Source organism: Actinosynnema sp. NPDC002837 (assembly GCF_040295345.1).
GTDB lineage: Bacteria > Actinomycetota > Actinomycetes > Mycobacteriales > Pseudonocardiaceae > Actinosynnema.
In genome coordinates this window covers 1-57671 of the sequence record NZ_JBEOVG010000007.1, presented here as the reverse complement: position 1 = coordinate 57671, position 57671 = coordinate 1, and the positions used below count along the sequence as shown (strand labels likewise).

Sequence of the window (57671 nt, the reverse complement as noted above, 5' to 3'; positions counted from 1 at the left end):
GTCGTCGCCGGCGTGGACATGGCCGACGCCGACTTCTCGCTGGGCTTGGACCTCATCCTGGACGGCGTGGCCGCGCGGATCGCCCGCACCTGACCGCGCGACGGTCCTCCGTGCACGATCCTGCACGGACTCCTGCAACCGCTCGCTCTTCCGCGCGACCGCCGGTGATCGACATCCTGGCGTCATGGACCGATCCGACGTCATCGACACCTGCACCGCCATGGCCTGGCACGCCGACCACCGCGAGTGGGACCGGCTCGGCCGGGTGTTCGCCGACGAGGTGACCCTCGACTACACCAGCCTCAACGGCGGCGAACCGGTCACCCTGACGCCCGCGCGGATCATCGAGGGCTGGCGGGCCGGGCTGGGCGCCTACGCGGCGACCCAGCACCTGCTCGGCAACCAGCTGGTGACCGTCACGGGCGACACCGCGGTGTGCACCGCCACCGTCCAGGCCACCCATCGCAAGCCCGACGGCGCCCTGTGGACGCTCGGCGGCTTCTACCGCTTCGACCTGGTCCGCACCGGCGAGGGCTGGCGGATCGGTGGCGTGGTGCTGACGGTGGCGTGGAGCGAAGGTGAGCGGTGAGGCCGGCGGTGATCGCGGGCGTGGCCGCCGCCGTCCTGGTGGCCGGCGCGGCGGCGCTCGTGGCCGGTGACGACTTCCTGCGCGCGGTCGTCACCGACGCCGTCCACCCGGTTCCCCCGACGACCGCCTCGGTCGACACCCTCGACCCGGCGGCGCGGCGCTACCTGGACGCCGTCGCCGCAGGGGACGCCGACGCGGTGGCCGCCGCGTTCACGCCCGACGCCGTGGTGGTGGACGTCGGGCGGGAGATCCGCGGCCGGGACGCGATCCGCGCCTGGGCCGAGGCCGAGGTGGTCGGCGGCGCCTACACCCTGCTCGACCACGGCCCGCGGCCCGGCGGCGTCACCCTGCTCGTCCGCTTCCAGCCCGGCGGCGCGGGCGGTTTCCGCGCCGACTACGGCTTCGACATCACCGACGGCCTGATCACCAAGGCAACCCTGGAGTACGCATGGACAAGGTCACCTTCGACAGCGACGGCGTGACCCTCACCGGCAACCTGTTCCTGCCCGACGGCGTCGAACGGGCGCCCGGCGTGGTGGTCGCGGGCACGTGGACCAGCGTCAAGGAGCTGATGGCCGACCGCTACGCGCGGCGCCTGGCCGACCGCGGCTACGCGGCCCTGTCGTTCGACTTCACGGGCTTCGGCGAGTCCGCGGGCGAGCCGCGGGACGTGGAGGACCCGGCGCGCAAGGTCCGCGACATCCACCACGCGGTCGGCTTCCTGGCCGCCCACCCCGCCGTCGACGGCGACCGGCTGGGCGCGCTGGGCATCTGCGCCGCGGCGATGTACATGGCGGACAACACCGCCCGCGACCCCCGCGTGAAGTCCCTCGCCCTGGTCGCGCCGTGGCTGCACGACGCGGCGATCTGCGAGGTGGCCTACGGCGGCGCGGACGCGGTCGCGGAGAAGATCGAGATCGGCCGCGAGGCGCGCTCCCGCTACGACGAGACGGGCGAGATCGACTACGTGCCCGTGGTCAGCGCCACCGATCCCCGGGCCGCCATGCCCTACGACATCGACTTCTACCTCAACCCGGACCGCGGCGGCATCCCGTCGTGGCCCAACCGGTTCGCCGTCATGTCCTGGCCGGACTGGCTCACCTACGACTCCATCGCCCTCGCGCCGCGGATCACCCGGCCCACCCTGCTCGTGCACAGCGAGGACGCCGCCATCCCCGACGGCGCCCGCCGCTTCCACGCCGGGCTGACCGGTCCCGCGGACATCCTGTGGACTCAGGGCACGCAGTTCGACTTCTACGACCAGGAGCACCAGGTGACGCTGTCGGCCGACACCGCCGCCGCCCACTTCGGGAGGACGCTGCGATGATCCTCGTCACCGGAGCCACCGGCAACGTCGGCGGCGAGGTCGTCCACGCGCTGGCGCGGGCCGGCGCACCCGTGCGCGCCCTGGTGCGCGGACCCGTCGAACTGCCGGTCGAGCAGGTCGTCGGCGACCTGGACCGGCCGGACTCCGTCGACCCCGCGCTCGACGGCGTCCGCGGCGTCTTCCTGCTGCCCGGTTACCGCGACATGCCCGGACTGCTCCGCCGGATCGCCGCCGCCGGGGTCGAGCGGGTGGTGCTGCTGTCCAGCCAGGCCGCCGTGGCCACCGACACCGCCAACGCCGTGTCGGCCTACATGGTCGAGTCGGAGGCGGCGGTCCGGGAGTCCGGTGTGGACTGGACGTTCCTGCGGCCGGCCGCGTTCACGTCGAACGCCCTGCGGTGGCTGCCCCAGCTGCGCGCGGGCGACGTGGTGAGCGACGCGTTCGGCGACGTGCCCATCGCGTCGGTCGACCCGGCCGACATCGCGGCCGTGGCCGTCGCGGCGATGCTGGAGCCGGGTCACGAGGGCCGTGCCTACCCGCTGAGCGGGCCCGAGGCGCTCCTGCCCGAGGACCGGGTGCGGATCCTGGGCCGGGTGCTGGACCGTGACCTGCGCTTCCAGGCGTTGGGTGACGACGAGGCCAGGGAGCGGATGAGCGCCACCACGCCGCCCGAGTACGTCCGGGCGTTCTTCAGCTTCTACCGCGACCGCACGATCGACGAGACGACCGTGCACCCCACCGTGGAGCAGGTCACCGGCCGGCCGCCCCGCACGTTCGAGCAGTGGGCCACCGCCCACTCCGGGCTGTTCCGCTAGGAGGTTTCACGATCCTTCCTTCGTCGGGCAACCTCGGGGCACACGGGGTGCGTTCCTGGTTGTGTAGAGGCACGACACAGGAGGTCACCGAGTGAAACGGTCCGAGGAGAACGCGTACCGCGAGTACGTGACGGCTCGGATGGAGTCCATGCGGCGCGCCGCGTACCTCCTGTGCCGGGACTGGCACACGGCGGACGACCTCGTGTCGATCACCATCAGCAAGCTGTACCGGCACTGGCCGAGGGTCGGCCGGACGGCCGGCATCGACGCGTACGTCCGCAAGGCGCTGCTGCGCACTTGGTTGGACGAGAAGCGGAGGCCGTGGCGTCGGGAGCAGTCCGTGGAGGAGCCGCCCGAGCTGCCGACGGCGGCCGAGTTCGCCGTGGTCGACCGGGCCCAGCTGCTCGACCTGCTCGACGGGCTCCCGCCGCGGCGGCGGGCCGCCGTCGTGCTGCGCCTCTACCTCGACCTCTCGGTGGAGGAGACCGCCGAGATCCTCGGCTGCTCGGTGGGCACCGTGAAGAGCCAGACCGCGCGGGGGCTCGACACGTTGCGGACCGGCGCGGCGCAGGCGACCAGGGAGGGGTACTGATGGACAAGCAGCTGTTCGACGACGCGATCGGGGAGGTGCCGCCGTCCACGGTCGACGTGGACGCGGTCATCGCCCGCGGCCGCCGCGCGGTCCGGCTTCGCCGGGTGGCGAACCCGGCGGTCGCGGCCGGGGTGGCCGTCGTGGTGCTGACCGGCGCCGTCGCGTACACGCTGACCAGCGGTGACGGTGGGGGCACGCCGGTCGGTGGGCCGCCGGGCGCCACGACCACGGCGTCGCCGTCCTCGACCACGCAGCACCAGCCGGCCGGCTCGAAGGTCGGCACGCCGTCGGTGGACACGGTGGACGTCAAGGTGCCACCGCCCCAGTGCGGGGGCAGGCTGGAGCCCGCGGCCGAAGCAGCCGCGCGGCTGACCCAGGCGACGACGGACGCGGTCAAGGCACAGCGGCCGGACCTGGAGCTGTCGGCCAACCCGGCGGGCGACTACCCGGCGGGCACGCCACACGGGCCGCTCGACTACCACCAGCTGAACCCGACCGACCCGGGTGTCGAGGTGTCCATCTGCGACACCAACGCCACCTTCGAGGCGTGGGCGACCACGACGACGGCCGACGGGAGCGGGAACATCTTCGTCCTCATGGAACCGACCTGGCACGACGGCCTGGGCCCCCTGTGCGACTACCCCGGCCTCGGGATCCGGATCTTCTGCGTGACGGAGACCGGCCCCCGTGGGGAGGAGATCATCAAGCAGACGGCGGACATGGGGGGCGGCATCACCATGCACCAGGTGCTGGTCCACCGGGAGGACGGCACGCGGGTCCTCGTCCAGGCCGAGAACGTCGGCACCTCCGGCAAGTCCGGTAACGCGCCGACCGCGTCGAAGCCGCCGCTGACCCTCGACCAGCTGGTCGCGATCGGCGTCGACCCGGAACTGACCATGTTCCCGGGCTAGCGCCCGCGCTCGACGACGTCGCGGAGAGGGGCGAGGTCGGGGTCGAAGGACGGTGGTCTGCCGCCGGCCTTCGGCCCCTTGGCCTGCGGGCACTCCGCCATGCGGCGGGTGTGCGGCGTGCCTACAGTACGGCGAGTGCTTCCCAGGGGGCCGCCGCGTCCCAAGGGGGCCGCGTCGGGCCGAGAGGAGTCGCCGGTGGCCACTGGTGCGCAGGAGCCCGAGGCCGGGTGGGTGCCGGTCGAGCACCGCGTCCTCGGGCTCGACCGGCGGACGTTCACGCCCGCCTTCGTCGTCCTGGTGATCTCGTTGGGGCTGATCTACGGGCTGCCGGCGCTCAACGCGGCGATCCCCTGGCACAACGAGATCCGGGCCGGTGACGTGCTGGACCTGGGTGACGGCGCGACGGCGGTGCCGCCGGTCGGCTGGCACCTGGAGAGCGGCACCCTGGTCGGCGAGGGGCAGGAGAACCCGGTCGGGCTCCAGGCGCTGCTGGCCTCGGGCGGGGCGACGGTGGAGCTGCGGGGCGCCGCCTTCAAGGGCGCCGCGGAGCAGTTCCTCGACCAGGTCCAGCGCTCGCAGGGCGACGACGTGCCCGGCGTGGGCGGGTCCCGCGCCACGCTGACCACCGACGCGGGTGTGGTGGGCGTCGCGCAGAGCTACACCGGTCCGAGCGGCGACGGGCTCGACGTGGCGTTCAAGGTGGCCGTCGGCGCGGACGGGCCGGCCGAGGCGGCACCCGCGCTGCTGGTCCGGGTCCGCACCTCGCCGGGCCAGTTCGAGCGCTACCGGGGCGCGGTGGCGGCGTTGCTGCGCAGCATCACGCCCGGAGACCGACGATGAGCGACGTCGCCGCGGGCAAGGCGGCACAGCTGGCCGCGATCGAGCAGTCCGGGTGGGGCCTGCCGTTCCGGTTCCTCCAGCCGCACAACGCGGCGTTCTGGGTGTACCTGCTCGGTGTCGGCGGCGGTGCGCTGACGATGCTGCGCTACTTCGGCCAGGGCGGCGGGTTCTACGCGCCGGCGCTGACCGGGGGCGTGCTGCTGTTCGGGCTCTACCTGGTGCCTTGGCTGCTGCTCCTGCGCCACCACAACCGCTACACCCGCCAGCCCGCGGGCCTGTTGGCGACCGGGTTCGCCTGGGGCGGGGTGGCCGCGACGTTCTGGATCGCCCTCCCGGCCAACACCGCGTTGCTCGACATCTGGGCGAAGGTCGGCGGCACCGGGTTCGCCGCCGACTGGGCGGCCGGGCTGAGCGCGCCGATCAGCGAGGAGCTCGGCAAGGCGCTCGGGCTGGTGCTGCTCATCGGTCTGGCCCCGCGTTTGGTCCGCAACGCCTACGACGGGTTCATCATCGGCGCGTTCATCGGCCTGGGGTTCGAGGTCTTCGAGGACGTGCTGTACGTGTTCAACGGCGCGACGCAGAGCTTCGGCGTCGACCAGTTCAGCTCGTCGCTGCAGGTGTTCCTCCTCCGGGGCGCATCCGGGATCGTGTCGCACGCGTTGTTCAGCGCGATCTTCTGCACCGGCCTGATGTGGGTGCTGGGCCGCGCGCCCGGCGAGCGCAACGTGCCGCGCGGCATCCTGGCCATGCTCACCGCGATGGTGTTCCACTTCGCGTGGGACGACCTGGCGGGCCTCAGTGGCGGCGGCGCCCTGTTCGTCGTCCTGCTCCCGCTCGTCGTGGTCGTCGAACTGGCCACCCTGTTCTCCGTCCTGCGGCACGCCGCACGGCGGGAACGCGCCTGGATCCGGGACCTGCTCGAACCCGAGCTCGCGACCGGAGCCGTCGACCCGCCTCTGCTCCACGCCGTCAGCGGCCTGCGCAAGCAACGCAAGGCCTACCGCAAACACCTGCACAGCCGCCGCCGGGCACGACACCTGATCGAGGGGGCGCAGGACCTGGCCCACGAGATCGCCCGCGCACGCGGTGAGGAAACGCCCCACGTCGCCCGCGCCCGAGCCGAACTCCTCCGCCTCCGCACCATCCCCTGACCCAACCCGCCCGCACGACGGAACCTGCACGGCGACCACGTCCGGGTTCGCGGCCACGAGCAGCCGGCCTTGCTCATCTTTCGCTACATCCTCGTGATCACACGCTGAACCGGATGTGGACGGTGCGGTGGCACTGGCCCGCGGCGACGGCCCGCTAACCCTCCGGCCCGAGCGTGTCGAGGGGACGGCTGGGGTACCCCTACGGCGACAACAAGACCTACGACGCCGCCAACTTCGGCATCTTCAAGCAGAACTGGTACATGCCGCGCAACAAGTGCGACCGCTGCCGCGGCCAGACGAGCAACCAGTGGAACAACGGCGCGGCGCTCGACAGCAACCTCTCCGCCCACATCTCGTGCCTGCACCAGAGCCAAAACGCCTACGGCAGCCCCCGCGTGGTCACCGCGGTGCCCTGCCGCGGACTCGTCGACCGCGCAGGTGGGCTGTGATGTGCGCGGATCGGGTGCATTCCGGCGTTGCGTGCGGTAGATCTTTCGCTCAGGTGGTGGGGCAACGGAGGGGTGCCGATGGCGGGGTTCGATTCTTCCCGGGGCGTACGGCTGCGGCTGTTAGGGCGCTTCGTCGTCAAGACGTGGCGGGAGACCAACTCCTCGCTGCGGACAGGTGCGTGGGTCCTGTGGACAGCGGGCGGCGTCCTCGCCGTCACGGGCGTGTTCCTGGACGTTCTCGGGTGGTGGAGCTCCCTGCCGTTCCTGACGAACCTGCTGACCACCGTGACCGGCGGGCTCTTCGGCGTGCCGATCGTGGTGCTGCTGATCCAGCGCCTGTCGAAAGACGAGTTCGAGACCCACGTGGCCGAGGAGCTGCGACAGTTGGCGGAGCGCCAAGAACAGCTCCTCGCGCTGCGCAGGCGAGCGATGACAAGCCTGCGACAATCCACGGTGGCTGAGCGGACCCGCGACGAACGGGCCGGAGCCGAGCCCGTCCCCCGCGAGCCGATCCCCCGCGACTTCGAGATCTACCTGCGGTTCCTGGACAGTCGCATGCCCGCTGCCACGGATCCGGACGTTCGGAGTCTGCAGACCGCGTTGCGCGCCGCGTCGGCGACCGTCCCGCCGCGTGGATCCATCTCGACCGACGCCGCGGCAGCGATGCGTACCGCGCTGTCGCTGTGGCGGGACGTGGTGCGGCCGGTGTCGGTGACGATGATGCGAGCGGACTGGCTGGAGCTGCGCGGGAAGATCCCAGCCGGGGACGCCGCCCGTGCCAAGGCCGAGATCGCCCGCTTCTCCGCCGCGATCGCAGCCGCCCGCAACCCCGACCACAGCTGGTACGAGCAGGCCTCGGCGCTGGTGGACGCCTCCGGGCGCAGGACTCCGCGCCGGTCCGTGGCCCGGCTGTTCGAGCAGGGCAGGGCCACCTTCGAGGCACTGCTGGAACTGCGGCACGCGCTGGACGCGCTCAAAGCCGCCCTGACCGGGCCTGCCGCCGGCGGCTGAGACCGCTCGCGACCGGGTGTCGGTGCGGAGGCGTCGCCGGACTGTCGGCACGCGCGTCCGGCCGACCTGCGACCCCGTTCGCATGAACTCAGGCACCGGCCCAGCGGTCGAGGAACTCGTGGCCCGTGCGCACGACGTGCTCGGACCACTCGGTGCCGCTCGCCCACGTGAGGTTTCGCAACACGCAGTGCGCCGCGTAGACCGCCAGCGCGCCGCGGTCGGTGGTGCGCAGGATCTCCTCCCCCAGCCGCTCGCGGACCCCCGGCTCGGCCTTCGGCCAGGCCGCCAGGTCCCAGTCGACGGTCACCAGGTCGTAGGAGGCGTCACCGGTGCGGCACGACCGCCAGTCCAGCACCGCCGTCACCCGACCGCCGTCGACGAGCACGTTGGCAGGCCCGAAGTCGAAGTGGACCAGGTCGTCCGGGACCCGCTCGGGCAGCGGCGCCGCGGCGGCCGACGCGCGCAGGCGGGACAGCAACTCCGAAACCGGCTGCTCGCCTCCCACCAACGCCGAAGGCCGGCACAGCGGCGACCGATCCTCGAACAACCCGCCCAGGACGAGGTCCCACCACTCCCCGCCCGCCCCCGAACCGGCTCCCCGCTCGTGGCCGACCACCGCGATCAACTGCTCCAGCGTGACGTCGTCGACGTGCTCGACCGGGTTGCCCGCCACGAACTCCTGCAGCTCGAACCACAACTCGCCCACCCGTCCGGCGGCGACCTGGCGCGGAATCGGGCAGCCCGCCGCCCGCAGCCTCGCCAGCGCGGGCTCCACGTGCGTCTCGGCGTGCCGGGCCTCCCGTCCCCAGGGCAACCACTTGAGCACCAACCGGGCGCCGTCCGGCCCGGTCACCTCGTAGGCGCCCTCATCGCCCTTGGCGAACCTGCCGACCAGCGTCAGCGCCAAGCCGCGCTCCCGCCGCACCAGCCCGATGACCTCGTGGACCCGCACGTCGATGTCCGGCATACCGGGGTGTGCCTCCTGCCTGTCCTCGGGCACGGGCCGCGCGCCCGTCAGCCGTCCTTGCTCTGGTGTCCACGCACGCTGGACCCGGGTCACCGGCGACACGCGCACAGGCAGTCTCCTCGGCCGACCTGCCGGTGCGTCATCGGCTCCACGGCACGTGCGTGACCGCTTCCGGGCGCAGGGGCCACTGGGCCGTGGTGAGGCTGAGCCGATCGACGTAGGGGAACCGGTCGTCCGCGTCGCGGGGCGGGTCGCCGCGGACGAAACAGCGGTGCAGCAACAGTTCCCGGCGTTGGTCCAGCGGGACGTCGTCGTCGGGACCGTCGCCCGCGGGGACGGGAGGGTCGGCGCCGATGTCCACCTCGCCGTCCCAGTTGAGGTGCAGACCTTCCTCGTCGGAGTAGAACCGGGGGAAGCTCGTCCGCCACTGCGACTGGGAACCCCACCCGTGGGACAGGTCGTTGGTCGGCCGCTGACCCCGGCGGAAGGTGAAGTACAGCACGGAGGTCGTGGCCACGGTGGCGTCGATCAGGTGCCGCGGCGCCCTCACCCGCACGCCGGCTCGGCTGAACAGCAGGTCACCGAACCAGAAGCCGGGCCACAGCACCTCCTCCACGGTCACGCTCGTCGCGGACGGGTCCTGCACCACGGCGACGATCTCGTGGTGGAACGGGGAGAACGCCTCGACGTGCCCGAACGGGGTAAGCCCGACGGCGGTGAAGAACTCCGTGTGCACCGCGTGTGCCGGCGGGCACGTGCGGATCCGACCGACGCCACCCTCGACGACGGCACGTCCACCGGTGACGCCGACCTCGCCGTGCAGGGCGATCAGGTGGTCGCTGACCCGGCTCAACGCGTACAGCTCCAGCATCAGCCACAGCTGCTCGTCGTCCACGGTGTACCCGCCGGCCGGTATCCGCTCCCGCGTGCGCAGCGGCGCCAACCCCGCCAAGTGGTCGGCCACCGCCCGCCGCTCACCGCTCAGGAACCGCCGCCGCGCGTCGACGTCGTCCTCGTCGTGCAGAGCCTCGTACAGCCAGCGGAAGTACCCCCAGTCGAGTGCCACCGCACGATCATGACCCAACCGGCCCACACCGACAACGACAATCGGCCGCCGTCGTCGCTCGTGGGCACGGGTCAGCCGGCGCGGGGACCGAGGATCGGCGCGGCGACCTGGTCCAGGACGTGCCAGGCGTTGCGCCAAGCCACCTTCACCTCGGGCTCGACGGTCGCGTCGCGCAGGAGCGCCACGAGGTACGGGTGCAGGTCGCCGATCGCGTACTGCATGAACACCTCGGCGCAGAACTCGCTGAAGCTCCCCGCCTGGTACTTCTGCCGCTGGTCGCCGTCCAGCCGGTTGCCCTTGGGGTCACGCCACAGCTCCAGGCCGAGCAGGCGGTCCCGGTGCCGGCGCAGCGTCAGCCAGGCGTGGTAGAACGCCTTGGCGTCGAGCGACATCAGGTTCCAGTAGTCGTGGACGCGTCGGAGGTCCCGGCCGTGCTGCGCCAGGACCAGGTGCTCGGCCCGACCGGGTGGCAGGGGGTCGTACTTCGCCGGGAGACCGGCCACCTCGCCCCGGGTCAGCTCGGGCGGCATCGGCCGGTCGGCCAGGAGGGTCGGTTCGAACGTGGCGTGACCCGTCTCGTGCACCAGCAGGCGGATGAACACGCCGGGCGGCGTGGCGATCATGCCGGACAGGTGGATCGTGTCGGCCTCGTACAGCCCGCCACCCCTGCCGTCCGCGCGGGACGACCTGAACGCGACGCGGCACTTGCCGGTCAGGACGCCCCAGAACCGCGGGTACGCCTCGAGGAAGGCCATGACGGCCGCCGCGTGGGGCAACGGGAGGTCGAGGTCCGGCTCACCGACGAGGTCGCACAGGGCCGTCGACTTCGGCTTGGCGGCGAGCAGCGCCGAGATGATCGCGGCGTGCGGTTCGCCCGGGTCGAGGACCGCGGCCCCGTCGGAGATCGCCAGGTAACGCTCTTTGATCTTCGCGACGCCCGCGCCCAGCGTCACCGCGGTCATCCCCGCCCCACCGCTCGCGATGACGAGCTGGGTGATGCCGCCGTCGGTGGTGTCCGCGACCCGGGTCTGGAGCTTCAGGGGGTCGAACGCCGGGAACAGGGTGCCGTCGAACGTGTCGTGCCCGACCACCGCCGCCGGGCTCGCGCCCTGCGGCGCGGACCCCCGGTCCACCGTCGCCCCGTGCTGGACGGCGTCGAGCAGCGCCTGCGCCTGTCGGCGGACCGCCGCCCGTTCGGCGGGCGTCGACGGCGCCGCCATGTCGGCGAGCATGTCGTCCAAGTCTAAGTCGTCCCCGTTGGGCTCCACGGAATCCCCTTTCACCGCACGCCTTGTGCCGATTCCGGGGAACCCTAGTCGCCGGCACGTAGCCGGTGCCCGTGCCACGCGGGGACGGGCGCCGGCGACGTCGTGCGCGCCGTTGGGCACCAGGACACGACCGCTCAACCCGAACGTCGTTCGCCTATACGATGCGCGGGTGAAGATCGACGACTGGTGGGCCGTGGTCGAACGAGCCCGCATCGCGGTCGGTGAGCGCGCGGGAGACCGCAACCACGCGGACGATCCGCTGCCCGACGCGCTGACCGACGAGCTCTCGAAGCTCAGCCCTGACGACGTCGTCGACTGGGAGATCACCTTCATCCAGGTCACGGACTCGGCGTACCGCCACCCGTTGTGGCACGCGGCGTACCTGATCGAGGGCGGCTGCGGTGACGACGGGTTCATGGACTTCCGCGACGGGCTCATCCTCCAAGGCCGGGACGTGTTCACCCGCGCGGTCGACGACCCCGACACGCTCGCCGACCTGCCCGTGGTCCGCGCGATGGCCGGTGAGGACGGCGACGGCTGGCTCGGCTTCCAGGCGATCAGCACGTGCGTCGAAGAGGCGTACCGACGCGTGCGCGGCGAAACGGAGTCGTTCCACGAGGCCGTCGACCAGGCGCTCGCCACGTTGACGCGGCCGGACGAACCGGCGGGACCGAGCTGGCACTGGTCCGACGACGACGCGTTCCGCGAGCACCTGCCCCGGCTGTCCGCGCTGTTCCTGTCCTGACGCTCAACGGGTCGACCGGGTCGAGGTATCACCCACCGCGTCCCAGAGTTCCGACGAATGACTCCTGACCACCGGCGGTTCGCTGTGACAAGGTGTCGCGACTCGAACTGTCCCTGTGGGAGGAGACACCCTTGAGACCCAGACGATTAGCCCGGCGCGCGCTCTCCGTGGCCGGGGCGGCGGTGATGGCGTTGGCCATGACCCAGCCCGCGACCGCCCAGCCGCACGACACCGACTACACCGTCCTGGTGGAGGCCGGCGCGTCGACCCAGGCCGCACGTGCCGCCGTCCGCGCCGCCGGCGGACGGGTCACCGCGGAGAACACCGCGGTCGGCACGCTGACCGTGAAGGCGCCGGCCACCGGGTTCGTCCAGCGCGTCACCGCCGCCGACGCGGTGTTCGGCGCGGCCCCGGTGCGACCGATCGGGCAGGCGCCCGGGATCGGCGGACAGCGGACCCGCGAGTGGCACGACGTCGAGAACGAGCACGTCGGCGCCGCGACCAACCCCAAGGCCCCGACCACGCCCCGGACGACCGCGGACGGCCTGGACCCGCTCGACGACGCCCTGTGGGGCCTGCGCCTGGTGCGCTCCGACATCGCCCGCGTCCGGCAGGCCGGTGACCAGCGGGTCTACGTCGGCGTGCTGGACACCGGCGTGGACGGCACCCACCCCGACATCGCGCCCAACTTCAACCGCGCGCTGTCCCGCAACTTCACCATCGACATCCCGAACGACTCCAACGGCGGCGTGTTGGACGGGCCGTGCGAGTTCCGCGGCTGCGTCGACCCCGCCGACCGCGACGACGGCGGCCACGGCACCCACGTCGCGGGCACCATCGGCGCGGCGGCCAACGGCTTCGGCGTGTCCGGCGTCGCCCCGAACGTGTCGCTGGTCAACATCCGAGGCGGCCAGGACTCCGGCTTCTTCTTCCTCCAGCCCGTCGTGGACGCGCTGACCTACGGCGCCGACGTCGGCCTCGACGTGATCAACATGTCGTTCTTCGTCGACCCCTGGTACATGAACTGCACGGCCAACCCGGCCGACAGCCCCGAGGCGCAGATCGCCCAGCGGACCACGATCGCCGCCATCCAGCGCGCGCTGAACTACGCGCACGGCAAGGGCGTGACGCTGATCGGCGCGGGCGGCAACAACCACGAGGACCAGGGCAACCCGCGGACCGACGTGGCCAGCCCGAACTACCCGCCGGGCTCCGCCTACCCACGCCCGGTCGACAACACCACGTGCCTCAACCTCCCCACCGAGGGCGACCACGTCATCTCGATCTCCGCGCTCGGCCCGTCGACGGCCAAGGCCGACTACTCCAACTACGGCGTCGAGCAGACCGCCCTGTCCGCGCCCGGCGGCTACTTCCGCGACGGGTTCGGCACGGACTGGTACCGGACGAACGAGAACCAGATCCGTTCCGCCTACCCGCGCAACGTGGCGCTGACGGCGGGTGACATCGACGCCGACGGCACCATCACCGCCAAGGGCCAGGCAGCCGGGGTGGCCAAGTACTGCGACGCGACCACCTGCGGCTTCTACCGCTACGCACAGGGCACGTCGATGGCCGCGCCGCACGCCGCGGGCGTGGCCGCGCTCGTGGTCAGCCAGTTCGGCAAGCGCGACCGGGCACACCCCGGCACGCTGACCATGTCGCCGGACCAGGTCGAGGCGGTGCTGTACGGCACGGCCACGCCGCGGGCGTGCCCCGAGCCGCGGACCGTGTCCTACGAGAACGTGGGCAGGCCGGCCGAGTTCACCGCGACCTGCGTGGGCGACACCGCGTTCAACGGCTTCTACGGCCACGGCATCGTGGACGCCTACGGCGCCGTGACCCGCGGCGGCGACTTCCTCTGACGGTCGGTCGCGAGTCACGGGTCCGGGACGACCGGGCCCGTGATTCGCGGCTGGGCCAGGCCGGGGCCACCGCGGTCAGGGCAGCGTCCGCGCCGACGCGCCGCTCAGGTTCGCGCGAAGTTCGGTTCGGCCGCTTCCAGTCGCGGCACCGCGAGGCCCAAGCGCCGTGCTTCCGCCAGCACGTCCCGGCAGACTTCCCGCGGCTCCCGAGCGTCGGGGTCGGAGTGCACCTCGAAGCTCGTGCGCACCGGTGGGACATGCGCGGTCAGCCAGGCCAGCACGCGGGCCGTCAGCCAGGCGGGCGCCCGGAACAGCAGCCCGCCGCGCCGGTGACGTCGCAGGTCGAGGCCGCGCGCTTCGAGGAGCGGCAGGAGTTCGCGGCTGGTCAGCAGCGCCTCGCGCAAGTCGCCCGCCGCCCCGGCCAGCTCGGCCAACGACCCCCGCCGCAGGCCCTGCGCGTGCAGGCCGGCGTCCGCCACGAAGTGGATCCACAGCCAGCCGCGGAAGTCGGGTCGCTCGCGCGGCCGGAAACCGGCCTCGCGAAACGCCTGGCGCACGGCCCGGCCACGGTCGGTCGGGGGTTGATCGAGGGTGCCGAAGACGACCGCCGGCAGCAGCGTGCCGCGCAGCACGCCGTCCTCGCCGAAGCCGCCACCGGCTTGGGGGAAGCCCCACACGACCTGCTCCACCGGGAGTGCGCCGATCGCGGCCAACGGCTCGGCCCAGACGTTGCCGAAGACCAGGACGGTGGCCCGGCCGACGCGCGGCGCCAGGAAAGCCGCCGCCTCCGCGAGGCGGTAGTGCGGCACGCTCAGCACGATCAGGTCGAAGTCGTGGTCGGGCTCCAGTTCCTCGCGGTAGCGCACCGGCCACCGCTCGACGACGCGCGGCCCCCACACCCGGCGCCGCGTGTCGTGCAGCTCGAGGTCGACCGCTTCCCCGTACGTCGCCGCACGACCCGGGCGGACGTAGAACTCGACGTCGTGCCCCGCCTGGTGCAGGGCCCAGCCGTGGACGGTGGCGATCGCGCCCCGGCCGAACATCAGGATCTTCAAGGTGCACCTCGTGGGGTACGATCGATCTGGAGATCATCTCCGCTTTCCAGAATATGGAGGTCATCTCCATTTGTCAACGCGAGGTAGCGCATGACCGCCGACAAGCCGCTGCGGGCCGACGCCCGACGCAAGCGCGAGGCCCTGCTCGCCAAGGCACGGGAGGTCTTCGACGCCGGCGAGTTCTTCGACCTGCGCTTCGACGACTTCGCACGCCTGGCCGGGGTGGGCACCGGCACGCTGTACCGCCACTTCCCCACCCGCGAGGCGCTGGCCGAGGCGGTTTACCACGGGGAAGTCGCCGCGCTGTGCGACCGCGCCCGCCAACTGGGGGCCGCGCTGCCCGCCGCGGAGGCGTTGGCGACCTTCCTCCGCGGCGTGGTCGACCACCTGGATACCCACAAGGGCCTGGCCCGGACGCTGGCCACGCTCATGGCCGATCGCACGGGCGCCCTCGCCGAGGGCAGCCGAGCGCTGGAGCAGGCTGTCACCGACCTGGTGGCCGCCGCCGTGCGGGAGGGCGCCGTCCGCGAGGATGTGGGCGCCGGCGCCGTCATGATGGCGTTGCACGGCATCGGCGCGGCCCATGACCGCCCCGATTGGCGGGCCGAGGCCGACGGTGTCATCACCCTCGTCCTGGACGGGCTGCGCCGCCCGCACTAGATCCGACAGCCCACAGCCCGACCGGTCACCTCGGGGTGACGTCCTCCCAGTCCGGCGGCGGCTCGTCCAGGGCGTTGACCTTCACGATGTGCAGCGTCACCGCGGACCGCGTCTCACCGTTCGGCTCGTACCGGCGGAAGTCGGGGTAGTAGTACTTCGGCGAGACCTGCCGCTCCAGCACCATCTCCGGGTCGGCCGCCAGTTCGGCGTCGGCCCTGATCTCCAAGGCCCGGAACTGGTTGCGCGGGTCCAGGATGAACAACGTGACCCGCGGGTTGGCGCGCATGTTCTTGACCTTCTGCCGCTTGTCCAGCAGCCACATCTTCACCGTCCCCTCGCCCTCGTCGTAGATGAACCACGTCGCGGTGACCTGCGGACGACCGTCGCTCCCGATGGTCGACAGCGCGGCGGTCTGCACGTCCAGCAGATCGCGGTGCGATTCCGGTATTCGAACTATACCGTCCATGACACTCCCCCCTTAGTGCGCCTGAGACCTGATGATAGGCCGCCAATGGCAACTCCGCGAGGGGCTTTCGCAAGCCCGATCCGAAGGCGAGTCCGTTATGGCGACGTCACCGGGAAAAATGGAACTCAATCCACATCGGGTTGAATATTTCAGCGCTCGCGGTCAGCGGATGATTCCGGTCGCGAACCTCCGGGAGGCGGTCGCGACGACCGCCCGACAAGGCGAAGAACTACGGCGTCGACCTGGGCGCGAACCCCGCAGTGCAATTCATGTAGACAATTCCGCGAAAGCGAGACGGAAGAATCAGTTATCCATTACACGCCGCCCGGCCGCGACCGGGAATGTGCGCCGTCCGGCGGGGGCAGACCGGCTCCCGCGCCGCCGAACGGCACTGGCCGTTGGGCTGTACGGCGCACCGGAGGTACTTTCGGGAAGAATCGCGACCAATAGCACGAAAGTGTTTCGACAATGCTTGTGGCACGGTGCCGGGCGCTGCTAGGACTGATCGACTACCGGTCGATCCGAGGGGGCCACATGCGCTTGGCGAAACTGCTGTTACCCGCCCTGGTGGCGGCGGCCCTCGCCGCACCGGTCACGGCGACGGCCCACGCCCGACAAGCGCCGGACTCGCCGCCGCGGCCGGGGTGGGCGATCACCGGCACCGGGCTGACGTGGACGGCGACCTCCCCGATCCCGCCCGGTGGCGCGGCGGTCGAGTTCTGGGACGGCGACCGGCTGCTGGGGCTGCCGCGACCGTCCGCGGACCTGCGCACCTACTCCCTGGACGCGGCGGAGGTCGAGGACGTCGACACGCTCCAGGTGCGGCTGTCGGGCACCCGTCTGGACGTCGAAGAGCCCACTCCCCCGTCGGCCGAGGCGGTCGCGGCGTCACCCGCGCCCTTGCCCGCAGGGGACAGCGATCCCGGCAGGCCCGGCCCGTTCGCCACCTCCACCGGCGAGTACGAGCTGGACCCGATCACCATGCCCGGCTACGCGGCGCCGCTGGAGCTGGCGGCCGTGGTCGTCGCGCCGGTCGACGCGCCGGGCCGCCGCCCGCTGGCGCTGTTCCTGCACGGCAGGCACATCACCTGCTACAACGGCACCGAGATGGTGCTGGCGTGGCCCTGCCCGGCGCCCGCCAAGCCGGTGCCGAGCCACCGGGGCTACCTGCAAGCGCAGCGGCTGCTGGCCTCGCAGGGCTACGTGACGGTGTCCGTGTCGGCCAACTCCGTCAACGCCCACGAGGACCTGGACCTGGAACAGGGCGCGGGCGCGCGGTCCGCGCTGGTGCGCGCGCACCTGGCGCGGTGGGCGGACTGGGCGGGCGCCGGCCGGGCCTCCGCGCCCGACGTGGTCCGCGCCGCGCCGGTCGCCGACCTGGACAAGGTCGTCCTGGTCGGGCACTCCCGCGGCGGTGAGGGCGTCAACCGGGCCGCGGTCGACAGCCTCTCCCCGCCGGCCCCGGGCAGCGGCCACGACGGCCCGGTGCGCTGGACGATCAAGGGCAACCTGCTGATCGGTCCGACGGTCTTCGCGCACAACCCGGCGCCGGACGTGCCGTCGGTGACGATCCTGCCGGGCTGCGACGGCGACGTCGCCGACCTCCAGGGTCAGCTGTTCGTGGACGCCACCCGCGGGGTGAGCAGAGGGGCCGCGCTGCACAGCGCGCTGTACTTCGTCGGCGCCAACCACAACTACTTCAACACCGAGTGGACGCCCGGTCAGGCCGAAGCCCCGGCCAACGACGACTTCCGCTCCCCGCCCGAGGACCCGGTGTGCTCGCCGGGAACGCCCACCCGGCTCACGCCGGAGCAGCAGCAGACCGCCGCCGCGACCTACATCGCCGCGGCCGCGCGCCTGTTCGTCACGGGCGACCGGCGGGTGCTGCCGCTGCTGGACGGTTCGGGCGTCCGCGCTCCCTCGGCCGACCCGGCGCGCGTGCTCGCCCACGCCGTCGGCGGCGCCCGCACCCCGTTCGTCGTGCCCGACGAGGCGACCTCGGCGAGCGGCTCGGCCCGGGTGTGCGCGCAGGTCTCGGCGGACCCGGCCACGGCGTGCGTCGACCCGGTCGAGACCCGTCCGTCGCCGCACTTCGCCCGGTTCAACCGCATCGTGCCCGAGTCGGGGCGGTCCGCCGTGGCGCTGGGGTGGACCGCCGACGGGCAGGCCGCGACCGTGCGCCCCGGCGCGCCGGTGTCCCTGGCGGGGTCACGGCAGCTGGCGCTGAGGGTGGCCGTGCCGCCGAACAGCGCGACCACCCGCTTCGACGTGGCCCTCACGGACGCGGCCGGGCGCCGGGCGGTGCTGGGGTCGGTGACGCTGGACGGGCTCCCCGCCACCGCGCGGATCTCCGCCCGCTGGGCGCAGGAGCTCCGGGTGCCGCTGCCGGCGCGGGGGATCGACCTGCGTCGCGTCACCGGGCTGGAGCTCGTGCCGCACGGCGGTTCCGGGCAGGCGTGGCTCATCGACGCCCACGGGTACGCCCCCGGCCTGCCCGACCCGCGGCCGGTCGCGCTGCCGCGCGTCGACGTGGGCGCGTTGACCGTCGTGGAGCGCGACTCGGGCGTGCAGACCGTCCGGTTCCCGGTCTCCGTCACCGGGAGCGGCGCGGGGGCGGTGCGGGTGTTCGTCCAGAACGAGGGCGACAACGCCTACACCGAGCGGTTGGTGGCGGTCGAGCCGGGCGAGGGCGAGCTCGAGGTCCCGGTGCAGGTCACCGGCAACACCCGCTGGAACCTGGACGCGAGGCGCACGGTGCTGGTCAAGGCGGTGCGGGGCGCGGTCGTCGGCCGTTACGCGGACCGGCTGACGGTGTCGAACGACGACCCGGCGCCGACCTTCACCGCCACCCCCGTCACCGACGTGGTCGCCGAGGGCGGCACCTTGACCTGGCGGGTGACGCTGTCCGCGCCGGTCGACCGGATCATCACGGTCCCGGCTCGGCCGGCCGCCCCGGAGGGGGTCGAGCTGTCCACCACGGACGTCGACGAGCTGTGGTTCCGCCGCAACGTCACCTTCGAGGAGCCGCTGCCCTCGCGGCCGTTGTCGACCACCCGAGTGCAGCCGATCGCCGCTTTCCCGCGCGGTGAGCTGAGCGCGCTGCTGACCGTGCCGACGGTGACCGACGCGGAGGCCGAGCCGGTCGAGCGGATCCTGTTGGACCTCTCGTTGTTCTCCTCCACCGCGTCGGTCACCGGCGCGGTCACCGACAGCACGCCAGCCGGGCCGTGACCGACGGGCGCCGTCGTCGACCCGATGCATGGTCGACACCCATCCAGGTCGCCCGCGGACCACTGGCCGCGGGCGAGTGAACACCGAGAGGACACCGAACTTGCGCACGACTTGGAGACCATCCCGCGTCACCGCCTTATCCCTGATCTCGGTCCTGGTGGCGGCCGGGGCGCTGACGGGGGCCGCGGGGCCCGCGTCGGCGGAGACGACCGCGGTGCGACTGGACTACACCTGCACGACCTCCCTCGGCCCGACCGCCCAGGTGACCGTGTGGGTCGTCGGCGGCCTGCCCGACGACGGCGCGGGCCCCAACAGCGTCGCCCGCCACGAACCCGCCTACATCGACGTGGACCTCGACCTGCGTGAGCTGCGCCCGGTGATCGCGTTGGCCGGCGGGGTGCGCGTGGACGGCGACAGCACCGCGGTGCTCGACGCGACGATCACCGGCCCGGACGGGACCCGGACCACCCAGGCCCCGGTCACCTTCGCGCCCACGTGGGTGACCGACGTCCGAACGGCCGCGCTGCGGGCCAGAGGCGCCTTCCCCGTGCAGTCGCTGAGCACGGCGGGCTACTACGACCTGCACGTGGACGACCTGGCGCTGACCTTGCGCCCCGAACGCGCCGACGGCACGCCCCTCGGCACCGTCACCGCGTCCTGCTCGCACGACCCGGCGCAGAACGACCTGCTGGGCACCGTGTTGTCGCAGTTCGCCGTCTTCGACCGGCCGCTGCGCCCGACCGGGCTGCGGGTGGTCTCGACGACCCCGACGTCCGTGACGCTGGCCTGGGAAGCCTCTCCCTGGTGGAACCCGACCCTGGGCTACGAGGTGTACCTGGACGGAGGCCACACCGGCATGGTCACGGAGAAGCAGGTGACGCTGACCGGCCTGACCCCCGACCGCCAGCACCGGGCGAAAGTCGCCACCACCGACGTGCGGGGCAGCCGTTCGCCCAAGAGCCAGGGCCTGATCTTCACCCTCCCGCCGGCCTGACCCGCGCGACCGCGCCGATCACCGGGGTCCGCCACGTCGGCGGACCCCGGTGCCACGACCGGTGTGCCCGCCGACCGACGGCGAGTGCGGCAGGCGTTCGTCCGCGAACCCGTCACCCGTGCCGCCGGCAGCGTCAGAGGACGAACGCGTCCGCCGCCTCGCGGAAGGCGTCCGGCCGCTCCACCCACGGGTAGTGGCCGCAGTCGTCGATCACCACCACCTCGCCCTTCGGGAACAACCTCGCGGCGGCGACCACGGGGGCCAGGCCCGTCAGGAAGTCCTGGGCGCCGGCGATCACCCGCACGGGCGCGGCCACCTCCGACAGGCGCCGCGGCAGGTCCTCGGGCACGGTCACGGCGAGGAACGCCCGGACCGTCGCCAGCACGGTGTGGCCGACGCGGGCATGGGCCTGCTCCCGCTCGGTCCACGCCGCGTACCCCGCCGGCGCCGTCAGCGCCTGCCACCGCTCGAAGTCGCTCTGTTCCTCGCTCCACGGGCCCTCGCGGGTGGCCCGCGCCGCCGCGTCGAACACCGGGTCGCCGAGGCGGTGCGCGACGAGCTCCTCGCCGTCCGACGGCGTGTCGGTCAGATAGGCCACCGGAGGCGTGATCAACAACATGCTCGCCACCCGGTCCGGGTACTGGGCGGCGTACGCGACCGCCACGCGGGTGCCCGCCGAGTGCGCCACCAGGTCCAGACGTTCCAACCCGAGGTGGGCGCGCAGGTCCTCCAGGTCGCGGGCCTGCTCCCAGAACGACACCGTCGCCGCGGACGCCGACTTCCCGGACCCGCGGAAGTGGTGCACCACGAGCCGACCGGGCAACCCCGCCAGGTCGCCGAGGTACTCCGGGTGCCGTCCCGCACCACCCGGCAGGACGACGAGCGTCCTGCCCTCACCCCACTCGTCGTAGTGGAGCTCGGCTGCGTCGGCGGCGCGGAAAGTCGGCACGACCGGACCCTAACCCACCGCTTCGCGGGCTCCGGACCAGGCACGACCGGACGCGTGCCAGGGACCTGGAGGTCCAAGCACGCGCCATGGGTGATGCCACCGACGACCGCCACCGCGACATCCGTGATCGCCCGACTGCCACAGCGTCGGTGCCGCGGTCACCGACGTCGGCCGGCTGGTGCACACCGCGGTCACGGGACGCGGCCCGGTGTGCACGGCCGACCCGCGCCGGCGATAACCTTCCGCCCTGTGCCCGGATTCGAGAGCTTCGCGTCGGCGTTGAGCGGTGACGACCGCGAACTGAGGGCTGCGGCCGGGCCGGACGGCATCGTCTGTGTCGCGCCCGACCTGGCGAGCGTGTTCCTGGTCCAGGTCGGCGCCGACGGCACGCAGAGCACGACGCTCGCCATCGTCCGGGAAGGCGGTGGGAGCAGCGTCAACCGGATCGAGGTGCCCGCGTCCTTCCGGATCAGCGGCATCCGGCACGACCACGAGCACTTCACGCTGACCGCCGTCGACGGCCGCACGGCGCACGGCACGCCCCGCCAGTTCGTCGAAGAGCGCAAGCTCCTCGACGAGGAGCACAACCCGCGTTACCACGAGCAACTGGAAGAAGTCTTCCTCGCCACGCACCTGATCCCGGTCCGGGACTGGTCGGAGGCGGTCGACGCGGTGACGACCGACCGGGGTCTGGACGGGCCGGGGGTCGAGGAGATCGTGCGGCTGGGCCAAGCGCAGGTCGTCGCCGGGGACCTGGACCTGTCGGTCACCTTCGACGGCGCCGGGCCGGAGAAGGTCGCCGAACTGCTCCCCCACGTCCGCGACCTGCTGGCGGAGTTCGACCGCGTCAGCCGCGACGGCCTCGAGTTCCTCTGGGACAAGAGCTCCGACGGCAGCGAGCCCGAGGGCGCGAAGGCGCGGTTCCTGACCGAACTGGTGCCCGCCGAACTGGTCGTGTACCGCTCGGGCGACTTCGAGATCCACTTCGTGGACACCACCGAGAGCTACTACCTCGACGGCTACTGGCCGGCCGTCCAGTTCACCGCGGACGCGACACCCGTCAGCGAGACCGTCGAAGCCTGAACTCCGGTTCTCGACCTGCCCCCGCTGCCGTTGACGCAAGTGCAGCGGACCGTCCGACACGATCAACCCGTTGCCCGGCAACACGATGCCGCGATTGAACGTCGACCCGAGCGCGACCGGTCCGAGGCAGGGCGGCCAGCCTCCCCGTGATCAGCTCCGAGGCTTCGGCCACGACGCGTTCCACGACCTCGCGGACGGTCGGGATGCGCTGCCGCGGCGGAAGGTCGCAGGATCACCGACGCCGACCTCGACGGCATCCGCAACATCCGCCGCTGCGGCGCCTACTCCCGCATCCGTGACGCGATCAAGGCCGGTGCCGAGAACATGTGAGCGCCCGCTTCCGGATCGAAGGGACCACGGCCTGCGCGCGATCCCGGCTGGTGTTTACTTTTCCCATGACGTCAACACAAGTCGTTACCTACCGGCGTTTCGCGGGCCGGCTCGTCGAACTCGGGATGGTGACCGAGGCGCGGGTGGCCGAGGCCCTGTCGGCCGTCGCGGAGTGGCGCGACCCGGACGGGGAACTCCCGATCGACGAGCGGGCGGCGGCGCTGGTCGAGCTGGGTACCGCGGTGAACGTGCACACCGATGACGTCGGCCTCGACGGCCCCGATCTGGTGGATGCCTACGAGGAGGTCCTGACCGCCGCGGCCGCGTGCTCCGGTGGGTCGGTGGTCGTCGAGGACGTCGAGCTGACCGAGCAGGACGACGAGGACGCCGCGGGCGACTGGCTGCTGACCTTCACCCGCAACGGCCAACCGGTGTCCTGGAGCATCGACGACCACGGCGAGTACCTCGACACCCTGTCGATCTACGAGTCGATCAACGACCTGCGGCCGGCCGGTGACGTGCAGCGGAAGTTCCACCTGCTGTCCACTTCGCCCGGTGCCGACCAGGTCTACGTGCTCGCGTCGGAGGCGCAGCTCGCCGTGCTCACGGGCGAACTGGGCGTGTCGTCCGGCACCTGACGGGAACAGGCCGCCGGCCAGCACTCGACGTCAACGCATGAGGTTGTCGCCGCGCGCGGTGCGGGCGTAGTAGACCTCGCGGCCGGCGCGGGCCTTCGAGGCGAGTCCGGCGGCGACCAGTCGGTGGAGGTGGACCGACACCCCGCCGGGCGCGAGGGTGAGGGACCGTGCCAGTTGGTCGGTCGTCGACGGCACGTCCAGCAGCGCCAGGAGCCGGGCGCGGGCGGTTCCCAGGACGGCCGCGAGGTCGTGGCTGGTCTCCTCCGGTTCCCAGAGGGCTCCGACACCGCGCGCGGGATACCTGACCACGGGGGTCCAGGGCTCGGCGGTCTTGACGTAGACCCGGGGCCAGGCGAACGCCGAGGGGACCAGGACGAGGCCGCGGCCGGTGAGGACGCGGTCGGGGTAGGCGACTTCGGTGGTGCGGTTGCCTACCGACAGCGTGTCGCTCGTGGGGTCCCAGCGGATATCCGGGTGCAGTCCGTTGAGCACGGCGCCAGGACCCTGGTCGGCAGTGGACAGTGCCCGCTGGTGGATGTCGCGTTCGAGGATCCCCCGGATCGCGGGCCACCTCGGCTCGATGGTCCGCGACCAGTACGCGCGCAAGTCGGCCACCAGACCGCGCAGTTCCCGCCGCGGCGCCGTGATCAACGGGACCAGCGATGGCGGGACTCCATCGGGATGCGTGCCGCGCACTTCGCGGCGCACGACGTCGACCGGCGTGGCCAGGACGACCGCCAGCTCGTCGTCGATGTCCGCGAGCGGTGAGTCGGGCGTCGGCGCGAGGAACCCCGGCAGGTGGCCCGGGTGCCGGCAGGCGAGGTCCCTGAGCCCCTGGTGGCGGGGGTGGGCGAGGACGGGGTCGTCCCGGTGTCGGGACAACCAGGGCATGTGGATCGCGTGCGTGCCCGGCCGTCCGAGGACCCGCAGGCTGGCGAGGAGTTCCCAGGCGGGTGAGATCGCCCAGCGCAGCCGGCTGAGGTCCGCGGCGTCGAGCCGGATGCGCACCTCCCACATGGATTCACTCTAACGTGAATCCGATGCCCCCGTGCCCGGCGTCGTCGACGCTGCCGCCATGACCACGCACGTGCGACCGCCCGACACCGCCGAGTCGGCTCGGGATCGCGGCCGTTACCTCGTCGCCTCCGGCGTTGCCTTGTGGGGCGCGCAACTCGGGGTCGCGGCGGTCCCGCTGACGGCGGTCGCGTCGCTGTCCGCCGACGCCCGCGGCACCGCGCTGCTGTCGGCCACCGTCGCCGTGCCCTTCATGCTCCTGGGCCTGCCCGTGGGCGCCTGGCTCGACCGCGTCCGACGTCGACCGGTGATGATCACCGCGGACGTCGTTCGGGCGGTGACCCTGGCCACGGTGCCCATCGCGGAGTGGCTCGGTTCGCTGACGTTCCTCCTCCTCTGGGTGGTGGTGCTGGTGAACGGGGTCGCGACGGTGTTCTTCGACCTCGGCACCCAAAGCCACCTCAAGGACCTCGTTCCGGCAGACCGGTTGGTGAGGACCAACGGCAGGCTGGCGACCCTCACCCAGACCGCCCTGATCTGCGCGCCCCCGCTGGCGGGCTGGGTCGCGGGGGTGCTCACGCCGTCCGCCGTCCTCGCCGCGACCGCGGTCGGTTACGCGTGGTCCGCGGTGTGGCTCTCGCGGCTGCGCACCCCGGAGCCCGTCCGTCCCGCCGACGCGCCCCGGCAGCGGCTCCTGGCCGACATCCGTGACGGTGTCCGGTTCGTCCGGCGGCAGCCCGTGCTCCTCGCCGTCCTCGGCGCCGGGTGCCTGGTCAACTTCGGCAGCGCCGCGTTCACGGCGGTCCTGCCCGTGCGCGCACTGGTGGACCTCGGCTGGTCCGAGTCGCAGCTCGGGACCTACCTCGGCGCCGGGGGAATCGGCGGCTTGCTGGGAGCCGTGACGGCGAACAAGGTCGCCGGCCGGTTCGGCGCCGGTCGCTCGGTCTTCGTGATCGGCCTGCTCGTCGCTCCCGCCGCCGCGGTGCTGCCGCTCACGGGAGACCCGGTTCCCGGCCACGTCGCCGCGGCCGCCTGGGCGCTGATCATCTACAAGATCGGCTTCGACGCCGTCGTCATGATGAGCTTCCGCCAGGCCGTCACCCCCTCCGCCCTGCTGGGCCGGGTGAACGGCACGATGAGGGTCCTCTTCACCGCCGCCGTCGCGGTCGGCGCGGCCACGGCCGGCACGGTCGCGACAGCGGCCGACAACCGTGCCGCCCTCATCGTGGCCTCGGCCGCGCTCGGCCTGGTGTGGGTACCGATCGCGTTGTCACCGCTGCGCCGCATGTCCACGTTGGATGGTGCGCGGTGACGATCAGGACGCGGTGGTCGACGATCGCGGCGATGATCGCGGTGAGCCTCGGCTGGGGGTGCTCGTTCCTGCTGATCCGCGAGTCGCTGCTGGTGACCGACGCGTACGGGGTCGCGTTCGGCCGGGTCGCCCTCGGCGCCGTCGTCCTGGGCATGATCCCGGCGGCCAGGCAACGGGTGCCGCTGCGCGCCTGGCCGGGGCTCGGCGCGCTCGCGGTGACGTGGATGGCCGTTCCCATGGTGTTGTTCGCGCTGGCCGAACGGGGTGTCAGTTCGGCGACCGCGGGGATGATCAACGGTTCAGCGCCGGTGTTCACCGCGATCGTCGCCGCCGTGCTCACCAGGACGGCACCCGGTCGGCAACGGCTGCTCGGCCTGCTCCTCGGCGTTCTCGGGGTCGCCGCGATCGGACTGCCCGGCGCCGCCCAGGGCACCGGAGCACCGTTGGGCGTGGTGCTGGTCCTCATGGCCGTCGCCGTCTACGGCGTGGCGTTCAACATCACCGGTCGGCTCCAGCGCGAGCACGGAGCCCTGCCGGTGATCTGGCGCTCCATGATCATCGCGACCCTGCTGCTCGCACCGGTCGGGCTGCCGGACCTCCTCGACGCCCAGCCCGTTCCGCACGGGATCCTGGCACTGGTGCTGCTCGGCGGCGTCAGCACCGCCGCGTGCTTCGCGCTGTTCGCCTGGCTCGCCGGGACCCTCGACCCCACCCGGGCATCGGTCGTCACCTACGCCGTGCCGGTGGTGGCCCTCCTCGTGGGCGTGCTCCTCGGCGGCGAATCAGCACACGCGCTCGCCCTCGCGGGGGTGGTGCTGATCGCCGCCGCGGCGTACCTGGTGCAGCGGCCGGAAGCCCGCCGGTCCCGACCGACCACTGAGGACCACCCTCCGGACCGCGGACACCGAGTCGGTCGGAACGCCTGAACGTCGGGACCGTCGATGCCGGTCGCCGGTGTCCTCCCGAGCCCGGAGTGCGTCACTCCCCGCGAATCGCCGTCAACACCGGCTCGATGCTGAGCTGCATGAGGAAGAGGAGCTTGTCGTGGGGAACGAGACGGTGCATGGCGGCGGTGACCTCCTTGGTACGCGACTCCTCGTCGCGGTCGGCGGTGGCCCGGACCGCGTCGACGAACGCCTCGACGTAGCGGCGCTGCTCGACGAACAGCTCCTTGCCGCCCGGGGCGCCGTGTCCGACGTGGAGCACGACGTCGTCGGGCAGGGTCCGGTGGAGCTCGTCGAGCTGCTCGATCCAGGAACCGTGGTGGCCGTCGGCGAGGAAGGCGTGCATGTCGTTGTAGACGACGTCGCCGGTGAAGAGCGTGACGTCGTCCAGCGCCCAGATGGCGTCGGCGTGCGACTCGCCCGCGCCCAGGTCCCGCACGGTGAACGTGAGACCGCCCAGCTCGACCGACTCGCCGTGGTGGACGATCCGGTTCGGGAACGGCCGTTGCGCGGGCCACTGGTCGCCCATCATCGGCCCCACGACCTGGTTCTTGAGCGCGTCGTCACGCCGGATGACCTGGTCCACCGCGGCCGTGCTGACGATGGGGACGTCGAGACCCTCCGTGATCGCCGCCAGCCCCGCGTAGTGGTCGGGATGGGGGTGCGTGATCAGCACGCCGGCCAGCGGGCGGCCGCCGCGGTCGACGGCCGCGCGGACCCTGGCGGCGTCGTCGACGGTCAACTGCGCGTCGACGACCACCACGCCGTCGGGGCCTTCGACGAGGTAGGAGTTCACCGCCATGGTGCGGCCCTCCACCCGCTCGATGACCGGGGTGCGGTTTGAGATCATCATGCCGAGAGGGTGTCCCGGACCGTCGCGGCGCACCAGTAGGCACTTCCCAGTGCCTGGGCACCGAAAAGTGCGTACTGGCTCTCAGGACCGGTATGGCATTCAATTGCACCCGTGGAGGGAGCCATGTCCGAACCGGAGCCCCCGTACGTGTGCCCGGTGGACGTGCCACTGCGGCACCTGGGCGGGAAGTGGAAGCTGATCGTCTGCTTCTACCTGCTGCAACGGCCGTGTCGCCATGGTGAGCTGACCCGCCTCATCCCGCAGGTGTCCCACAAGATGCTCACCCAGCAGCTGCGCGAGCTCGAAGCCTCGGGTCTCGTGCGGCGGACGGTGTTCGACCAGGTGCCACCGAGGGTGGAGTACTCCGTCGAAGAGGCGGAACGCGCGGCCCTGGAGCCGCTGGTGGCCGCGATGTGCCGGTGGGGACTGCGCTATGTGGACGGACACGGCGGGGAGGTCCTCACCACCAGCCTCCCGGACGGCTTCCTCCCTTCACGACCACAGCAGGAGTAGACGTTGCAGCACGTGACCATGCGCACCCCCGACGGCATCGACCTGGCGGCCGTGCTGCGACCCGGGCGCGGCGCCGGACCACGGCGGGCCGTGGCGTTGACCGGACCGTTCACCGGCGTGAAGGAGCAGGTCGTCGCCACCTACGCCGAAGGGCTGAGCGAGCGCGGCATCACGACCTTGACGTTCGACCACCGCAACTTCGGCGCCAGCGGTGGGACCAACCGCCAGCACGAGGACGCGGGCGGCAAGCTCACCGACCTGCAGACCGCCGTCGGATTCCTCCACGGGCACCCCGACGTCACCGAGGTCGGTCTGGTCGGGATCTGCCTGGGCGCCGGGTACGCGTTGAAGGCGGCGGCCTTCGACGGCCGGGTCCAGGCGTTGGTCACGGTCGCGGGCGCGTACAACAGCCCTCAGGCCATGCAGGCCGGTTTCGGGCGTCGGGCGTACCGCTCGAAGCTCGCCGACCTGCTCGCGAGCGGCGCCGACGTCATGCCCGCGGTGTCCCCGGACGGACCCGCGGCCATGCCCGGACCCGAGCCGTACGAGTACTACGGCACCAGCCGCGGGTCGGCGCCGACCTGGCGCAACGAGGTCACGACCGCCTCGATCCACACGCTGCTGACGCTGGACGCGGCCATCGGCGCGGACTTCGTCTCACCCACGCCGGTGCGGATCATCCACGGAACCCGCGACGAGTACTGCTCGCCCGAGGGCGCCCGGGGGATCTTCGACCGGCTGGGCGAGCCGTCGGACCTGGTGTGGATCGACACCACCAACCACATCGACCTCTACGACCAGCCTCGCTGCGTCGAACCGGCCGTCGAGTCGGCCGCGGCGTGGTTCCACGAACACCTGGGCTGACCGGCGCCACCGTCCATTCCACACCCGAGGAGAGTTGTGTCCATCTCGCCGTCCCCGCGGCCACGTCTCCGCGTCACCACAGGCAGCGAGGGCGACCGGGTCACCACGCTGGAACTGTTCTTCGACCTCGTCTTCGTGTTCGCGTTCACCCAGGTCACCGGAATGATCACCCACGGCGACCCGCCCCGCTCCCTCCTCCAGGGGTTCATCGTCGTGTCACTGCTCTGGTGGGCGTGGTCCTCCTACGCGTGGCTGGCGAACCAGGCGCGCGCGAACCGCGGTCTGCTCCGGGCCGCCTTCGTGGTGGCGATGGTCGCGATGTTCGTCGCCTGCCTGACCATCCCGGAGGCGTTCCACGAGGTGCCCGGCGGTGTCCCGGCAGCAGCCATGCTGGTGTTCTGCTACGCCGTCGTGCGCTGCGCCCACCTGGCGGTCTACCTGGCCGCCGCGGCCGGCGACAAGGTGCTGCGGCGTCGCGTCGTCCTCACCGGCGCGACCTCCGTCGCCCCGACCGTGGCCATCCTCGCCGTCGGCGCCGCGATCGGGGAGCCGTGGCAGACGTGGATCTGGCTCGCCGCGGTCGCGTACGACTTCGCCGCCATCTACGTGGGTGCGCGCGGTGGCGGGTGGATCGTGCAGTCGGCCGCCCACTTCGCCGAACGCCACGGCCTGGTCGTCATCCTGGCGCTCGGCGAATCCATCATCGCCGTCGGCGTCGGCGTGGCGAACCGACCGCTCGACTGGGCCGTCGTCACCGGAGGCGTCCTGGCCATCACCATCGCCATCGCGCTGTGGTGGCAGTACTTCCACCGCAGGTTCGAGCACCTCGAACACGCCCTGGAGTCCCGCCACGGCCACGACCGCTCCCGGCTGGCCTCCGAGGTCTTCACCTACCTCCACTTCCCGCTGATCGCCGGCATCATCCTCACCGCGCTCGGGCTCGAACAGGCCATGGCGCACCTCAGCGACGACCACCTCGGGCCGCTCGGCGGCTGGGCACTCGGCGTCGGACTCGGCTGCACCCTTCTGGCATCGGCGCTGACGATCGCACGCACCGGCGGCGGCATCCCGCCCCTGAGGTGGGTGGGCCCCGGCGTGCTCCTCGCGTCCGGCGCCCTCCTCGCCACCCTGCCCCCGCTCTGGGCGCTCGCCCTCGCCACCTTGCTCGTCGGGGCGGTCTGCGTGCACGACGAACTGCGATCCGCGGACCGAACGGCCTCGTGAGGTTCCCGTCACCCGACCCTCGACGGCGGTGACAACGCACCCGACGCCGATCCGGCACCGCTTCCCCCGAGCGGTCCGGTCGCGTCGGCCACGGTCACGGCGCGCCGCCCCCGCACCGGTCTTCGTGCTCCGCCAACGCTTCGAGGTCGTTGTCCCAGTGGCCGCAGCGGTAGCACGAGTGCGTCACGCGGTGCAGGAACTGCGAGCGATCCTCGTCCGGCAGCTGGTGCTGCCACGGCTTGAGGTCCATCACCACGACCACCCCGCCCCTGCTCCACAGTGGATGGATTCGTGCGCCGTCATCCGCATCTCGGCAGGAACAGGCCCGTGCGGTAGGCGAGCGTGATCGCGTGCGCGCGGTCCTTGGCGCCGAGCCGGCGCAGCACGCCCTTCACGTGGGTGCGGACCGTCTCGACCGACACCACGAGCGCGTCCGCGATCTCCACCGACGTCATACCGGCCGCGATCATCTCCAGCACCTCGCGCTGCCGCGGCGACAACCTCTCGACGCCCCCGCGAGCCACGCCACCGGCCGGCAGCGCCTCGACCGTGACGCCGCGAGCACGGACGGGAGCAGCGGGCACGAGCGCCGGACGGCGGCTCCGGTGAGCCCTCAGGATCAGCGCCACGAGGTCGGAAGGACCGGCGCCCAAGGGCACGACGCCGTGCGCACCGGCCGCTCGTCCGAGGCGGACCACGTCCGGTGCGGGGCGCTCGCCGTTCAGCAGCCCGAGCACCACCGGCACCCGGCCGGGACCGGCGAGCTCGGCGATCAGCGCGCCACTCGGGTCGACGGCGCTGTCGACGAGGACCACGTCCGGGCGCACGTGGCGCAGGCACCGGAGGGCTTCACCCCGCGTGGCGACGGCCCCCAGCCAGCGCAGCCCGGCCCGTCGGATCACGGCGTGCAGCCCTTCACGGACCAGCGGCGTGGCAACGACGGCCGCGACACCCACCACCCCGGGCCCGACGCCGGAGGGCGACCGGGGCCCGACAGCTCGATCCACCGGCTCGGCCAAGTCGACCACCAGCCCTTCCCGCCACCACGACCGCGGTGCCGGCGTCACCGGGCAGCGGACCCACAACTACACCGACAGTGATGTAACAGGTACAGCACCGTATCAGTCATCCCCACCGTCGGCTACTCAGCGCAGCGGCGTGTCGCACAACGTGCACGATGTGGCAGGAGGACTCAAGCCGGACCTTCGGGCAGCTCCGGCAGCGGGACGTCCGGGTCGAGCTCGACGCCGGCGTCCCGCAGCTCGTCGTCGACCAGCGCCCACACCGCGGCCGACAGCCGCCGCACCAGCTGCGCCTCGTCGATCGCGCCGGGCACGGCCAACCACCGCACCGTCGTCGACTCCACCAGCCCGGCGACCCCGAAGGCCACGAGGTCCGCGCGCGCCGGGTCCGCGCCGAGCAGCCGCAGGTACCCGCCGAGCAGCTCGCGCAGCCGGTCGGCGACCTGCGCGCGCAGGTCGGCCGCACGCCCACCGCGACCGGGCGCGAGCCCCGTGGCGCGCACCACCATGTAGTCGTACAGCGAGGCGTTGCACACCATCCAGGACACGAACGTCCCCACCACCTGGCCGATCACCTCGCGGGCGGTGCCGCTCGGCCGGACCAGGCCGGGCAGGATCTCCTCGGCGAACAGCTCCGCGACCCGGCCCGCGACCGCGTCGTGCAACTCGTCGGCGTCGGCGAAGTGCCGGTACAGCTGAGGCCGGGAGACACCGGCCCGGTCCGCGATCCGCTCGGTGGACACCCACGGACCGTGCTCGACGATGGCCGCCAGGGCCGCGTCCACGATCTCCGCACGGCGTTTGTCCCGGTGCCCGGCCCACCGGGCAGTCCTGCCGTCCACACCCGCGCCCCGCCGACCGCCTTCCGCCATCCCGGCAGCGTATCCACGACGACGGTGGTCGACGGCAACGGTTCACCCGATGTCGGATCCCGTGGCCGTACCGCCGACGCCCGAAGCAGATCGGGCGCCTTCAGGGCCTGAGGTAGCGCGGCTCCACCGGCGGCATGGGTTTCACCGGCAGGCCGACGTGGGCCTTGGTCATGAAGTCGAACCACGTGCGCGCGGGCAGGGTGCCGCCGAAGATGTCGCCCTCCCCGCACAACCGGGGCGGCCCGGCGCCGATGCAGATGCCGCTGGGCGAAGTGCTGTCGTTGAAGACCTGCACGGCGCCCGCGTAGTCCGGGGTGGCGCCGAGGAACGCCGCGGACTTGTACTGCTCCGTGGTGCCGGTCTTGCCCAGCATCGGCCGCGTCCACCCGAACTGCTTCGCGGCCGCGGCGGCCGTGCCCCGGTTCCGGTCGTCCTCGCTCAACCCGACGGCCAACGCGTTCGCCAACGCCTCTTCCACCACCTGCTCGCACGGCGCCTCGCGGAACTCCACGGGCGTGCCGTGCCGGTCGAGGATCCGGCTGATCGGAGAGGGCCGGCACCACGTCCCGCCCGAGATGATCGTCGCGGCGACGTTCGCCAGCTCCAGCGTGCTCGTCGGCGCGGGGCTCAACGTGAACGAGGCGTTCCGGGACTTCTTGAAGAACTCCGTCTGCGAGACGCGCAGGTCCTTCTGCTTCGACGTCCGGTCCGGTGGCACGCCCGCGATGTTGGTCGCCATCGTGTCCCGCATCCCGAGCCGGTGCGCCATGTCGACCACCGCGTCCAACCCGGTCTTCTCCTCCAGGATCACGAACGCCGTGTTGGGCGAGGTCGCCAACGCCTCCTTCAACGTCATCCGGGGCGGGTAGCTGCCGTCGAAGTTGCTCAGGCAGTACCAGTGCGCGGACGGCTCGCCGGTCCCCGGGCACCCCGGCGCGCCGCCGAAGAACACGTGCGAGGTGTAGGACGTCGGCGACTCGACGACGCTCTCGATCCCGTACCCGTGCTCCAAGGCCGCCGCGGCGGTGAACACCTTGTAGACCGACCCCGCGCCGAACTTGTTCTCGACCCCGCTGGGCAGGTCGAACTGCGTCTGGAACCGGGCTTGGTCGAGCCCGTAGTCGCGGTTGGCCGCCAGCGCCACCACCTCGTGCCGCTCCTTGCCCGGCCGCACGACCGCCGCGGTGTTCGCGATGCCCGGCGTCGGCTTCGGCACCTGCGCCTCGGCCGCCTGCTTGGCCTGGATCGTGAGCGCCCGGTCCATCGGGGTTTGGACGGTGTAGCCGCCGACCTTCAGCTCGTTGAGCGTGTAGCCGTTGTCGGTCAGGTAGTCCAGCACGTACGAGCAGTAGAACCCGAACTCCGGCCCGGCCCCGACGCACCCGGTGGGCAGGGGCCGCACGGGGGTGCTCAGCCCCAGCGGCGCGCGCTTGTGCGCCTGGGCTTGTTCCGGGGACAGCTTGGCGTTCTCCAGCATCAGGTCGATGACCAGGTTCCGCCGCTCGATCGCCCTGTCCGGCCGGGCTTCAGGGTCGAGGAACGTCGGGCTGTTCACCATCCCGGCGAGCATCGCCGCCTGCGGCACCGTCAACAGGTCAGGTGTGGTGTCGAAGTAGGCCTGGGACGCCGCCGCGATGCCGTAGATCGTGCCGCCGAACGGCACCACGTCCAGGTACCGCGACAGGATCTCGTCCTTGCTCAGCTGCGATTCCACGTGCATCGCGATGCGCGCCTCGCGCAGCTTGCGGGCGATCGTCTGCTCTTGGGCCTCCTTCTGCCCGGCGACGTCGTTCCGGGCGAGCACGTGCACGAGGTGGTTCTTCACGTACTGCTGCGTGATCGTCGACGCGCCCTGGGAGATGGTGCCCGTGGCCCCGTTCTTCAGCGCCGCCCGCGCGGTGGCCAGCCAGTCGACGCCGTGGTGCTCGTAGAACCGGCGGTCCTCGGCGGACACCAGCGCGTCCTTCATGACCTGCGCGACCTTGTCCGGCGGCGTGAGCACGCGGTACTGGTCGTAGAGGTACGCGAACGGCACGCCGTCCTTGTCGGTAATGGTGGTCATCAGCGGCGGCGGCGAGCCGACCATGGTGACCGACATCGCCGCGACGTAGTCGCTCATCAGGTTCGACGCGATGCCGATCACGCCGACGACCGGGATCGCCATCCCGGCGAGCAGCAACCCGGCCACCAGGCAGAGGCCGAGGAGCTTCGCGAAGCATGCGGTTCGCATGGCAGGAAGTCACGTTCGGATGACCCGCCGGAGGGTGTCACGCGGTCGTGTGCGCGGTAACGCGTTCTCGACGCCTACCCCGGCATCGTGCGGTCGGCCGGGCGTGGGTTCACGCGGCGTCGGATCGGGTGGGCGCGGCGCCGACGACATCGGCCGCGTTCGGCACGCCCTTGGGCGGATTGGCATCGACCCCGCCGTCGACCTCCCGGAGGCCGGCCGCCCCGCGGTCCCCCGGGCGGGCAGCCTCGTGCAGCGACTCGATGAACGGTTCCCAGTCCACTCGGAACGAGGTCATGGTTCCCACCTCCCGTACGGTGCGCCCATTACCGCAACCATGACCGAGCGGCAGGGGAACTGCCACCAGGGTCAGGGCTTTTCACCCTCGCGGGGGGAGGGATCGTGCTCGATCCGACAGGAAGATCACGTCGCGTGCCGTGAGAACACCGTCCACCACGCGATCCGGTACCAAGGTCGCGAGTCGCTTGACTCGTCGTCGATCCCGCTCGACCTCACGGTGCGGTCGCGCGCAGCTGCGACTGCCGGCGCAGCGCGCGGTCCAGGGCGAGGGTGTCCTCCAGCACCACGTCGTCGACGACGCGTCCCCAACGCAGTGTCACCCACTGGATCGCCTGGTTCTCGTAAGGGGTTCCGTCGTCCAGCGTCCCGGCGACCCGGAGCCTGGCCGCCACGGTGGTGGACCAGGGCCAGCCGGAGACGACGACGTCGGTCAGCGCGAGTCGGACGTCGGGCAGGTGCTCGGTGAACCGGTCGAACCACGCCCGGAAGGCGTTCCGGCCGCGCGTCTCGGCGCCCAGGGCGGTATCGCCGACGAAGTGGAACCTCATGTCGGGTGCGGCCATCGACACGGCGGCCTCGTAGTCGCCCGCGTGCATCCGCCGCCACGTCCTTCTGATGATCGCCCGCACGGTCGCGTGGTACATGATCGGGACCGTAACCTGGTGACTTGCAACTTGCAAGCCACTAGGCTGAGGTCATGACACGCACGGACTTCGCCGGGATGGCCTGTTCGATCGCCCGGTCGGCCGCGCTGATCGGCGACCCGTGGTCGCTGCTGGTGGTGCGCGACATCGCACTGGGCCTGCGCCGGTTCGACGAGTTGCAGCAGGACCTGGGCGTCGCCACCAACACGCTCACCGACCGCTTGGAGCGACTGGTGACCGGCGGAGTCCTGGTCCGGGAGCGGTACTCGCGGCGGCCGGATCGCTACGAGTACGCGCTGACCGAGAAGGGACGGCAGCTCGTGCCGATCCTGCTCGCGCTGACCGCGTGGGGCGACCGCTGGGAGTCCGCCGAGGAAGGCCCGCCGCTGGTGGTCCGGCACCACACCTGCGGCGAGGTGGCCACGGCCGAGGTGACCTGCTCGGCCTGCGGTGACCCGCTCGCCTTGAGCCAGGTCGATTTCCACGCCGGCCCCGGTGGCCGCACCGACAGGGGAACCGCGCTGTTGTCCACCCGGCTCGGCCCCAGGACGTGACCGTTCCACAGTGGACGTCCGCGGAGGGCACTCGGTTGCCCGCGCCCCCGTGCTGAACGCCCGTTCGCCTCACGGCCGCACGGCACGGGATTCGACGAGGGCGCGGACCGTGGTGGCGACGAGGTCGCGGTGCGGTTCGGGTGAGGTCCCGCGGCGCAGGTGGCGGCGGACGATCGCGTAGGGCACGTCCACCACGGCGATCGACACCAGCTCCGCGTGCTCGGGCGCCGCCGTGCCGAACAGCTCGGTCGCCAGGTCGCGGATCAGCTCCGCCACGGGAGCGTTGAGGTCGGTGAGCGCCCGCCGGGTCTCCGGCGGCAGCTCGGCTTCGACGAGCAGTTGCGCCCGGTCGGCCTGGAGCAGCAGCCGGGCGTCGGCGGGGTGGCGGACCGCGAACTCCACGGTCCAGTCGGCCGCCGCGAGCAACCGTTCGAGCCCGGAGCCGGTGGTGGCGGCGAGCAGACCGGCCTGGAAACGGGTGACGGTGCGCAGCCACACCTCGGCGAACAGGCGCGTGCGTGAGCCGTACCGGTGGTAGATCGACCCGGTGGGCGCGCCGCTGAGCGCGCTGATCGCGCCCGTGGTCGCCGCGTCCGGACCGCCTCGCACCAGCAGGTCGCGAGTGGCGTCGAGGATCACGTCGTCGCTGTGCACCCGACGCCTGGACATGCCGTCAGCCTAGAGGAGGTATTCTAGAGCGAGCATTCCAATAAAGGATGAGGCGATCATGGTCAGCAGGTCGGACAGCCCGCCGTTGCCGCCCGGTCAAGTGCCCGCTCCCCTGCGTCGGTTCGGGCTGCCGCAGTTCGCCCGGGTCCGCCCCCAGGAGCCGACCGGCCCGGTCGTGACCGTCACCGGCTTCGTCGAACGTCCCGCGCAGCGCCCCCTCGGCGAGTTGCTCGGCGTCCACCCGCGGCACGAGCAGCGCGCCGACCTGCACTGCGTCACCACGTGGAGCGCACGAGACCTGCGCTGGGAGGGCGTGCGGTTCCGCGACGTCCACGAGACGCTGACCGACGAGGTGGGCGTCGCGCGGACGGCCGCTTGGGTCACCTTCACCGGCGTGGACGGGTACCGGTCCTGCCTGCGCCTCGACGACGCCCTCGCCGACGACGTGCTGCTCGCCGACCACCTCGACGGGGCGGCGCTCACCACCGACCACGGCGCTCCCGTCCGCCTGGTCGCGCCCGCCCACTACGGCTACAAGAGCGTCAAGCACGTGTGCGCCATCGAGTACTCCCCCACGTTCGACCCGGGCTCGGCGAAGTGGGCGGCGCACCCGCGCGGTCGCGTCGCGCGCGAGGAACGCAGCCGGTACCTGCCCGGCCCGCTCTGGCGCCCGATCTGGCGCGCACTGCTGCCCGGGGTCCGCCACCGGTACGACGACACGCCCGCGACACCGTAGGAACGCCGGGGCGATGTCGGGGGTCGTCCAGCACCGTGTCATTGCACCGAGAGCATTGTTTTTATTGCACTGAGGTGTGCGCCGAACCTAGCCTCGGACCGTGAGCACAATCTCGGTAAACGGCATCACCGTCGACTACACCGACACCGGCACCGGCCCCGCGCTCCTGCTGGTGCACGGCCACCCGTTCGACCGTTCCATGTGGACACCGCAGCTGACCTGGCCGGGTTGGCGGGTCGTCGCACCGGACCTCCGCGGCTACGGCGCGAGCACGGTCGTGCCCGGGGTGACCCCGCTCGGCGACTTCGCCGACGACCTGGCCGCGCTGGCCGACGCCCTGGGCATCGACCGGTTCGTCCTCGGCGGGTTGTCCATGGGCGGCCAGGTCGTGCTCGAATGCGTCCGCCGGTTCCCGTCCCGCATCCGCGGCCTCCTGCTGGCCGACACGTCCGCGCCCGCCGAGACGCCTCAGGGCAAGGCGAGCCGGAACGCGATCGCCGACCGGGTGCTGCGCGACGGCATGGCCGACCACGCGGCCGAACTGCTGCCGAAGATGGTCGCTCCCGACGCCGATCCGCAGGTGAAGGCGCACGTGCTGGCCATGATGCGGGCGGCTCCGCCCGAGGGCGCGGCCGCCGCGCTGCGGGGCCGGGCCGAGCGGCCTGATTACACCGACCTGCTCGGTGCAATCCAGGTGCCGACCCTCGTCGTGGTCGGCAGCGCCGATGAGTTCACCCCCGTCTCCGAGGCCGTGTTCCTCAGCGACCGCGTCCCCGGCTCGACGCTCGCGGTCATCGACGGCGCCGGCCACCTGCCGAACCTGGAACGCCCCGCCGAGTTCAACCAGGCGCTGGCCGCGCTGCTGGGGCAGGTGACGGCGTGATCGTCCTCGTCACCGGCGCGAGCAGCGGGTTCGGCGCGGCGATCACCCGGCGCTTCGCCGCCGCGGGCGCCCGCGTGGTGGCCGCGGCCCGTCGCGTCGAGCGCATCCCGGCCGGCAGCCGGATCCTGCCGCTGGCGCTGGACGTGCGGGACCCGGAGGCCGTGCGGCACGCCGTGGCCACGCTCCCCGCCGCGTACGCCGACATCGACGTGCTCGTCAACAACGCGGGCCTGGCCCTGGGGCTCGACCCCGCGCACCGAGCGGACCTCACCGACTGGGACCGGATGCTCGACACCAACTGCCGGGGGCTCGTCCACTGCACCCGCGCCGTGCTGCCGGGCATGGTGGCGCGCGACCGCGGGCACGTGATCAACATCGGTTCGATCGCGGGCACCTACCCGTACCCGGGCGGCAACGTCTACGGCGCGACGAAGGCGTTCGTCCGGCAGTTCAGCCTGAACCTGCGCGCCGACCTGCACGGCAGCGCGGTGCGGGTGACGTGCGTCGAGCCGGGCCTGTGCGAGGGCACGGAGTTCTCGCTGGTGCGCTTCGCCGGCGACCAGCCCCGCGCCGCCGCGGTCAGCCGGGGCACGGCCGCGCTCACCGCCGACGACATCGCGGCGACCGTCGAGTGGGTGACCGCGCAGCCGCCTCACGTCAACGTCAACACGATCGAGCTGATGCCGGTGTCGCAGAGCTTCGCACCGCTGGCCGTGCATCGGTCCACCTGACCGTTTCCGGTGGTGAGCGGGAGGGCCAACGCGGTTCTCCTGCTGGAGAGGGATTCGCGGGCTCACCAGCGGCTAAGGCGCTGTGACAGTGGCGCTCAAGCCGAAGTTCCCAGGCTGTGCCGGACGCGCTGGGACGACCTGGGGGGCTTCGTGGCGGGTGCCGTTCGGGTGGACGCCGAGCCGATCGCGGTCGTCGGGATCGGGTGCCGGTACCCCGGCGGGGTGCGGTCGGCCGACGCGCTGTGGCGGCTGGCCGCCGAGGGACGTGAGGCGGTCGGGCCGGCGCCTGCCGACCGCGGCTGGGACCGGGACGTGGTCGGCGGGTTCCTGGACGACATCGCCGGGTTCGACGCGGACTTCTTCCGGATGTCACCCCGCGAGGCGGTGTCCGCGGACCCGCACCAGCGGCTGGCGCTGGTCACCGCGTGGGAGGCGTTGGAGCATGCCGGGATCGCGCCGGACACCGCCGGCGGACCGGACACCGGCGTCTTCCTCGGCGCCGGGTGGTCCGACTACGCCGCGGTGGTCGACCGGTCGGGGGAAGACCTGGTGGGACGAGCGTTGACGGGGCTGTCCCCCGGGCTGGTCGCGGGACGGGTGGCGCACTTCCTGGACATGGGCGGGCCGGCGCTCACGCTCGACACGTCGTCGTCCTCGTCGTTGGTGGCGGTCCACTGCGCCGTCCGGTCGTTGCGCACGGGCGAGACGTCCCTCGCGCTCGCCGGCGGGGTGGCGGTCATGTCGACGTCGCTGGCGTTCGAGGCGCACGGGCGGCAGGGCGGGTTGGCGCCGGACGGGCGGTGCAAGGTCTTCTCCGCCGACGCCGACGGCACGACGTGGGCCGAGGGCGTCGGCGTGCTGGTGCTGGAGCGGCTCTCCGACGCCGTGCGCAACGGGCGGCGGGTGCTGGCACTGGTGCGCGGCACCGCCGTCAACCACGACGGCGCCACCGACGGGCTTACCACGCCGAGCGGTCCGGCCCAGGAACGGCTGCTCAGGGCGGCGCTCGACGACGCCGGCCTCGCGCCCGCCGACGTCGACGCCGTCGAGGCGCACGGCACCGGCACGCGGGTCGGCGACCCGGTCGAGGCGCGGGCGCTGATCTCGGTCTTCGGGCGGGGGTCAGTGGCGGTGGGGTCGCTGAAGTCGAACATCGGGCACGCGCAGGCCGCCGCCGGTGTCGCGGGTGTGATCAAGATGGTGATGGCCCTGCGGCACGGCGCCCTGCCGGCGACCCGGAACGTCACCACCCCGCTGCACCTGGACTGGAAAGGGGTGGAGCTGCTGCGGGAGGGCCGGGCCTGGCCGCACACCGGGCGGCCGCGCCGGGCCGGTGTGTCCTCGTTCGGGATCGCCGGCACCAACGCGCACGTCGTGCTGGAGCAGGCACCTGACGGGTCGGGCGCACCGGGAGCGGCGACCGGGGCCGCCGTGCCCTGGATCGTCTCGGCAGCGACCGAAAGCGCGCTCGACGCCCAGATCGCCCGCCTCACCACCGCCGCGGCGGGCCTGGACCCCGCGGCGGTCGGGCGGACGCTCGCGGTGGGACGGGCCGGGCTCCGCCACGGCGCCGTCCTGCTGCCCGGAGGTTCCCACGAGGTCGCGCGAGGTGTGCGGGGTGGCGGTCGGTGTGCCGTCCTGTTCCCCGGGCAGGGCTCGCAGCGGCTGGGCATGGGACTGGAGCTCCACCGGACGCACCCGTGCTTCGCCGAGGCGTTCGACGCCGTGGCGGGCGCGTTCGACCTCGAACGGCCGCTCCGCGAGGTCGTGTGGGGCGAGGACGCCGAGCTGCTCGACCGCACCGGCTGGACGCAGCCGGCCCTGTTCGCCGTCGAGGTGGCGCTGTACCGGCTGCTGGAGCACTTCGGTGTCGCGCCGGCGTTCGTCGGGGGCCACTCGGTCGGCGAACTGGTGGCCGCGCACGTGGCCGGGGTGTTCGACCTGGCCGACGCGGCCGCGCTGGTCACCGCGCGCGCCCGGCTGATGGACGCACTGCCCCACGGCGGCGCGATGGCGGCCGTGGAGGCGACCGAGGCCGAGGCGGAGGCGGTGCTGACCGGTGCGGCGTCGCTCGCGTCGGTCAACGGGCCGCGGTCGGTCGTGGTCGCCGGTGACGCCGGGGCCGTGGGGCGGGTGGTCGCGCACTTCGCGGGCCTGGGGCGGCGCACGCGGCCGTTGCGCGTCTCGCACGCCTTCCACTCGCCGTTGGTCGAGCCGGTCCTCGAGGACTTCCGCCGGGCCGCCGAGGGCGTGACCTACCGGGCCCCGCGGCTGCCGGTCGTGTCCAACCTGACCGGCGCGCTCGCCGGGGCGGAGCTGGGCACGCCGGACTACTGGGTGCGGCACGTGCGCGGGACCGTCCGGTTCGCCGACGGCGTGGCCGCGCTGGTGCGAGCGGGGGTCGACGCGGTGCTGGAGGCCGGACCCGGCTCGACGTTGACGGCGCTGGTCCGCGACGTGCCCGCGGTGCCGGTGCTGCGCGCCGACCGGGACGAGGCGGAGTCGTTCGCGGTGGCGCTGGGGCGGCTGTCGGTGGCGGGCGTGCCGGTGCGGTGGCGCGAGTTCTTCGGCGACGCCGGGCACGTCGACCTGCCGACGTACGCGTTCGAGGAGGAACGCCACTGGCCCAGGCAGGCAGTGCAATCCCGACCGGCTACCGAACCGGGCCCGGCCGCTCACGAGAGCGCAGTCGCACGAACCCAACCGGCCCGGCCCCCGCACGAGAACGCAGCCGCCGAACAGGCGCGGTCCCTGCTCGACCTGGTTCGCGCCGAGGCGGCGGCGGTGCTCGGGCGGCGGGATCCGGTGGCGGCCGAGCTGGCGTTCTCCGAGGCCGGGTTCGACTCGCTCGCCTGCCTGGAGCTCTCCGAGCGCCTCAGCGCCCACACCGGCCGCCGGCTGCCCGACACCCTCGTCTACGACCACCCCACGCCCGCGCTGCTCGCCGAACACCTGGCCGGCACCCCCACCGCACCCGCGCTGCCGGCCGACATCGCGACCGCGACCGTCCGGGAGTTGCTCGACCTGATCGACGAAGAGTTCGAGACCACCTAGACCCGCAGGGGGAAACCGGTGTCGGAAGACCAGAAGGTGGTCGACTACCTCAGACGGGTCACCGCGGACCTGAGGGCGGCACGGCAGCGCATCCGCGACCTGGAGGCGCGCGAGCCCATCGCGATCGTCGGCATGGGGTGCCTGCTGCCCGGCGGCGTCGACTCGCCGGACGCGCTGTGGGACCTGGTCGCGTCCGGCGGCGACGCGGTCTCCCGGTTCCCGACCGACCGCGGCTGGGACCTGGCCCGGCTGGAGGCCGACAGCGCCACCGGCAACGGCGGGTTCGTCGACCGCGCCACGCGGTTCGACGCCGCCTTCTTCGGCATCTCGCCCCGCGAGGCGGCGGCCATGCACCCGGAGCAGCGGCTGCTGCTGGAGGTGGTGTGGGAGGCGGTGGAACGGGCCGGGATCGACCCCTTGTCGTTGCGCGGCACCAAGACCGGCGTGTTCGTCGGCGCGCACCACTGGGACCAGCCCGCCGCCGCGTCCGGCGACCTCCACGGCCACGCCATGACCGGCAGCGCGTCCAGCGTCCTGTCCGGTCGCGTCGCCTACGTCCTGGGCCTGGAAGGACCGGCGATCACGCTCGACACGGCGTGCTCGTCGTCGCTGGTCGCCCTGCACGTGGCGACGCGGTCGCTGCGGGCGGGCGAGTGCGACCTGGCGATCGTCGGCGGGGTCAGCGTGCTGGCGCGCTCGTCGGCGTTCGTCGAGTTCAGCAGGCAGGGCGGGCTCGCGCCGGACGGGCGCTGCAAGGCCTTCTCCGACGACGCCGACGGCACGGGTTGGGCGGAGGGCGTCGGCGTGCTGGTGCTGGAGCGGGCGTCCGGCCGACGCGCCCTCGCCCTCGTGCGGGGTTCGGCGGTCAACCAGGACGGCGCGTCCAACGGCCTCACCGCCCCGAACGGCCTCGCCCAGCAACGCGTCATCCGCGCCGCGCTGGACGACGCGGGCCTTCGACCGTCCGAAGTGGACGCCGTCGAGGCGCACGGCACCGGGACCCGGCTGGGTGACCCGATCGAGGCGAACGCCCTGCTGGCCACCTACGGCCAGGACCGCGCGCGGCCGCTCTGGCTGGGCTCGCTCAAGTCCAACATCGGCCACACCCAGGCGGCGGCCGGTGTCGCGGGTGTCGTCAAGGCGGTCATGGCGCTGCGGCACGGCGAGCTGCCGCGCACGCTGCACGTCGGCACACCTTCGTCCCACGTGGACTGGGCCAGCGGTGACGTCCGGCTGCTGCGGGAGCCTCGCCCGTGGCCCGACACCGGTCGGCCGCGGCGGGCGGGCGTGTCGTCGTTCGGGATCAGCGGCACGAACGCGCACGTGATCCTCGAACAGGCGCCCGGCGGGTCGCCGGCCGAGGGTGGACCCGCCGGGCCGTGGCTGCCGTCGGCGAAGTCCGCCGAGGCGTTGCGCGCGCAGGCGGCGCGCTTGCGGGACCACCTGGAGGCCCGGCCCGCCGAGCCCGCGGACGTCGCGCGGACGTTGGCGGCCCGGACGCGGTTCGCGCACCGGGCGGTCGTGCGGGACGTGACTGACCTGGACGCCCTGGCCGGGGGACGGCCGGGTGTGGTCAGCGGGGTCGTGGCGGACGCGGCCGACCGACCGGTCTTCGTCTTCCCCGGCCAGGGCGCGCAGTGGCCGGGGATGGGCCGGGAGCTGCTCGCGTCGTCGGAGGTGTTCGCCGCTGCCGTGGACGGGTGCGGCGAGGCGTTGGCGCCGCACGTGGACTGGTCGCTGCGGGCGGCGCTGGTCGACGGGGTCGGGCTCGACCGGGTGGACGTGGTGCAGCCCGCGCTGTTCGCGGTGATGGTCGGGCTGGCGGCGCTGTGGCGGTCGAACGGCGTGGAGCCGGCGGCGGTCGTCGGGCACTCGCAGGGCGAGATCGCCGCCGCGCACGTGGCCGGGGCGCTGGACCTGGACGACGCGGCACGGGTGGTCGCGTTGCGCAGCCGGGCGTTGACGCGGCTGTCCGGGCTCGGCGGCATGATGTCGGTGGCGGCCCCGGCGGCACGGGTGCGCGAGTTGTGCGACGGCCTCGCGGTCGCCGCGGTGAACAGCCCGGTGTCCGTGGTCGTCTCCGGTCCGCCGGAGACGTTGCGGGAACTGCGGGACGCCTGCTCGCGCGAGGACATCCGCGTGCGCGTGCTGCCCGTGGACTACGCCTCCCACGGGCCGCAGGTCGAGGTGGTGCGCGCCGAGTTGGCCGAGGCGCTCGCTCCCCTCCGGCCCCGCGCGCCGGGCATCCCGGTCTACTCCACGGTGACCGGTGGTCGTCTGGAGGTCTTCGACGCCGACCACTGGTTCGCGAACCTGCGCCGGACCGTGCTGATGCAGGACGCCACCCGTGCGTTGGTCGAGGACGGTCACCGGGTGTTCATCGAGGTCAGCCCGCACCCGGTGCTGACGTCGGCCGTGCTGGAGACCGCACCGGCCGCCGTCGCGCTGGGCTCGCTGCGCCGCGACGAGGGCGACCGCTTCCCCACCGCGCTGGCGGAGGCGTACGTGCGCGGCGTGCCGGTGGACTGGGGAATCCGCGGCGGCCCCGGCGCGGAGTTGCCGACTTACGCCTTCCAACGCCGCCACTTCGCGCCCGCACCCGAAGCCGCGGTCATCGCGGACCCGACGACCGAGGACCTCCCGGCCGACCGGACCGACGAACGGCCGTCCGACTGGTCCGACCCCGACGCGATCCTGGCGCGCGTCCGCGCCGAGGCCGCCGCGGTGTCGGGGCTCGACCGCGCGGCCGACCTCCCGCCGGACGGGCCGTTCAAGGACGCCGGGTTCGACTCCGTCACCGCGGTGGACCTCCGCACCAGGCTGGCCGCGGTGTTCGGGGTCCGGTTGCCGGTCGGCCTGCTGTTCGACCACCCGACCCCCGCCGCCGTCGCCGCGCACGTCGCCGAACTCCTCGGCGGCTCCACGAGCACCGACCCGGACGCCCCGATCCGCGCGGCCCTGGCCGCGATGCCCGTCAGCAGGCTGCGGCAGGCGGGCGTGCTCGCGCTGCTCGGCCTGGAAGACGCGGGCACACCCGACCTGGACGACCTCGGCGCCGAGGACCTCCTCCGACTGGCCACCGAAACCCTCGCGAAGTAGAGGAGCTCCATGAGCACGACCGAGTACGTCGAGGCGTTGCGCTCCTCGCTGAAGGAGGTCGAACGGCTGCGGCGGCACAACGAGCGGCTGGTGGCGGCCGCGTCCGAGCCCGTCGCCGTCGTGGGGATCGGCTGCCGCTTCCCCGGCGGCGTCACCTCGCCCGACGACCTGTGGCGGCTGGTCGAGTCCGGCCGCGACGCGATGTCGCCGTTCCCCACCGACCGCGGCTGGGACCTGGAGCACCTCGCCGGCGACGACCCGGGCCGCAGCCGTGCCCTGGTCGGCGGTTTCCTCGACGACGCCACGGGGTTCGACGCCGCGTTCTTCGGCATCGCGCCCAGCGAGGCGCTGGCGATGGACCCCCAGCAGCGGCTCGTGCTGGAGGTCGCGTGGGAAGCGCTGGAACGGGCGGGGATCGACCCCACGTCGTTGCGCGGCAGCCGGACCGGCGTGTTCGCCGGCGCGTCGGGGCACGACTACTCGCTGGTCGCCAGGGACGCGCCCGACGACGTGCGGCTGCTCTACTCCACGACCGGTGACGCGCTGAGCGTCCTCTCGGGCAGGCTCGCCTACACCCTGGGCGCGGAGGGGCCCGCCGTCACCATCGACACGGCCTGCTCGTCGTCGCTGGTCGCCGTGCACTGGGGCGCGCAGGCGCTGCGCAACGGCGACTGCGACCTGGTGCTGGCGGGCGGCGTGACGGTCATGGCGACGGCCGACCTGTTCGCCGCCTTCACCGCGCAGAACGGCCTGGCCGCCGACGGCCGGTGCAAGTCGTTCTCCGAGCGCGCCGACGGCACCGCCTGGGCGGAGGGCGCGGGGGTGCTGGTCCTGGAACGCCTGTCCGACGCGCTGCGCCACGAGCGGCGGATCTTCGCCGTGGTGAAGGGCTCCGCGGTCAACCAGGACGGCGCCTCCAACGGGTTGACCGCGCCCAACGGCCCCGCTCAGCAACGCGTCATCCGCGCCGCCCTGGACAGCGCGGGCCTGCGACCGTCCGAAGTGGACGCCGTCGAGGCGCACGGCACCGGCACGACGCTCGGCGACCCGATCGAGGCGACCGCCCTGCTGGCCGCCTACGGCCAGGACCGGGCGCAGCCGCTCTGGCTCGGCTCGCTCAAGTCCAACATCGGCCACACCCAGGCCGCCGCCGGCGTGGGCGGGATGATCAAGATGATCGCCGCGATGCAGCGCGGCGTGCTGCCGCGCAGCCTGCACGCCGACGCGCCGGCCACCTCGGTGGACTGGGGTTCCGGCTCCGTGCGGCTGTTGGCGGAGAACACGCCGTGGCCGGACACCGGCCGGCCGCGTCGGGCGGGCGTGTCGTCGTTCGGGATCAGCGGCACGAACGCGCACGTGATCCTCGAACAGGCGCCGGAGGCGACGACCCGCGGCGGATCGGCGACCGTCGTGCCGTGGCCCGTCTCGGCCAAGACCCCCGAGGCGCTCGCGGAGCTGAAGACCCGGGTCCGCGAGGCCGCCGCCGGGCGCCGGGGCGTCGACGTCGCCCGCACCCTCGCCGCGGGCCGGGCGTCCTTCGCCCACCGCGCGGTCCTGCTGCCGGACGGGGAGCTGGCCGAGGGCGTGGCGACCGACGAGCCGCTCGCCGTCGTGTTCGCCGGGCAGGGCTCGCAGCGGCTGGGCATGGGGCGTGGGCTGCACGAGCGGTTCCCCGTGTTCGCGGAGGCGTTCGACGAGGTGTCGGCGTTGCTGGACAAGCACACCGACCGCCCGTTGCGCGACGTGGTGTGGGGTCCGGACGCCGACCTGCTCGCCGGCACCGGCTGGGCGCAGCCCGCGTTGTTCGCGCTGGAGGTCGCGGCGTTCCGGCTGGTGTCGTGGCTCGGGGTCCGGCCGGCCTTCGTCCTGGGCCACTCGATCGGCGAGCTGGCCGCCGCGCACGTCGCCGGGGTGTTCTCCCTGGAGGACGCCTGCCGGCTGGTGGCGGCGCGGGCGGGGTTGATGGCCGCGCTGCCGCGTGACGGCGCGATGATCGCCCTGCGCGCGAGCGAGGACGAGATCAGGCCGCTGCTGGACGACCGGGTGTCGATCGCCGCGGTCAACGGGCCGCGGTCGGTCGTGGTGGCGGGCGACGAGAAGGCGGTGCTCGCGGTGGCCGAGGGGCGGGGCGGTACCCGGTTGAAGGTCAGCCACGCCTTCCACTCGCCGCTGATGGAGCCGATGCTCGCGGACTTCCGCGCCGTCGCCCGCGGCCTGGTCTACCACCGGCCCGCGCTGCGCCTGGTGCCGAACACGACCGGCGACGTGACCGACCCGGAGTACTGGGTGCGGCACGTGCGCGAGACCGTCCGGTTCGCCGACGGCCTGCGCACCCTCGCCGAGCAGGGTGTGACGACCGTGCTCGAACTCGGCCCGGACGGCGTGCTGTCGGCCCTGGCGCAGGAGTCCGTGGACCACGCGATTCCCCTGCTGCGCAAGGACGAGCCCGAGGACGAGGCGGCGTTGGCCGCGCTCGCCGCCGTGCACGTGCACGGGGCGACCGTGGCGTGGGAGCGGCTGTGCGACGGCGCCGACCCGCGTCCGGTCGAGCTGCCGACCTACCCGTTCCGGCACCGGAGGTTCTGGCCCGACCCGCGCCAGGCCGGGCCGGACGCGCCGCACCCGCTGCTGGGCGCGGGCGGCGACCTGCCCGACGACGAGGGCGCCCTGTTCACCGGGCTGCTGTCCACCCGGACCCACCCGTGGCTGGCCGACCACGCCGTGCTCGACCGCGTGCTGCTGCCCGGCACGGCGCTGCTGGAACTGGCGCTGCGGGCGGGCGAGGAAGTCGGGTGCCACCGGGTCGCGGACCTGGTGCTCGTCGCGCCGCTGGTCCTGCCCGACCGCGGCGCGGTCCGCGTGCAGGTGCGCGTCGGCCCGGCCGACGCGGACGGGCTGCGTGCCGTCACCGTCCACTCGCGGCCCGAGGGCGCCGACGCGTGGACCAGGAACGCCGCGGGCGCGGTCACCGCCGGGGGAACGGCGCCCGCGCCGTTCGAGGAGAGCTGGCCGCCGGTCGACGCGGAGGCGCTCGACGTCGACTACGAGGACTTCGCGGCCCGGGGCTTCCGGTACGGGCCGGCGTTCCAGGGGCTGCGGCGGGCGTGGCGGCGCGGCGCGGAGGTGTTCGCCGAGGTCGCGCTGCCCGAAGGCGTGCACGCGACCGGGTTCGGCCTGCACCCGGCGCTGCTCGACGCCGCCCAGCACGCGATGCTGCTCGGCGACGGTGGTGGCGACGGCGTGCGGCTGCCGTTCTCGTGGACCGGGGTGTCCCTGCACGCGGCCGGAGCGGCGGAGCTTCGCGTGCGGCTCACGCCGGACGGCGACGCGCTGCGGGTGACCGTGACCGGGCCGGACGGCACACCGGTCGCGTCGATCGACTCGCTGGTCGTGCGCCCGGTCGACACCGACCGGCTCGACACCGACGCGTTGTTCCGGTTGGACTGGACGCCCGTGCCCGCGACCGGTGTGGCCACCGCGACCGTGCTCGCGCCGGACGTGCTCGGGCTGGCGGAGGCGGGCTTCCCCGTCGCCGCCGACCTGACGGACGGCGTGGTGCTGGTCGGTGTCGCCGGCGACGAGCCGGTGCGATCGGCGCACGAGCTCACCGCGCGGGCCCTGGAGCTCATCCAGCGGTGGCTCGCCGAGGAGCGCCCGTCGCGGCTGGTGTTCGTGACGCGGGGAGCCGTCGACGGTGACGACGTCGCGGCCCGCGCGGTGTGGGGGCTGGTGCGGTCCGCGCAGACCGAGCACCCCGGCCGGTTCGGGCTCGTGGACGTGGACGACGTCACCGCCCTGCCGCGGGCGCTGGCCGTGGACGAGCCGCAGGTCCTCGTGCGGCGGGGCGTGCCGAGCGCGGCGCGGGTGGCCCGGCTGGAACCCGGCCTCCGGCCACCGGACGCGCCCGACTGGAACCTGGACTCCGCCGCCAAGGGCAGCATCGACAACCTCGTCCTGGCACCGGGCCGGCGGCTGCCGCTGACCGGCCACCAGGTGCGCGTCGAGGTCCGCGCCGCCGGGTTGAACTTCCGGGACGTGCTCAACGCCCTGGACATGTACCCGGGCGACGCGGGCTTGTTCGGCAACGAGGCCGCGGGCGTCGTCGTGGAAGTGGGGCCGGAGGTGAGCGGGCTGCGGCCCGGCGACCGCGTGTTCGGCATGGCGGCGGGCGCGTTCGGCACGCAGGTCACCACCGACGCCCGGTCGGTCGCCCCGGTGCCCGACGGCTGGTCGTGGACGACCGCCGCGTCGGTGCCGCAGGTGTTCCTGACCGCCTGGCACGGGCTGGTGGAGCTGGGCGGACTCAAGGCGGGCGAGAAGGTCCTGGTGCACGCGGGCGCGGGCGGTGTCGGCATGGCGGCCGTGCAGATCGCCCGGCACCTGGGCGCGGAGGTCTTCGCGACCGCGAGCGAGGGCAAGTGGGGCGCGCTGCGCGATCTCGGCGTCGCGGACGACCACATCGCGTCGTCGCGGACCACCGACTTCGAGGCGGCGTTCGGGCCGGTCGACGTGGTGCTCAACGCGCTGGCGGGCGAGTTCGTGGACGCCTCGCTGCGGCTGCTGGGACCGGGCGGCCGGTTCCTGGAGATAGGCAAGACCGACCTGCGCGATCCGGCGACGATCCCGGCGGGCGTGGACTACCGGCCGTTCGACCTCGGCTGGGTGGAGCCGTCGGGCATCGCGCGGCTGCTGGCCGAGCTGGCGCCGCTGTTCGCGAGCGGCGCGCTGACGCCGCTGCCGGTGCGGACGTGGGACATCCGGCGGGCGAAGGACGCGTTCCGGTTCATGAGCACGGCCCGTCACGTCGGCAAGATCGTGCTGACCGTCCCACGCCGGTGGGACCCCGACGGCACGGTGCTCGTCACCGGCGGCACGGGCGGGCTCGGCGGCGTGCTGGCCAGGCACCTCGTCACCGCGCGCGGCGTGCGGAACCTCCTGCTCACGTCGCGGCGCGGCCCGGACGCGCCCGGCGCGCGGGAACTCGTGGCGGAGCTGACGGGCCTCGGCGCGGCGGTGCGGGTGGTGGCGTGCGACGTCGCCGACCGGGCGGCGGTGGCGGACCTGCTCGCGGACGTGGAGCCGACCGCCGTCGTGCACACCGCCGGCGTCCTCGAGGACGGCCTGGTCGAGGCGCTGACCCCCGAACGGCTCGCGGCGGCGCTGCAGCCCAAGGTGGACGCCGCGTGGCACCTGCACGAGCTGGCCGGTGACGTGGCGGCGTTCGTGGTGTTCTCGTCGGTCGCCGGGACGTTCGGGAACGCGGGCCAGGCCAACTACGCGGCGGGGAACGCGTTCCTCGACGCGCTGGTCGAGCGACGGCGGTCGCTCGGGCTGCCGGGCGTGTCGCTGGCCTGGGGCCCGTGGGACCCCGGCGTGGGCATGATGGGCGGGTTGGACGAGCGGGACGTCCGGCGGATCGTCGGGTCGGGGATGCCGCTCATCACGGTGTCGAAGGGCCTGGCGATGTTCGACGCGGCGCTGGCCGTGGACGAGCCGTCCACGCTGGCCGTGCGGCTCGACCTCGCGGCGCTGCGCCGGCGGGGCGAGGTCCGGCCGCTGCTGCGCGGCCTGGTCGCCCGACGTCCGCGAGCCGCCGAGGCCGCGCTGCCGGACCGGCTGGCGGGGCTGCCGGAGGGCGAGCGGGACCGCGTGCTGCTGTCCCTGGTGGGCGAGCACGCGGCGGCCGTGCTCGGCCGCGACCGGATCGGCGGCGACCTGCCGTTCCGCGAGCTGGGCTTCGACTCCCTGACGTCGGTCGAGCTGCGCAACCGCCTCAACGCGGCCACCGGCCTCCGCCTGCCGACGACGGTGGTGTTCGACCACCCCAGCGCCCGCGAGCTGGCGGTGCGGGTCCGGGACGAGCTGTTCCCGCCGCGGCCGGAGTCCCTCGACGACATGGGCGCCGAAGACCTGATCGCCCGCGCGCTGGGAGGGCGGTCGTGACCGAGGACCGCCTCGTCGAGGCCCTGCGCGCCGCGCTCAAGGAGAACGAGCGGCTGCGCGCGGCGCAGACCGCGTCGACGAACGAGCCGATCGCCATCGTGGGCATGTCCGTGCGCCTGCCCGGCGGTGTCCGCACGCCGGAGGACCTGTGGGAACTGGTCCTCGACGGCGTGGACGCGATCGGACCGCTCCCCCGCGACCGCGGCTGGGACCTGGAGAGCCTGTACGACGCGGACTCGCCCAACGGGACCCCGGTCCGCGAAGGCGGGTACCTGGACGGCGTCGCCGAGTTCGACGCGGACCTGTTCGGCATCAGCCCGCGCGAGGCCGAGGCGATGGACCCGCACCAGCGGCTGCTGCTCCAGGCCTCCTGGGAGGCGTTCGAACGGGCCGGGCTCGCGCCGTCGGCCATGCGCGGCACGCGGACCGGGGTGTTCGTCGGGCTCGGGCACCAGGACTACGGGCCCGCCTGGGACGCCGTGCCCGCGGGCTTGGAAGGCGTGCTGGGCAACGGGCGGATGGGGAGCATCGCGTCCGGCCGGATCGCCTACGCCCTGGGCCTGGAGGGCCCGGCGCTCACCGTCGACACGGCGTGCTCGTCGTCGCTGGTCGCGCTGCACCTGGCCGTGCAGTCGCTGCGCCGGGGAGAGTGCGACTCCGCCCTGGCCGGCGGCGCGATGGTGATGTCCAGCGTGCTCGCGCTGGTGGAGTTGACCCGGCAGCACGCGCTGGCCGACGACGCGCGCTGCCGGGCGTTCGGCGAGGACGGGTCGGGCATCGGGCTGTCCGAGGGCGTCGGGGTGGTCCTGGTGCAGCGGCTGTCGGACGCGGTGGCCGCCGGGCGCGAGGTGCTGGCCGTCGTGCGGGGTGGCGCGGTGAACCAGGACGGCCGGTCCAACGGCCTCACCGCGCCCAGCGGCGCGGCGCAGCGGCGGGTGATCCGGTCCGCGCTGGCCGACGCCGGGCTGACCGCGACAGACGTGGACGCGGTCGAGGCGCACGGCACGGGCACCGCCCTGGGTGACCCGATCGAGGCCGATGCGCTCATGGCCACCTACGGGCAGGACCGCGACGAGCCGCTGTGGCTGGGATCGCTCAAGTCCAACATCGGGCACACCCAGTTCGCCGCGGGCATCGCCGGCGTGGTCAAGGCGGTCCTGGCGCTGCGCCACGGAATCCTGCCCGGCACCCTGCACGCCGACCCGCGCTCGTCGCGGATCGACTGGTCCGCGGGCGCGGTGGAGCTGCTCACCGAGCGGCGGCCGTGGCCGGAGACCGGTCGGCCGCGGCGGATGGCGGTGTCGTCGTTCGGGCTCAGCGGCACCAACGCGCACCTGGTGCTGGAGCAGGCGCCCGTCGGCGCTCACCCGGATCCCGTGCCGGACCGGCTGCTGCCGTTCCTGCTGTCCGGCACCGACGAGAGGGCGGTGCGGGCGCAGGCCGCGCGGCTGCGCGAGTCCCTGCCGGACGCGCCGTTGGCCGACATCGCGCTGTCGCTGGCCACGACGCGGTCCCACCTCGCCGCGCGGGTCGCGGTGGTGGCCGGTGACCGCGAGGGGCTGGCCGCCGCGTTGGGCGACGTGGCGCGCGGCGTCACGCCCGTGTCCACTGTGGACTCGCACGGCGGTGTGGTGTTCGTCTTCCCCGGTCAGGGCTCGCAGTGGCAGGGCATGGGCGTGGAGCTGCTGGAGCACAGCCCGGTGTTCCGCGACCGGATGGCCGACTGCGCGCGGGCGCTGGCGGCGTTCATCGGCTGGGACGTGCGGGACGTGCTGCTCGACGTGCCCGGCGCGCCCTCCGCGGAGCGGATCGACGTGGTGCAGCCGGTGCTGTTCGCGCTCAACGTGTCGTTGGCGGCGCTGTGGCGGTCGTACGGCGTGGAGCCGTCCGCGGTGGTCGGGCACTCGCAGGGCGAGATCGCCGCCGCGTGCGTGGCCGGTGCGCTGAGCTTGGCCGACGCGGCACGCGTGGTCGCGTTGCGCAGCAGGCGACTGCGGGCGTTGTCCGGTCAGGGGGCGATGGCCGCGGTGTCGTTGCCCTTGGCGGAGGTCCAGGCCCTCCTGCGCGGCACCGACCTCGTCGTGGCGGCCCTGAACGGGCCCACGTCCATCGTCGTGTCGGGGCCCACGCCGTCGGTGGACGCCTTGCTCGCCCGGTGCGAGGCCGAGGGTGTCCAGGCGCGGAAGGTCCGGTCGGACGTGGCGACGCACTGCTCGCTGGTCGAGGTGCTGCACGCCGACCTGCTGGAGGACCTGCGCCCCCTGGCGCCGCGACCGGGCGACATCCCGTTCCACTCCACGGTCGAGGCGGCCGTGGTCGGCGGCGAGGAGCTGGACGCCGACTACTGGTACGACAACATGCGGCGGCCGGTCCGGTTCGAAGAGGCCGTGCACGGGTTGCTGGCCGAGGGCCACACGGTGTTCGTCGAGGTGAGCGCGCACCCGGTGCTCACGGTCGCGCTCCAGGACGTCCTGGAGGACCGGACCGGCGTGGCGGTCGGCACGCTGCGGCGCGGCGACGGCGGTCCGGCGCGCGTGCTGGCCGCGCTCGGCGAGCTGTGGGCCGCGGGCGCCGCGGTGGACTTCGCGCCCGCGCTGGCCGGTGGCCGGGTCACCGCGCTGCCGACCTACGCGTTCCGCCCCGACCGGTACTGGTTGGACTCCGGGGCGGTCGGGCAGGGTCGGGACGCGGGGTTCTGGGCGGCGGTCGAGGCCGGTGACGCGGACGCGCTGGCCCGGCTCGTCGCGCCCGGTCGGCCCGACCTGGCCCGGGCCCTGGCGCCCGCGCTGCCCGTGCTGTCCCGGTGGCGACGTCGGCGGACCGACCACGACCAGTGGCGCTACGGCGTGACGTGGCGGCCGTGGGAACCGCCGGCCGGGGCGGTGGCGGGCAGCACGGTGATCGTCGTGCCGGCTGAGGACCGGGCGCTCGGCGAGCGGCTGCGGGAGGTGCTGGGCGGCGAGGTGGTCGCGGTGCCGGTCGGCGGCGGGGTCTCGCTGCCCGAGGCGGCTCGCGTCGTGAGCACGGTGGTGGACCCGGACCGGGCGTTGGCGGTGATCCGGGCCGCGCGGTCGCCGCTGTGGTTCGTGACCTCGGGTGCGGTGGCGGCCCGACCCGACGAGTCCCCGGCGTCGGCGGACGCCGCCGCGCTGTGGGGCCTGGGCCGGACCGCGGCCCTGGAGTTCCCCGACCGGTGGGGCGGGTTGGTCGACCTGCCCGCGGAGGTCGACGACGGCGTGCGGGCGAGGTTGGCCGCCGTGCTGGCGTCCGGGTCGGACGAGGACCAGGTGGCCGTGCGGTCGGACGCGACGCTGGTCCGCCGCCTGGTCCGCGCCCCCGCGGGCGAAGGCTCGCCGTGGCGCGCCGGCGGGACCGTGCTCGTCACGGGTGGGACCGGCGCGGTCGGGCCGCACCTCGTGCGGTGGCTCGCGCGCAACGGCGCCGAGCACGTCGTGTGCACGAGCCGGACCGGCGTCGAGCCGCCGTCGTTCGCGGCCCTGCGCGCGGAGTCCGACGTTCGGTTGACCGTGGCGCGGTGCGACATCGCCGACCGGGACGCCCTCGCGGAGCTGATCGACCGGATCGGGCCGGTGCGCGTGGTCGTGCACGCGGCGGCGGAGATCCGGCTCGATCCCCTGCGCACCACGACGTCCGAGGAGTTCGCCCAGGTCCTGGCGCCGAAGGTGGCCGGCGCGCGGAACCTCGACGAACTGCTGCCGGACGTGGAGGCGTTCGTGCTGTTCTCGTCGGTCGCGGGCGTGTGGGGCAGCGGCGACCACGGCGCGTACGCGGCGGCCAACGCCTACCTGGACGCGCTGGCGCGGCAGCGGCGGGACCGCGGCCGGCACGCGCTCAGCGTCGCGTGGGGTCTGTGGGACACGCCCGACCGGTGGGGCCCGGACGGACCGCCGGAGGTGGTGCGGCTCGCGGAGCGGCAGGGACTGCCGCTGATGGACCCCGAACAGGCGCTGGTGGCGCTGGGGCGAGCGCTGGACAACGACGACACCTGCGTGGCGATCGTGGACGTGGCGTGGGACCGGTTCCTGCCGGTGTTCTCCGCGAGCCGCCCGCGGCCGTTGCTGGCCGAGGTCGGGGATCCGGTCGAGGCCACCGCGGCGGACCTGCCCACCCGGCTCGCCGCGCTGTCCCCGGACCAGCGCGAGCGGGAGGTGCGCGAGATCGTGCACGCGGCGGCGGCCGCCGTGCTGCGGCGCGACGACGTGCCGCTGGGCCGGCCGTTCCGGGACCTGGGCCTGGACTCGTTGACGTCGGTCGAGCTGCGCAACCGGCTGACCGCCGCGACCGGCGTGAAGCTGCCCGCCACGGTGGTCTTCGAACACCCGACCGTGCTCGCGCTGACCGACCGACTGGTGGCGGAACTGGGCGGCGCGCAACCGGTGACGCCCACGGCACCGTCCGTCACCGACGACGACCCGATCGCGATCGTGGCGATGAGCTGCCGCCTGCCCGGCGGGGTGCGCTCGCCGGAGGACCTGTGGCGGCTGCTGGAGGCCGAGCGGGACGTCATCGGTCCGCTGCCCGACGACCGCGGCTGGGACCTCGACCGCCTGTACGACCCGGAACCCGGTCGCCTCGACACCACGTGCACGAAGGAAGGCGGCTTCCTGCGCGACCCGGCCGCGTTCGACGCCGCGTTCTTCGACGTCGGCCCGGACGAGGCGCTGGCGATGGACCCGCAGCAGCGGCTCGTGCTGGAGACGGGCTGGGAGGCGTTCGAGCGCGCCGGCATCGACCCGTCGGCGTTGCGCGGCAGCCGGACCGGCGTGTACCTGGGCACCCGGTACCAGGGTTACGGCGCGGACGCGCCCGCCACCCCGGAACTGGCGCCGCACCTGCAGACCGGCGACCTGATCAGCGTGCTGTCCGGACGGGTCTCGCACGTGCTCGGCCTGGACGGACCGGCGATCACGGTCGACACGGCGTGCTCGTCGTCCGCGGTCGCGCTCCACCTGGCCGCGCAGGCGCTGCGCCAGGGCGACTGCACGCTGGCGCTGGCGGGCGGCGTCACGGTGATGGCGCGCCCGGCCGAGCTGGTCGGGCTCAACCAGCTGCGGGTGCTGTCGCCCGGTGGGCGCTGCCGGTCGTTCGCCGACGACGCCGACGGCATGGGCATCTCGGAGGGCGTCGCGCTCGTGCTGCTGGAACGGCTGTCCGACGCCCGGCGGCACGGTCACCCGGTGCTGGCGCTGGTGCGCGGCTCCGCGCTCAACCAGGACGGCACCGCCAACGGCCTCACCGCGCCCAACGGCGGCGCGCAGCGCCGGGTCGTCGCCCAGGCCCTCGCCAACGCCGGCCTGCGGCCCGACGAGGTGGACGCCGTCGAGGGCCACGGCACGGGCACGGCGCTGGGCGACGCGATCGAGGCCCAGGCGCTGGTCGACGTGTACGGCGGCGACCGCGCGCGGCCGCTGCGGCTCGGGTCGCTGAAGTCCAACGTCGGCCACACGCAGTCGGCGTCGGGGGTGGCCGGTGTGATCAAGATGGTGCTGGCGATGCGGCACGGCGTGCTGCCGCGGTCGCTGCACGCCGGCGTGCCGTCGTCCCGGGTCGAGTGGTCCGGGGTGTCGCTGCTGGACTCGGCGGAGCCGTGGCCTCGGACCGGGCGGCCGAGGCGGGCCGGGGTGTCGTCGTTCGGGATCAGCGGCACCAACGCGCACGTGCTGCTGGAGGAGGTGCCGCCGCCGGCGCCGCCGCCCTTCGCGGCCGGGCCGTGGCCGCTGTCCGCGCGGTCGGCGGAGTCGTTGGCGGCGCAGGCCGAACGGCTGGCGGCGTTCGTCGCGGCGGAGGAGCACCTGGGCGGCATCGGCGCCGCGCTGGCCTCGCGGACGGCGCTGGAGCACCGTGCCGTGGTCGTGGCCGACGACCGCGAGGGGTACCTGGCGGGCCTCACCGCCCTGGCGACGGGTCGCCCGCACGAGGCCGTGCTCACCGCGGCGACCGCCACGGGCACGGACACCGCCCACCGGTGGGTGCGGGGCGAGGTCGACTGGCCGCCGTCACCCACCGACGGCCGCACGACGGTGCCGACGTACGCGTTCCAGCGACAGCGGTACTGGCTCTAGACAGGACGGCGGCGGGCCGGTCCCGCCGCCGTCCAACTGCTCACGCTGGGCCACGAGTGGAGTTCTTCCTCGCGGAGGACCTTCCCGGCCGCCGCGGCCTCCTCGTGGCCCGTACGCGGTTCTCTGGCATCTGTGAACCACCGCGCTCCGGTGTTGTTCGGGGGTTCCGAGGGGTTGAATTCCGGGCCTACGCCGCTCGGAGCAAGGAGTGCACATGCGCACAGCAACCGTGGCCGCGGCAGTCGTCGCCCTGGCCGCCGTGACCGCTTCGCCCGCTTCCGCGATCAACACCTACAACGCCACCCCCGCCCCGGAGCGGACGGAGGTCGGAGCCCTGGTCGCGACCTGGGACAACGACGACAACCCCGCCACGCCGGACCGGGTCGACTGGGTGTGCAGCGGCACGATGATCGACGCCGACACCTTCCTCACCGCGGCCCACTGCGTCGACGGTTGGCCGTCGAACGTCACGTTCTACGTCTCGCTGCTGCAGGACGTGCAGTCCGCGCTCGACACCGCGACGGGGACCCCGGCGCAGAAGGCGGCGGCGGTCGGCGTGCGGGGCGTGGCCCACGCCGACCCGGCCTACCCGGGCAACTCCGCCGACTCGCACGACATCGCGGTCGTCGAGCTGCCCGCCAAGCAGCTGGCGGCGCGCTGGAGCTTCAAGCCCGCCACCCTGCCGACCGCGGGCAAGCTCGACGCGCTGGGTCCGAAGGCGCTCGACGCCGCCGAGTACACCGTCGTCGGCTACGGCACCGAGGAAGCCCAGAACGGCCCCGGCGGCCACACGCACCCCGGCGGCGGCGCCCGGATGAAGGCCCCGCTCGGCTTCAACGCGCTCAACAACACCTGGCTGCGGCTGTCGATGGTGGAGGCGCAGGGCAACGGCGGCGCGTGCTACGGCGACTCCGGCGGCCCGAACTTCGCCACGATCGACGGCAAGCGCGTCCTGGTGGCGACCACGATCACCGGCGACGCCCCGTGCTACGCGACCAACGTCGTCTACCGCATGGACACCCCGTCCGCCCGCTCGTTCCTCGCCCCCTTCACCACCCTCCCGTAACGCCGACGGCGGAGGGGGGGGCGTGCCGCCCCGCGCACCAGCGGACGCGCAGCACCAGCGACGGC

General features: G+C 73.5%; 45 protein-coding genes and 2 pseudogenes (1 of these 47 running past the window's edge). 32 read left to right on the top strand and 15 right to left on the bottom strand.

Features of this window, described 5'->3' with window-relative positions; translation table 11 throughout:
• From ABTZ99_RS07560 to ABTZ99_RS07510, 11 genes are all read left to right on the top strand, one after another.
• Positions 1 to 93: the end of a TetR/AcrR family transcriptional regulator gene (locus tag ABTZ99_RS07560; protein WP_498778045.1), read on the top strand. Its footprint begins 657 nt before the window's first position; the window shows 93 of its 750 coding nt (coding positions 658-750); its start codon lies beyond the left edge, outside the window; its stop codon occupies positions 91 to 93.
• Between the two features lie 91 nt (positions 94 to 184).
• Positions 185 to 589, top strand: a complete 405-nt coding sequence (locus ABTZ99_RS07555) for a nuclear transport factor 2 family protein (protein WP_498778047.1) — start codon at positions 185 to 187, stop codon at positions 587 to 589.
• Positions 586 to 1071, top strand: a complete 486-nt coding sequence (locus ABTZ99_RS07550; protein ID WP_499609134.1) for a nuclear transport factor 2 family protein — start codon at positions 586 to 588, stop codon at positions 1069 to 1071. Before ABTZ99_RS07555 ends, ABTZ99_RS07550 begins: the two co-directional genes overlap by 4 nt.
• Complete coding sequence (locus ABTZ99_RS07545) at positions 1038 to 1916, top strand: alpha/beta hydrolase (RefSeq protein WP_499609132.1); 879 nt, start codon at positions 1038 to 1040, stop codon at positions 1914 to 1916. The genes ABTZ99_RS07550 and ABTZ99_RS07545 overlap by 34 nt, the downstream gene beginning before the upstream one ends.
• A complete protein-coding gene (locus ABTZ99_RS07540; protein ID WP_499609128.1) occupies positions 1913 to 2731 on the top strand; it encodes an NAD(P)H-binding protein in 819 nt (272 codons plus the stop codon). The genes ABTZ99_RS07545 and ABTZ99_RS07540 overlap by 4 nt, the downstream gene beginning before the upstream one ends.
• Before the next feature lie 91 nt (positions 2732 to 2822).
• Entirely contained in the window at positions 2823 to 3323 is a 501-nt protein-coding gene (locus tag ABTZ99_RS07535; protein ID WP_498778055.1) for a SigE family RNA polymerase sigma factor, read from the top strand.
• Positions 3323 to 4234 carry a hypothetical protein gene (locus ABTZ99_RS07530; protein ID WP_499609126.1) on the top strand — a complete coding sequence of 304 codons (912 nt, stop codon included), beginning with the start codon at positions 3323 to 3325 and terminating at the stop codon, positions 4232 to 4234. Before ABTZ99_RS07535 ends, ABTZ99_RS07530 begins: the two co-directional genes overlap by 1 nt.
• Positions 4235 to 4429: 195 nt before the next feature.
• Positions 4430 to 5074 carry a hypothetical protein gene (locus tag ABTZ99_RS07525; protein ID WP_499609123.1) on the top strand — a complete coding sequence of 215 codons (645 nt, stop codon included), beginning with the start codon at positions 4430 to 4432 and terminating at the stop codon, positions 5072 to 5074.
• Entirely contained in the window at positions 5071 to 6225 is a 1155-nt protein-coding gene (locus ABTZ99_RS07520; RefSeq protein ID WP_499609120.1) for a PrsW family intramembrane metalloprotease, read from the top strand. The genes ABTZ99_RS07525 and ABTZ99_RS07520 overlap by 4 nt, the downstream gene beginning before the upstream one ends.
• Positions 6226 to 6398: 173 nt before the next feature.
• Positions 6399 to 6674 (top strand): lysozyme family protein, encoded by a 276-nt coding sequence (locus ABTZ99_RS07515; RefSeq protein WP_499609117.1) that lies wholly within the window; start codon positions 6399 to 6401, stop codon positions 6672 to 6674.
• A gap of 78 nt (positions 6675 to 6752) precedes the next feature.
• The gene (locus tag ABTZ99_RS07510; RefSeq protein WP_498778065.1) at positions 6753 to 7685 is read left to right on the top strand and encodes a hypothetical protein; all 933 of its coding nucleotides are present in this window, start codon (positions 6753 to 6755) and stop codon (positions 7683 to 7685) included.
• Positions 7686 to 7773: 88 nt separating this feature from the next.
• Here ABTZ99_RS07510 and ABTZ99_RS07505 read toward each other — a convergent pair whose 3' ends face one another.
• From ABTZ99_RS07505 to ABTZ99_RS07495, 3 genes are all read right to left on the bottom strand, one after another.
• Positions 7774 to 8652, bottom strand: coding sequence for a phosphotransferase (locus tag ABTZ99_RS07505; protein WP_499609114.1), 879 nt, complete (start codon positions 8650 to 8652; stop codon positions 7774 to 7776).
• 139 nt (positions 8653 to 8791) lie between these two features.
• Entirely contained in the window at positions 8792 to 9718 is a 927-nt protein-coding gene (locus tag ABTZ99_RS07500) for a hypothetical protein (protein ID WP_499609111.1), read from the bottom strand.
• A 71-nt stretch (positions 9719 to 9789) separates the two neighbouring features.
• The gene (locus ABTZ99_RS07495) at positions 9790 to 10986 is read right to left on the bottom strand and encodes a hypothetical protein (protein WP_499609108.1); all 1197 of its coding nucleotides are present in this window, start codon (positions 10984 to 10986) and stop codon (positions 9790 to 9792) included.
• A 169-nt stretch (positions 10987 to 11155) separates the two neighbouring features.
• On the opposite strand from ABTZ99_RS07495, the gene ABTZ99_RS07490 reads away from it, so the two are divergent.
• The gene (locus tag ABTZ99_RS07490) at positions 11156 to 11731 is read left to right on the top strand and encodes a DUF4240 domain-containing protein (protein ID WP_499609106.1); all 576 of its coding nucleotides are present in this window, start codon (positions 11156 to 11158) and stop codon (positions 11729 to 11731) included.
• 185 nt (positions 11732 to 11916) lie between these two features.
• On the top strand, positions 11917 to 13593 hold the full coding sequence (locus tag ABTZ99_RS07485; protein WP_499609374.1) for a S8 family serine peptidase: 1677 nt from the start codon (positions 11917 to 11919) through the stop codon (positions 13591 to 13593).
• 104 nt (positions 13594 to 13697) lie between these two features.
• Here the strand turns inward: ABTZ99_RS07485 and ABTZ99_RS07480 are convergent, their stop codons facing one another.
• The gene (locus tag ABTZ99_RS07480; RefSeq protein ID WP_499609104.1) at positions 13698 to 14648 is read right to left on the bottom strand and encodes a ketopantoate reductase family protein; all 951 of its coding nucleotides are present in this window, start codon (positions 14646 to 14648) and stop codon (positions 13698 to 13700) included.
• A 90-nt stretch (positions 14649 to 14738) separates the two neighbouring features.
• Here ABTZ99_RS07480 and ABTZ99_RS07475 point away from each other — a divergent pair, with 90 nt between their 5' ends.
• Positions 14739 to 15308 carry a TetR/AcrR family transcriptional regulator gene (locus ABTZ99_RS07475; protein ID WP_499609102.1) on the top strand — a complete coding sequence of 190 codons (570 nt, stop codon included), beginning with the start codon at positions 14739 to 14741 and terminating at the stop codon, positions 15306 to 15308.
• A gap of 25 nt (positions 15309 to 15333) precedes the next feature.
• Here ABTZ99_RS07475 and ABTZ99_RS07470 read toward each other — a convergent pair whose 3' ends face one another.
• Positions 15334 to 15774, bottom strand: coding sequence for a TIGR03618 family F420-dependent PPOX class oxidoreductase (locus tag ABTZ99_RS07470; RefSeq protein WP_499609100.1), 441 nt, complete (start codon positions 15772 to 15774; stop codon positions 15334 to 15336).
• A 534-nt stretch (positions 15775 to 16308) separates the two neighbouring features.
• On the opposite strand from ABTZ99_RS07470, the gene ABTZ99_RS07465 reads away from it, so the two are divergent.
• Together ABTZ99_RS07465 and ABTZ99_RS07460 are read left to right on the top strand one after the other, a co-directional pair.
• Positions 16309 to 19005, top strand: coding sequence for a hypothetical protein (locus ABTZ99_RS07465; RefSeq protein WP_499609097.1), 2697 nt, complete (start codon positions 16309 to 16311; stop codon positions 19003 to 19005).
• Between the two features lie 100 nt (positions 19006 to 19105).
• Positions 19106 to 19999, top strand: coding sequence for a DUF6801 domain-containing protein (locus ABTZ99_RS07460; RefSeq protein WP_499609095.1), 894 nt, complete (start codon positions 19106 to 19108; stop codon positions 19997 to 19999).
• Between the two features lie 133 nt (positions 20000 to 20132).
• Here the strand turns inward: ABTZ99_RS07460 and ABTZ99_RS07455 are convergent, their stop codons facing one another.
• Complete coding sequence (locus ABTZ99_RS07455; RefSeq protein WP_499609093.1) at positions 20133 to 20948, bottom strand: alpha/beta fold hydrolase; 816 nt, start codon at positions 20946 to 20948, stop codon at positions 20133 to 20135.
• A 249-nt stretch (positions 20949 to 21197) separates the two neighbouring features.
• Between ABTZ99_RS07455 and ABTZ99_RS07450 the strand changes: the two genes are divergently transcribed.
• Both ABTZ99_RS07450 and ABTZ99_RS07445 read left to right on the top strand, forming a co-directional pair.
• Positions 21198 to 22031: a hypothetical protein gene (locus ABTZ99_RS07450; protein ID WP_499609091.1), complete on the top strand. Its 834-nt coding sequence runs from the start codon at positions 21198 to 21200 to the stop codon at positions 22029 to 22031.
• Between the two features lie 395 nt (positions 22032 to 22426).
• Positions 22427 to 22999 (top strand): hypothetical protein, encoded by a 573-nt coding sequence (locus ABTZ99_RS07445; protein ID WP_499609088.1) that lies wholly within the window; start codon positions 22427 to 22429, stop codon positions 22997 to 22999.
• A gap of 30 nt (positions 23000 to 23029) precedes the next feature.
• Here ABTZ99_RS07445 and ABTZ99_RS07440 read toward each other — a convergent pair whose 3' ends face one another.
• Positions 23030 to 24016: a DUF5937 family protein gene (locus tag ABTZ99_RS07440; RefSeq protein ID WP_499609085.1), complete on the bottom strand. Its 987-nt coding sequence runs from the start codon at positions 24014 to 24016 to the stop codon at positions 23030 to 23032.
• A gap of 58 nt (positions 24017 to 24074) precedes the next feature.
• Between ABTZ99_RS07440 and ABTZ99_RS07435 the strand changes: the two genes are divergently transcribed.
• Positions 24075 to 25325, top strand: coding sequence for an MFS transporter (locus ABTZ99_RS07435; RefSeq protein ID WP_499609082.1), 1251 nt, complete (start codon positions 24075 to 24077; stop codon positions 25323 to 25325).
• Positions 25322 to 26251 carry a DMT family transporter gene (locus ABTZ99_RS07430; protein WP_499609079.1) on the top strand — a complete coding sequence of 310 codons (930 nt, stop codon included), beginning with the start codon at positions 25322 to 25324 and terminating at the stop codon, positions 26249 to 26251. Before ABTZ99_RS07435 ends, ABTZ99_RS07430 begins: the two co-directional genes overlap by 4 nt.
• 52 nt (positions 26252 to 26303) lie before the next feature.
• On the opposite strand, the gene ABTZ99_RS07425 is transcribed toward ABTZ99_RS07430, so the two are convergent.
• Positions 26304 to 27122 (bottom strand): MBL fold metallo-hydrolase, encoded by an 819-nt coding sequence (locus tag ABTZ99_RS07425; RefSeq protein WP_499609076.1) that lies wholly within the window; start codon positions 27120 to 27122, stop codon positions 26304 to 26306.
• A 123-nt stretch (positions 27123 to 27245) separates the two neighbouring features.
• Here ABTZ99_RS07425 and ABTZ99_RS07420 point away from each other — a divergent pair, with 123 nt between their 5' ends.
• The 3 genes from ABTZ99_RS07420 to ABTZ99_RS07410 are packed head-to-tail and all read left to right on the top strand — an operon-like array spanning position 27246 to position 29723.
• The gene (locus ABTZ99_RS07420) at positions 27246 to 27635 is read left to right on the top strand and encodes a winged helix-turn-helix transcriptional regulator (RefSeq protein WP_498778100.1); all 390 of its coding nucleotides are present in this window, start codon (positions 27246 to 27248) and stop codon (positions 27633 to 27635) included.
• Positions 27636 to 27653: 18 nt separating this feature from the next.
• Positions 27654 to 28499 carry an alpha/beta hydrolase gene (locus ABTZ99_RS07415; protein ID WP_499609371.1) on the top strand — a complete coding sequence of 282 codons (846 nt, stop codon included), beginning with the start codon at positions 27654 to 27656 and terminating at the stop codon, positions 28497 to 28499.
• Positions 28500 to 28535: 36 nt separating this feature from the next.
• Complete coding sequence (locus tag ABTZ99_RS07410) at positions 28536 to 29723, top strand: low temperature requirement protein A (protein WP_499609072.1); 1188 nt, start codon at positions 28536 to 28538, stop codon at positions 29721 to 29723.
• Between the two features lie 94 nt (positions 29724 to 29817).
• Here the strand turns inward: ABTZ99_RS07410 and ABTZ99_RS07405 are convergent, their stop codons facing one another.
• From ABTZ99_RS07405 to ABTZ99_RS07380, 6 genes are all read right to left on the bottom strand, one after another.
• Positions 29818 to 29985: a hypothetical protein gene (locus ABTZ99_RS07405; protein ID WP_498778104.1), complete on the bottom strand. Its 168-nt coding sequence runs from the start codon at positions 29983 to 29985 to the stop codon at positions 29818 to 29820.
• A 37-nt stretch (positions 29986 to 30022) separates the two neighbouring features.
• Positions 30023 to 30790, bottom strand: a complete 768-nt coding sequence (locus ABTZ99_RS07400) for a helix-turn-helix transcriptional regulator (protein WP_499609069.1) — start codon at positions 30788 to 30790, stop codon at positions 30023 to 30025.
• A 125-nt stretch (positions 30791 to 30915) separates the two neighbouring features.
• Entirely contained in the window at positions 30916 to 31617 is a 702-nt protein-coding gene (locus ABTZ99_RS07395; protein WP_499609066.1) for a TetR/AcrR family transcriptional regulator, read from the bottom strand.
• A gap of 100 nt (positions 31618 to 31717) precedes the next feature.
• Positions 31718 to 33847 carry a transglycosylase domain-containing protein gene (locus ABTZ99_RS07390; RefSeq protein WP_499609063.1) on the bottom strand — a complete coding sequence of 710 codons (2130 nt, stop codon included), beginning with the start codon at positions 33845 to 33847 and terminating at the stop codon, positions 31718 to 31720.
• 109 nt (positions 33848 to 33956) lie between these two features.
• Positions 33957 to 34142, bottom strand: coding sequence for a hypothetical protein (locus ABTZ99_RS07385; protein WP_499609060.1), 186 nt, complete (start codon positions 34140 to 34142; stop codon positions 33957 to 33959).
• Positions 34143 to 34356: 214 nt separating this feature from the next.
• On the bottom strand, positions 34357 to 34788 hold the full coding sequence (locus ABTZ99_RS07380; protein WP_498778117.1) for a nuclear transport factor 2 family protein: 432 nt from the start codon (positions 34786 to 34788) through the stop codon (positions 34357 to 34359).
• 53 nt (positions 34789 to 34841) lie between these two features.
• On the opposite strand from ABTZ99_RS07380, the gene ABTZ99_RS07375 reads away from it, so the two are divergent.
• On the top strand, positions 34842 to 35342 hold the full coding sequence (locus ABTZ99_RS07375; RefSeq protein WP_499609057.1) for a winged helix-turn-helix transcriptional regulator: 501 nt from the start codon (positions 34842 to 34844) through the stop codon (positions 35340 to 35342).
• A gap of 69 nt (positions 35343 to 35411) precedes the next feature.
• Here the strand turns inward: ABTZ99_RS07375 and ABTZ99_RS07370 are convergent, their stop codons facing one another.
• Positions 35412 to 36011, bottom strand: coding sequence for a TetR/AcrR family transcriptional regulator (locus tag ABTZ99_RS07370; RefSeq protein ID WP_499609054.1), 600 nt, complete (start codon positions 36009 to 36011; stop codon positions 35412 to 35414).
• Positions 36012 to 36069: 58 nt separating this feature from the next.
• Between ABTZ99_RS07370 and ABTZ99_RS07365 the strand changes: the two genes are divergently transcribed.
• The 8 genes and pseudogenes from ABTZ99_RS07365 (at position 36070) to ABTZ99_RS07330 (ending at position 57606) form a co-directional block, all read left to right on the top strand.
• Positions 36070 to 36747 (top strand): molybdopterin-dependent oxidoreductase, encoded by a 678-nt coding sequence (locus tag ABTZ99_RS07365; RefSeq protein ID WP_499609052.1) that lies wholly within the window; start codon positions 36070 to 36072, stop codon positions 36745 to 36747.
• A gap of 100 nt (positions 36748 to 36847) precedes the next feature.
• Positions 36848 to 37630: an alpha/beta fold hydrolase gene (locus ABTZ99_RS07360; RefSeq protein ID WP_499609049.1), complete on the top strand. Its 783-nt coding sequence runs from the start codon at positions 36848 to 36850 to the stop codon at positions 37628 to 37630.
• Positions 37627 to 38361 carry an SDR family NAD(P)-dependent oxidoreductase gene (locus ABTZ99_RS07355; RefSeq protein WP_499609047.1) on the top strand — a complete coding sequence of 245 codons (735 nt, stop codon included), beginning with the start codon at positions 37627 to 37629 and terminating at the stop codon, positions 38359 to 38361. Before ABTZ99_RS07360 ends, ABTZ99_RS07355 begins: the two co-directional genes overlap by 4 nt.
• Positions 38362 to 38511: 150 nt before the next feature.
• On the top strand, positions 38512 to 41415 hold the full coding sequence (locus tag ABTZ99_RS07350; RefSeq protein ID WP_499609044.1) for a type I polyketide synthase: 2904 nt from the start codon (positions 38512 to 38514) through the stop codon (positions 41413 to 41415).
• Positions 41416 to 41472: 57 nt separating this feature from the next.
• A pseudogene (locus ABTZ99_RS07345) lies at positions 41473 to 44514 on the top strand (type I polyketide synthase); the annotation flags it as partial.
• A gap of 9 nt (positions 44515 to 44523) precedes the next feature.
• Positions 44524 to 50457: an SDR family NAD(P)-dependent oxidoreductase gene (locus ABTZ99_RS07340; RefSeq protein ID WP_499609042.1), complete on the top strand. Its 5934-nt coding sequence runs from the start codon at positions 44524 to 44526 to the stop codon at positions 50455 to 50457.
• An 11-nt stretch (positions 50458 to 50468) separates the two neighbouring features.
• Positions 50469 to 56540, top strand: a pseudogene (locus tag ABTZ99_RS07335) (SDR family NAD(P)-dependent oxidoreductase); the annotation flags it as partial.
• A 214-nt stretch (positions 56541 to 56754) separates the two neighbouring features.
• The gene (locus tag ABTZ99_RS07330) at positions 56755 to 57606 is read left to right on the top strand and encodes a trypsin-like serine protease (RefSeq protein WP_499609040.1); all 852 of its coding nucleotides are present in this window, start codon (positions 56755 to 56757) and stop codon (positions 57604 to 57606) included.
• Positions 57607 to 57671 lie beyond the last annotated feature (65 nt).

Bases quoted from the DNA above. Each gene is read 5' to 3' on its own strand.
- ABTZ99_RS07555 (WP_498778047.1), top strand. From the start codon at position 185: ATGGACCGATCCGACGTCATCGACACCTGCACCGCCATGGCCTGGCAC.
- ABTZ99_RS07545 (WP_499609132.1), top strand. From the start codon at position 1,038: ATGGACAAGGTCACCTTCGACAGCGACGGCGTGACCCTCACCGGCAAC.
- ABTZ99_RS07540 (WP_499609128.1), top strand. From the start codon at position 1,913: ATGATCCTCGTCACCGGAGCCACCGGCAACGTCGGCGGCGAGGTCGTC.
- ABTZ99_RS07530 (WP_499609126.1), top strand. From the start codon at position 3,323: ATGGACAAGCAGCTGTTCGACGACGCGATCGGGGAGGTGCCGCCGTCC.
- ABTZ99_RS07520 (WP_499609120.1), top strand. From the start codon at position 5,071: ATGAGCGACGTCGCCGCGGGCAAGGCGGCACAGCTGGCCGCGATCGAG.
- ABTZ99_RS07510 (WP_498778065.1), top strand. From the start codon at position 6,753: ATGGCGGGGTTCGATTCTTCCCGGGGCGTACGGCTGCGGCTGTTAGGG.
- ABTZ99_RS07505 (WP_499609114.1), bottom strand. From the start codon at position 8,652: ATGCCGGACATCGACGTGCGGGTCCACGAGGTCATCGGGCTGGTGCGG.
- ABTZ99_RS07485 (WP_499609374.1), top strand. From the start codon at position 11,917: ATGGCGTTGGCCATGACCCAGCCCGCGACCGCCCAGCCGCACGACACC.
- ABTZ99_RS07475 (WP_499609102.1), top strand. From the start codon at position 14,739: ATGACCGCCGACAAGCCGCTGCGGGCCGACGCCCGACGCAAGCGCGAG.
- ABTZ99_RS07470 (WP_499609100.1), bottom strand. From the start codon at position 15,774: ATGGACGGTATAGTTCGAATACCGGAATCGCACCGCGATCTGCTGGAC.
- ABTZ99_RS07465 (WP_499609097.1), top strand. From the start codon at position 16,309: ATGCGCTTGGCGAAACTGCTGTTACCCGCCCTGGTGGCGGCGGCCCTC.
- ABTZ99_RS07445 (WP_499609088.1), top strand. From the start codon at position 22,427: ATGACGTCAACACAAGTCGTTACCTACCGGCGTTTCGCGGGCCGGCTC.
- ABTZ99_RS07440 (WP_499609085.1), bottom strand. From the start codon at position 24,016: ATGTGGGAGGTGCGCATCCGGCTCGACGCCGCGGACCTCAGCCGGCTG.
- ABTZ99_RS07435 (WP_499609082.1), top strand. From the start codon at position 24,075: ATGACCACGCACGTGCGACCGCCCGACACCGCCGAGTCGGCTCGGGAT.
- ABTZ99_RS07425 (WP_499609076.1), bottom strand. From the start codon at position 27,122: ATGATGATCTCAAACCGCACCCCGGTCATCGAGCGGGTGGAGGGCCGC.
- ABTZ99_RS07420 (WP_498778100.1), top strand. From the start codon at position 27,246: ATGTCCGAACCGGAGCCCCCGTACGTGTGCCCGGTGGACGTGCCACTG.
- ABTZ99_RS07415 (WP_499609371.1), top strand. From the start codon at position 27,654: ATGCGCACCCCCGACGGCATCGACCTGGCGGCCGTGCTGCGACCCGGG.
- ABTZ99_RS07395 (WP_499609066.1), bottom strand. From the start codon at position 31,617: ATGGCGGAAGGCGGTCGGCGGGGCGCGGGTGTGGACGGCAGGACTGCC.
- ABTZ99_RS07390 (WP_499609063.1), bottom strand. From the start codon at position 33,847: ATGCGAACCGCATGCTTCGCGAAGCTCCTCGGCCTCTGCCTGGTGGCC.
- ABTZ99_RS07385 (WP_499609060.1), bottom strand. From the start codon at position 34,142: ATGACCTCGTTCCGAGTGGACTGGGAACCGTTCATCGAGTCGCTGCAC.
- ABTZ99_RS07380 (WP_498778117.1), bottom strand. From the start codon at position 34,788: ATGTACCACGCGACCGTGCGGGCGATCATCAGAAGGACGTGGCGGCGG.
- ABTZ99_RS07375 (WP_499609057.1), top strand. From the start codon at position 34,842: ATGACACGCACGGACTTCGCCGGGATGGCCTGTTCGATCGCCCGGTCG.
- ABTZ99_RS07370 (WP_499609054.1), bottom strand. From the start codon at position 36,011: ATGTCCAGGCGTCGGGTGCACAGCGACGACGTGATCCTCGACGCCACT.
- ABTZ99_RS07365 (WP_499609052.1), top strand. From the start codon at position 36,070: ATGGTCAGCAGGTCGGACAGCCCGCCGTTGCCGCCCGGTCAAGTGCCC.
- ABTZ99_RS07340 (WP_499609042.1), top strand. From the start codon at position 44,524: ATGAGCACGACCGAGTACGTCGAGGCGTTGCGCTCCTCGCTGAAGGAG.
- ABTZ99_RS07330 (WP_499609040.1), top strand. From the start codon at position 56,755: ATGCGCACAGCAACCGTGGCCGCGGCAGTCGTCGCCCTGGCCGCCGTG.